This is a genomic window from Sneathiella sp. (genome assembly GCF_002694385.1).
GTDB lineage: Bacteria > Pseudomonadota > Alphaproteobacteria > Sneathiellales > Sneathiellaceae > Sneathiella.
The window spans coordinates 1-54975 of record NZ_NZMB01000017.1; the positions used below are offsets into that span (position 1 = coordinate 1).

At 57.2% G+C, this 54975-nt stretch carries 64 protein-coding genes and 1 tRNA gene; 58 read left to right on the top strand and 7 right to left on the bottom strand.

Translation table 11 applies throughout. The features are described 5' to 3' along the window. The 37 genes from CMN55_RS11450 to CMN55_RS11630 form a co-directional block, all read left to right on the top strand. Positions 1–190: EF-Tu C-terminal domain-related protein (locus tag CMN55_RS11450; protein ID WP_459253662.1), on the top strand; the 190-nt coding region annotated here is incomplete at its 5' end. A 57-nt stretch (positions 191–247) separates the two neighbouring features. Next, a complete protein-coding gene (gene rpsJ / locus CMN55_RS11455; protein ID WP_287948675.1) occupies positions 248–562 on the top strand; it encodes a 30S ribosomal protein S10 in 315 nt (104 codons plus the stop codon). Positions 563–567: 5 nt separating this feature from the next. Continuing rightward, entirely contained in the window at positions 568–1320 is a 753-nt protein-coding gene (gene rplC / locus CMN55_RS11460) for a 50S ribosomal protein L3 (protein ID WP_366932042.1), read from the top strand. A 12-nt stretch (positions 1321–1332) separates the two neighbouring features. Then, positions 1333–1953, top strand: coding sequence for a 50S ribosomal protein L4 (rplD, locus tag CMN55_RS11465; protein WP_293949941.1), 621 nt, complete (start codon positions 1333–1335; stop codon positions 1951–1953). Next, on the top strand, positions 1950–2243 hold the full coding sequence (locus CMN55_RS11470; RefSeq protein ID WP_293949942.1) for a 50S ribosomal protein L23: 294 nt from the start codon (positions 1950–1952) through the stop codon (positions 2241–2243). The genes rplD and CMN55_RS11470 overlap by 4 nt, the downstream gene beginning before the upstream one ends. Before the next feature lie 3 nt (positions 2244–2246). Then, the gene (gene rplB, locus CMN55_RS11475; protein ID WP_293949943.1) at positions 2247–3083 is read left to right on the top strand and encodes a 50S ribosomal protein L2; all 837 of its coding nucleotides are present in this window, start codon (positions 2247–2249) and stop codon (positions 3081–3083) included. An 11-nt stretch (positions 3084–3094) separates the two neighbouring features. Further along, a complete protein-coding gene (rpsS, locus tag CMN55_RS11480; RefSeq protein WP_293949944.1) occupies positions 3095–3373 on the top strand; it encodes a 30S ribosomal protein S19 in 279 nt (92 codons plus the stop codon). 2 nt (positions 3374–3375) lie between these two features. Then, complete coding sequence (gene rplV, locus CMN55_RS11485) at positions 3376–3756, top strand: 50S ribosomal protein L22 (RefSeq protein WP_293949945.1); 381 nt, start codon at positions 3376–3378, stop codon at positions 3754–3756. Next, entirely contained in the window at positions 3756–4466 is a 711-nt protein-coding gene (gene rpsC / locus CMN55_RS11490; RefSeq protein ID WP_293949946.1) for a 30S ribosomal protein S3, read from the top strand. The genes rplV and rpsC overlap by 1 nt, the downstream gene beginning before the upstream one ends. Positions 4467–4482: 16 nt before the next feature. Beyond that, positions 4483–4902 (top strand): 50S ribosomal protein L16, encoded by a 420-nt coding sequence (gene rplP / locus CMN55_RS11495; protein WP_293949947.1) that lies wholly within the window; start codon positions 4483–4485, stop codon positions 4900–4902. Between the two features lie 2 nt (positions 4903–4904). Then, a complete protein-coding gene (gene rpmC, locus CMN55_RS11500) occupies positions 4905–5096 on the top strand; it encodes a 50S ribosomal protein L29 (protein WP_293949948.1) in 192 nt (63 codons plus the stop codon). 13 nt (positions 5097–5109) lie between these two features. After that, positions 5110–5334: a 30S ribosomal protein S17 gene (rpsQ, locus tag CMN55_RS11505; protein ID WP_293949949.1), complete on the top strand. Its 225-nt coding sequence runs from the start codon at positions 5110–5112 to the stop codon at positions 5332–5334. Between the two features lie 47 nt (positions 5335–5381). Further along, positions 5382–5750 carry a 50S ribosomal protein L14 gene (gene rplN / locus CMN55_RS11510; RefSeq protein WP_293949950.1) on the top strand — a complete coding sequence of 123 codons (369 nt, stop codon included), beginning with the start codon at positions 5382–5384 and terminating at the stop codon, positions 5748–5750. Next, positions 5750–6073, top strand: a complete 324-nt coding sequence (rplX, locus tag CMN55_RS11515; protein ID WP_293949951.1) for a 50S ribosomal protein L24 — start codon at positions 5750–5752, stop codon at positions 6071–6073. Before rplN ends, rplX begins: the two co-directional genes overlap by 1 nt. A gap of 11 nt (positions 6074–6084) precedes the next feature. Next, positions 6085–6633, top strand: a complete 549-nt coding sequence (gene rplE, locus CMN55_RS11520; protein ID WP_293949952.1) for a 50S ribosomal protein L5 — start codon at positions 6085–6087, stop codon at positions 6631–6633. A gap of 18 nt (positions 6634–6651) precedes the next feature. Continuing rightward, positions 6652–6957: a 30S ribosomal protein S14 gene (gene rpsN / locus CMN55_RS11525; protein WP_293949953.1), complete on the top strand. Its 306-nt coding sequence runs from the start codon at positions 6652–6654 to the stop codon at positions 6955–6957. 12 nt (positions 6958–6969) lie between these two features. Next, positions 6970–7368 carry a 30S ribosomal protein S8 gene (gene rpsH / locus CMN55_RS11530; RefSeq protein WP_293949954.1) on the top strand — a complete coding sequence of 133 codons (399 nt, stop codon included), beginning with the start codon at positions 6970–6972 and terminating at the stop codon, positions 7366–7368. 8 nt (positions 7369–7376) lie between these two features. Continuing rightward, positions 7377–7910 (top strand): 50S ribosomal protein L6, encoded by a 534-nt coding sequence (gene rplF, locus CMN55_RS11535; protein WP_293949955.1) that lies wholly within the window; start codon positions 7377–7379, stop codon positions 7908–7910. Positions 7911–7919: 9 nt separating this feature from the next. Next, positions 7920–8282 carry a 50S ribosomal protein L18 gene (gene rplR, locus CMN55_RS11540; protein ID WP_293949956.1) on the top strand — a complete coding sequence of 121 codons (363 nt, stop codon included), beginning with the start codon at positions 7920–7922 and terminating at the stop codon, positions 8280–8282. 11 nt (positions 8283–8293) lie between these two features. Continuing rightward, positions 8294–8833 (top strand): 30S ribosomal protein S5, encoded by a 540-nt coding sequence (gene rpsE / locus CMN55_RS11545; protein WP_293949957.1) that lies wholly within the window; start codon positions 8294–8296, stop codon positions 8831–8833. 4 nt (positions 8834–8837) lie between these two features. Continuing rightward, positions 8838–9026 carry a 50S ribosomal protein L30 gene (gene rpmD, locus CMN55_RS11550; RefSeq protein WP_293949958.1) on the top strand — a complete coding sequence of 63 codons (189 nt, stop codon included), beginning with the start codon at positions 8838–8840 and terminating at the stop codon, positions 9024–9026. Between the two features lie 33 nt (positions 9027–9059). Then, positions 9060–9539, top strand: coding sequence for a 50S ribosomal protein L15 (rplO, locus tag CMN55_RS11555; RefSeq protein ID WP_293949959.1), 480 nt, complete (start codon positions 9060–9062; stop codon positions 9537–9539). A 47-nt stretch (positions 9540–9586) separates the two neighbouring features. Beyond that, positions 9587–10933 (top strand): preprotein translocase subunit SecY, encoded by a 1347-nt coding sequence (gene secY / locus CMN55_RS11560; protein WP_366932043.1) that lies wholly within the window; start codon positions 9587–9589, stop codon positions 10931–10933. After that, positions 10930–11580 carry an adenylate kinase gene (locus CMN55_RS11565; protein WP_293949960.1) on the top strand — a complete coding sequence of 217 codons (651 nt, stop codon included), beginning with the start codon at positions 10930–10932 and terminating at the stop codon, positions 11578–11580. The genes secY and CMN55_RS11565 overlap by 4 nt, the downstream gene beginning before the upstream one ends. A gap of 102 nt (positions 11581–11682) precedes the next feature. Next, positions 11683–12051: a 30S ribosomal protein S13 gene (rpsM, locus tag CMN55_RS11570; RefSeq protein ID WP_293949961.1), complete on the top strand. Its 369-nt coding sequence runs from the start codon at positions 11683–11685 to the stop codon at positions 12049–12051. Position 12052: 1 nt separating this feature from the next. After that, positions 12053–12442 carry a 30S ribosomal protein S11 gene (gene rpsK, locus CMN55_RS11575; protein ID WP_293949962.1) on the top strand — a complete coding sequence of 130 codons (390 nt, stop codon included), beginning with the start codon at positions 12053–12055 and terminating at the stop codon, positions 12440–12442. Between the two features lie 95 nt (positions 12443–12537). Further along, entirely contained in the window at positions 12538–13551 is a 1014-nt protein-coding gene (locus tag CMN55_RS11580; RefSeq protein WP_293949963.1) for a DNA-directed RNA polymerase subunit alpha, read from the top strand. Positions 13552–13581: 30 nt separating this feature from the next. Then, the gene (gene rplQ / locus CMN55_RS11585) at positions 13582–14016 is read left to right on the top strand and encodes a 50S ribosomal protein L17 (protein ID WP_293949964.1); all 435 of its coding nucleotides are present in this window, start codon (positions 13582–13584) and stop codon (positions 14014–14016) included. Between the two features lie 151 nt (positions 14017–14167). Next, the gene (locus tag CMN55_RS11590; protein WP_293949965.1) at positions 14168–15583 is read left to right on the top strand and encodes a DegQ family serine endoprotease; all 1416 of its coding nucleotides are present in this window, start codon (positions 14168–14170) and stop codon (positions 15581–15583) included. Between the two features lie 29 nt (positions 15584–15612). Then, positions 15613–16896, top strand: a complete 1284-nt coding sequence (locus tag CMN55_RS11595; protein WP_366932049.1) for a replication-associated recombination protein A — start codon at positions 15613–15615, stop codon at positions 16894–16896. Then, positions 16893–17273 (top strand): fluoride efflux transporter CrcB, encoded by a 381-nt coding sequence (gene crcB, locus CMN55_RS11600; RefSeq protein ID WP_293949967.1) that lies wholly within the window; start codon positions 16893–16895, stop codon positions 17271–17273. Before CMN55_RS11595 ends, crcB begins: the two co-directional genes overlap by 4 nt. Then, positions 17270–18271: an RluA family pseudouridine synthase gene (locus CMN55_RS11605; RefSeq protein WP_293949968.1), complete on the top strand. Its 1002-nt coding sequence runs from the start codon at positions 17270–17272 to the stop codon at positions 18269–18271. The genes crcB and CMN55_RS11605 overlap by 4 nt, the downstream gene beginning before the upstream one ends. Positions 18272–18656: 385 nt before the next feature. Then, positions 18657–20339: a 2-isopropylmalate synthase gene (gene leuA / locus CMN55_RS11610; protein WP_293949969.1), complete on the top strand. Its 1683-nt coding sequence runs from the start codon at positions 18657–18659 to the stop codon at positions 20337–20339. Between the two features lie 68 nt (positions 20340–20407). Beyond that, entirely contained in the window at positions 20408–21079 is a 672-nt protein-coding gene (locus CMN55_RS11615) for an HAD-IA family hydrolase (protein WP_293949970.1), read from the top strand. Positions 21080–21176: 97 nt separating this feature from the next. After that, positions 21177–21866: an ATP12 family chaperone protein gene (locus CMN55_RS11620; RefSeq protein WP_293949971.1), complete on the top strand. Its 690-nt coding sequence runs from the start codon at positions 21177–21179 to the stop codon at positions 21864–21866. Between the two features lie 22 nt (positions 21867–21888). Further along, on the top strand, positions 21889–23421 hold the full coding sequence (locus CMN55_RS11625; protein WP_293949972.1) for an acyl-CoA carboxylase subunit beta: 1533 nt from the start codon (positions 21889–21891) through the stop codon (positions 23419–23421). A gap of 22 nt (positions 23422–23443) precedes the next feature. After that, positions 23444–25411 (top strand): acetyl-CoA carboxylase biotin carboxylase subunit, encoded by a 1968-nt coding sequence (locus tag CMN55_RS11630; protein WP_293949973.1) that lies wholly within the window; start codon positions 23444–23446, stop codon positions 25409–25411. Here CMN55_RS11630 and CMN55_RS11635 read toward each other — a convergent pair. Together CMN55_RS11635 and lipB are read right to left on the bottom strand one after the other, a co-directional pair. Next, positions 25392–26192, bottom strand: a complete 801-nt coding sequence (locus CMN55_RS11635) for an adenylate/guanylate cyclase domain-containing protein (protein WP_293949974.1) — start codon at positions 26190–26192, stop codon at positions 25392–25394. The genes CMN55_RS11630 and CMN55_RS11635 overlap by 20 nt on opposite strands. 96 nt (positions 26193–26288) lie before the next feature. After that, positions 26289–26945 (bottom strand): lipoyl(octanoyl) transferase LipB, encoded by a 657-nt coding sequence (lipB, locus tag CMN55_RS11640; protein ID WP_366932050.1) that lies wholly within the window; start codon positions 26943–26945, stop codon positions 26289–26291. A gap of 121 nt (positions 26946–27066) precedes the next feature. Here lipB and CMN55_RS11645 point away from each other — a divergent pair, with 121 nt between their 5' ends. From CMN55_RS11645 to mgtE, 7 genes are all read left to right on the top strand, one after another. Then, a complete protein-coding gene (locus tag CMN55_RS11645) occupies positions 27067–27321 on the top strand; it encodes a FliM/FliN family flagellar motor switch protein (protein ID WP_293949976.1) in 255 nt (84 codons plus the stop codon). A gap of 65 nt (positions 27322–27386) precedes the next feature. Further along, positions 27387–27473 (top strand) — tRNA-Leu (locus CMN55_RS11650). 243 nt (positions 27474–27716) lie between these two features. Continuing rightward, on the top strand, positions 27717–28064 hold the full coding sequence (locus CMN55_RS11655) for an ArsR/SmtB family transcription factor (RefSeq protein ID WP_293949977.1): 348 nt from the start codon (positions 27717–27719) through the stop codon (positions 28062–28064). A 112-nt stretch (positions 28065–28176) separates the two neighbouring features. Then, a complete protein-coding gene (arsB, locus tag CMN55_RS11660) occupies positions 28177–29229 on the top strand; it encodes an ACR3 family arsenite efflux transporter (RefSeq protein WP_293949978.1) in 1053 nt (350 codons plus the stop codon). After that, positions 29226–29624: an arsenate reductase (glutaredoxin) gene (gene arsC / locus CMN55_RS11665; RefSeq protein WP_293949979.1), complete on the top strand. Its 399-nt coding sequence runs from the start codon at positions 29226–29228 to the stop codon at positions 29622–29624. The genes arsB and arsC overlap by 4 nt, the downstream gene beginning before the upstream one ends. 223 nt (positions 29625–29847) lie before the next feature. After that, on the top strand, positions 29848–32175 hold the full coding sequence (locus tag CMN55_RS11670) for an NADP-dependent malic enzyme (protein ID WP_293949980.1): 2328 nt from the start codon (positions 29848–29850) through the stop codon (positions 32173–32175). Between the two features lie 2 nt (positions 32176–32177). Beyond that, positions 32178–33581 (top strand): magnesium transporter, encoded by a 1404-nt coding sequence (gene mgtE / locus CMN55_RS11675; protein WP_293949981.1) that lies wholly within the window; start codon positions 32178–32180, stop codon positions 33579–33581. Between the two features lie 4 nt (positions 33582–33585). Here mgtE and CMN55_RS11680 read toward each other — a convergent pair whose 3' ends face one another. Continuing rightward, a complete protein-coding gene (locus tag CMN55_RS11680; RefSeq protein WP_293949982.1) occupies positions 33586–34485 on the bottom strand; it encodes a LysR family transcriptional regulator in 900 nt (299 codons plus the stop codon). 144 nt (positions 34486–34629) lie between these two features. On the opposite strand from CMN55_RS11680, the gene CMN55_RS11685 reads away from it, so the two are divergent. From CMN55_RS11685 to CMN55_RS11705, 5 genes are all read left to right on the top strand, one after another. Further along, on the top strand, positions 34630–35094 hold the full coding sequence (locus tag CMN55_RS11685) for a PaaI family thioesterase (RefSeq protein WP_293949983.1): 465 nt from the start codon (positions 34630–34632) through the stop codon (positions 35092–35094). A gap of 105 nt (positions 35095–35199) precedes the next feature. Continuing rightward, entirely contained in the window at positions 35200–36372 is a 1173-nt protein-coding gene (locus CMN55_RS11690) for an isovaleryl-CoA dehydrogenase (protein WP_293949984.1), read from the top strand. Between the two features lie 39 nt (positions 36373–36411). Further along, positions 36412–37599, top strand: coding sequence for an acetyl-CoA C-acyltransferase (locus CMN55_RS11695; RefSeq protein WP_293949985.1), 1188 nt, complete (start codon positions 36412–36414; stop codon positions 37597–37599). Between the two features lie 33 nt (positions 37600–37632). Continuing rightward, complete coding sequence (locus CMN55_RS11700; RefSeq protein ID WP_293949986.1) at positions 37633–38769, top strand: acyl-CoA dehydrogenase family protein; 1137 nt, start codon at positions 37633–37635, stop codon at positions 38767–38769. Positions 38770–38780: 11 nt separating this feature from the next. Next, a complete protein-coding gene (locus tag CMN55_RS11705) occupies positions 38781–39386 on the top strand; it encodes a 2-hydroxychromene-2-carboxylate isomerase (protein WP_293949987.1) in 606 nt (201 codons plus the stop codon). A 68-nt stretch (positions 39387–39454) separates the two neighbouring features. On the opposite strand, the gene CMN55_RS11710 is transcribed toward CMN55_RS11705, so the two are convergent. After that, positions 39455–40237, bottom strand: coding sequence for an SDR family NAD(P)-dependent oxidoreductase (locus tag CMN55_RS11710; protein WP_293949988.1), 783 nt, complete (start codon positions 40235–40237; stop codon positions 39455–39457). Positions 40238–40342: 105 nt separating this feature from the next. Here CMN55_RS11710 and CMN55_RS11715 point away from each other — a divergent pair, with 105 nt between their 5' ends. From CMN55_RS11715 to CMN55_RS11735, 5 genes are read left to right on the top strand one after another with little or no spacing between them, the layout of a single operon-like run. Then, entirely contained in the window at positions 40343–41950 is a 1608-nt protein-coding gene (locus CMN55_RS11715) for a carboxyl transferase domain-containing protein (protein ID WP_293949989.1), read from the top strand. 9 nt (positions 41951–41959) lie between these two features. Next, positions 41960–42754 (top strand): enoyl-CoA hydratase/isomerase family protein, encoded by a 795-nt coding sequence (locus tag CMN55_RS11720; protein WP_293949990.1) that lies wholly within the window; start codon positions 41960–41962, stop codon positions 42752–42754. A gap of 22 nt (positions 42755–42776) precedes the next feature. Further along, the gene (locus CMN55_RS11725; RefSeq protein WP_293949991.1) at positions 42777–44798 is read left to right on the top strand and encodes an acetyl/propionyl/methylcrotonyl-CoA carboxylase subunit alpha; all 2022 of its coding nucleotides are present in this window, start codon (positions 42777–42779) and stop codon (positions 44796–44798) included. Then, on the top strand, positions 44795–45700 hold the full coding sequence (locus CMN55_RS11730) for a hydroxymethylglutaryl-CoA lyase (protein ID WP_293949992.1): 906 nt from the start codon (positions 44795–44797) through the stop codon (positions 45698–45700). Before CMN55_RS11725 ends, CMN55_RS11730 begins: the two co-directional genes overlap by 4 nt. Positions 45701–45743: 43 nt before the next feature. Next, positions 45744–46178, top strand: a complete 435-nt coding sequence (locus CMN55_RS11735; RefSeq protein ID WP_293949993.1) for a DUF1489 family protein — start codon at positions 45744–45746, stop codon at positions 46176–46178. Here the strand turns inward: CMN55_RS11735 and CMN55_RS11740 are convergent. Beyond that, positions 46155–48248, bottom strand: a complete 2094-nt coding sequence (locus tag CMN55_RS11740; protein ID WP_293949994.1) for a molybdopterin-dependent oxidoreductase — start codon at positions 48246–48248, stop codon at positions 46155–46157. The two genes, CMN55_RS11735 and CMN55_RS11740, sit on opposite strands and share 24 nt — an antisense overlap. Before the next feature lie 139 nt (positions 48249–48387). Between CMN55_RS11740 and CMN55_RS11745 the strand changes: the two genes are divergently transcribed. The 4 genes from CMN55_RS11745 to CMN55_RS11760 are packed head-to-tail and all read left to right on the top strand — an operon-like array spanning position 48388 to position 52248. Next, complete coding sequence (locus CMN55_RS11745; RefSeq protein WP_293949995.1) at positions 48388–49125, top strand: lysophospholipid acyltransferase family protein; 738 nt, start codon at positions 48388–48390, stop codon at positions 49123–49125. After that, positions 49122–50396 carry a 3-deoxy-D-manno-octulosonic acid transferase gene (locus tag CMN55_RS11750; RefSeq protein WP_293949996.1) on the top strand — a complete coding sequence of 425 codons (1275 nt, stop codon included), beginning with the start codon at positions 49122–49124 and terminating at the stop codon, positions 50394–50396. The genes CMN55_RS11745 and CMN55_RS11750 overlap by 4 nt, the downstream gene beginning before the upstream one ends. After that, positions 50393–51382 carry a tetraacyldisaccharide 4'-kinase gene (gene lpxK / locus CMN55_RS11755; RefSeq protein ID WP_293949997.1) on the top strand — a complete coding sequence of 330 codons (990 nt, stop codon included), beginning with the start codon at positions 50393–50395 and terminating at the stop codon, positions 51380–51382. The genes CMN55_RS11750 and lpxK overlap by 4 nt, the downstream gene beginning before the upstream one ends. Further along, positions 51379–52248, top strand: coding sequence for a lysophospholipid acyltransferase family protein (locus CMN55_RS11760; protein ID WP_293949998.1), 870 nt, complete (start codon positions 51379–51381; stop codon positions 52246–52248). Before lpxK ends, CMN55_RS11760 begins: the two co-directional genes overlap by 4 nt. Before the next feature lie 16 nt (positions 52249–52264). Here the strand turns inward: CMN55_RS11760 and CMN55_RS11765 are convergent, their stop codons facing one another. After that, complete coding sequence (locus CMN55_RS11765; protein WP_293949999.1) at positions 52265–53332, bottom strand: Leu/Phe/Val dehydrogenase; 1068 nt, start codon at positions 53330–53332, stop codon at positions 52265–52267. 232 nt (positions 53333–53564) lie between these two features. Then, positions 53565–54674 (bottom strand): NAD(P)/FAD-dependent oxidoreductase, encoded by a 1110-nt coding sequence (locus CMN55_RS11770; RefSeq protein WP_293950000.1) that lies wholly within the window; start codon positions 54672–54674, stop codon positions 53565–53567. Positions 54675–54975 lie beyond the last annotated feature (301 nt).

The window sequence follows — 54975 nt, forward strand, 5'->3', positions numbered from 1 at the left end:
CTTCCGGACGACGGACGTGACGGGTGTTGTGACGCTTCCCTCTGGTACGGAAATGGTGATGCCGGGCGACAATGTGACGATGGATGTCGAGCTGATCGCGCCGATCGCCATGGATGAAGGCCTCCGCTTCGCCATCCGCGAAGGCGGCCGCACCGTCGGCGCCGGCGTCGTCGCATCCGTAACTGCTTAACTTATACCGGGCAGCCCTCCGGGGCTGCCTTGCTTCTCTTCTGGAGTGACCAGAGTAATGGAAAACCAAAATATCCGCATCCGCCTGAAAGCGTATGATCATCGTGTTCTCGATGCATCGACGGGCGAAATTGTAAATACGGCGAAACGCACGGGCGCCAAGGTTCGCGGTCCGATCCCGCTACCGACTCATATTGACAAATATACGGTCCTGCGCGGCCCGCATATTGACAAGAAGTCGCGTGAGCAGTTCGAAATCCGGACCCACAAGCGTCTTCTGGATATCGTTGAGCCGACGCCGCAGACGGTGGACGCGCTGATGAAACTGGACCTCGCCGCGGGCGTCGATGTGTCCATCAAGCTGCTGGGGTAATGGAAATGCGTAGTGGATTGATCGCAAAGAAACTGGGGATGACCCGGGTTTTCGCGGAAGACGGTACTCACATTCCGGTCACCGTTCTTGCCGTTGACAAATGTGAGGTGGTTGCCCATCGCACCGCTGATAACCATGGCTACAACGCCATGCAGCTCGGCACGGGCAAGGCCAAGGTAAAGAACGTCACGAAGGCGTTGCGCGGGCATTTCGCCAAGGCGGAAGTCGAGCCGAAAATGAAGCTGGCCGAATTCCGTGTGGCTGATGATGCGTTCGTCGATGTCGGCGCTGAGCTGACGGCGGACCATTTCATTGCCGAGCAGTATGTCGACGTGATCGGCACCAGCATCGGTAAGGGCTTCGCCGGCGCCATGAAGCGGCATAACTTCGGTGGTATGCGCGCCTCTCATGGTGTGTCAGTGTCGCATCGCGCCCATGGTTCCACGGGCCAGTGTCAGGATCCGGGCAAGGTCTTCAAGGGCAAGAAGATGGCCGGTCACATGGGCGCCGTCCGCGTGACGACGCAGAATCTGAAGGTGGTTTCCACCGACAAGGATCGCGGGCTGGTTCTCCTGAAGGGGGCGGTTCCGGGGGCCAAGGGTTCCTGGGTTTATATCGCGGACGCAATCAAGAAGGCGCGTCCTGAAGATGCGCCCTATCCGGCAGCATTCATTGCCAGGGGCGGCGCGTCCGAAGCGGCTCCGGCGGAGGCTCCTGTCGAAGAGGCTCCTGTTGCAGATACTGCGACGGAAGAGTAAAGGACGGCTGAAATGAAGGTAAATGTAATCAACCTCGATAATAAAAAGGCCGGCGATATCGAGCTTGCCGATGAGGTGTTCGGTTTGCCGCTGCGGGGCGATCTCCTGCAGCGCATGGTGCGCTACCAGCTGGCGGCGCGCCGGGCCGGAACCCACAAGACGAAGGATGTCTCCGAAGTCTCCGGTACGGGCCAGAAGCCGTTCAAGCAGAAAGGCACGGGCCGCGCCCGTCAAGGCCAGAAGCGGGCTCCGCAGCAGCGTGGCGGCGGTGTCGCACATGGTCCGGTCGTGCGCAGCCATGCCCATGATCTGCCGAAGAAAGTTCGCAAGCTGGCGCTGAAAACGGCCCTGTCTGCAAAACAGGCGGAAGGCAAGCTGATTGTTGTCGATGAGCTGAAGGCGACCGACATCAAAACCAAGCTGATGGCGGGCAAGTTCAAGGCGCTCGGCTGGGAATCGGCGCTGATCGTAGACGGCGAGGAGATGGAAAAGAACTTTGCTCTTTCCGCTCGGAACCTGCCGCGGGTCGATCTGCTGACCTCGAATGGCGCGAATGTGTATGACATTCTCCGCCGCGATGTACTTGTGCTCTCGAAAAGCGCAGTGGAAAGCCTGGAGGCTCGACTGAAATGAACCAGGAAAATCTTTATGACATCCTGCTCGGCCCGGTGGTGACGGAAAAGTCCACCATGGGATCCGAATTCAACCAGGTGACATTCCGTGTCGCTCTGGACGCAACGAAACCTCAGATCAAGGAAGCAGTTGAAAAGCTGTTTGATGTCAAGGTAACGAACGTGAACACCAACCGCACCAAGGGCAAGGTGAAGCGTTTCCGTGGCCGTATTGGCAAGCGGTCTGACTATAAGAAAGCAGTGGTGACCCTTGCCGAAGGGCAGGCCATCGATGTGACGGCGGGGATTTAAACTATGGCGTTGAAGAATTACAAACCGACGACACCTGCGCAGAGGGGCCTGATCCTTGTTGATCGTTCCGAACTGCACAAGGGCAAGCCGGTCAAGGCCCTGACGGAAGGGCTGTCCGGCAATGGCGGTCGCAACAACTATGGTCGTATCACTGCCCGCCGCCGGGGTGGCGGACATAAGCGGACCTATCGCATTATCGACTTCAAGCGTCGGAAATTTGACGTTTCCGCGACGGTCGAGCGGCTGGAATATGATCCGAACCGGACGGCCTTTATCGCCCTGATCCGGTATGAGGACGGGGAGCAGGCCTATATCCTGGCGCCGCAGCGTATCGCCGCCGGTGACAAGGTGATTTCCGGCACCAACGTCGATATCAAGCCGGGCAATGCAATGCCGCTCAAAAACATGCCGGTCGGCACCATCGTCCACAATGTGGAGATGAAGCCGGGCAAGGGTGGTCAGATCGCTCGCTCCGCCGGTACCTATGTCCAGCTGATCGGTAAGGATTCGGGTTATGCGCAGCTGCGTCTGGCCTCCGGTGAGCAACGCATCGTTCCCGGTGAGTGCATGGCAACGGTTGGGGCCGTTTCCAACCCGGATCAGAAGAACATCAAGCTGGCCAAGGCAGGCCGGTCCCGTTGGCTTGGCAAACGCCCGTCGGTTCGTGGTGTTGCAATGAACCCGGTTGACCATCCGCATGGCGGTGGTGAAGGCCGGACCTCCGGCGGTCGCCATCCGGTTTCACCGTGGGGCGTACCGACGAAGGGCAAGCGGACCCGGTCAAACAAGGCCACGGATAAAATGATCATGCGGCGCCGTCCGCAAAAGCGGAAGAAGTAGGAGCGCATCACATGGCACGTTCTGTATGGAAAGGCCCATTTGTCGACGGGTATCTGCTGAAAAAAGCAGAAACCGCGCGGGCGGATAGCAGAAAATCAATCATCAAGACCTGGTCGCGCCGGTCAACGATCCTCCCGCAGTTTGTCGGGCTTACCTTTGGCGTTTATAACGGCCAGAAGTTTGTTCCGGTGCTGGTGGATGAAGATATGGTCGGCCACAAATTCGGGGAATTTTCCCCGACGCGGACATATTATGGCCATGCGGCCGATAAGAAGGCTCGGAGAAAATAATCATGGGGAAACCGTCTCTCAAGCGGCAACTGAGTGATACGGAAGCGCGCGCCGTCGGCAACCGCATTCGCGTCAGCCCGCAAAAACTGAATCTGGTGGCAGGTCTCATTCGTGGTAAATCCGCCGAAGCGGCCCTGACGGAGCTGACCTTCTCCAAGCGCGGTATTGCGCCGGAGGTGCGGAAAGTTCTGCAGTCAGCCATTGCCAATGCCGAGAATAACCATCAGCTGGATGTGGACCGGCTGTATGTTTCGGAAGCGCATGTCGGCAAATCCCTTGTGATGAAGCGGATGCGGCCCCGTGGACGCGGGCGGTCGAGCCCCATCCTGAAGCCTTTCAGCAACATCACGATCGTCGTCCGCGAGCGCGAGGAGCAAGAATAATGGGTCAAAAAGTAAATCCAATTGGCCTTAGGGTCGGCATCAACCGGACGTGGGATTCCCGCTGGTACGCCAAGGACGACTACGCCAAACTTCTGCATGAAGACGTGCGGATTCGTGACTATCTTGAAAAGCAGCTGGAACAGGCGGGCATTAGCAAGATTATCATCGAACGTCCGGCGAAAAAGGCGCGTGTGACCATCCATTCCGCCCGTCCTGGCGTGATTATCGGCAAGAAGGGCGCAGATATCGAGAAGCTGCGGTCGGCCATCGCCAAGATGACCGCCTCCGAAGTGCATCTCAATATCGTTGAAGTCCGCAAGCCGGAAATCGACGCAAAGCTGGTTGCCGAGAATATCGGTCAGCAGCTTGCCCGCCGTGTTTCCTATCGTCGGGCCATGAAGCGGGCGGTTCAGTCGGCGCTGCGTCTTGGCGCGGAAGGCATCCGGATCAATTGTGCGGGCCGCCTTGGCGGCGCGGAAATTGCCCGGACCGAATGGTACCGCGAAGGCCGTGTTCCGCTGCATACTCTGCGCGCAAACATTGACTATGGGACGGCGTCGGCGCTGACCACCTATGGGATTATCGGCATCAAGGTCTGGATCTACAAAGGCGAGATTCTGGAACATGATCCGATGGCCCAGGACAAGCTCATGGAAAAACAACAGGCGGGTGGCCGTCCTGCGGGCCGTCCCGGCGGCCGTCGGAATTAAGTAAAGGGGTGATGTCATGCTTCAACCGAAGCGCACAAAATTTCGCAAAGCGCATAAAGGGCGCTTGAAGGGAACAGCAACTTCAGGTACAACGCTGAACTTCGGCGCTTACGGCCTGAAAGCTGTAGAGCCCGGGCGTCTGACCGCGCGGCAGATCGAGGCAACTCGGCGTGCGGTGACCCGCCATATCAAACGTGCTGGACGTGTCTGGATTCGCATATTCCCGGATGTACCCGTCTCCAAAAAGCCCACCGAAGTCCGGATGGGTAAAGGTAAGGGGTCGCCGGAATATTGGATGGTTCGTGTCCAGCCGGGAAAAATTATGTTCGAACTTGACGGTGTTCCGATCGATATCGCCCGCGAGGCGTTTGAACGGGGTGCTGCGAAGCTGCCGATCAAGACCCGCTTCGTGACCCGTCTTGGTGAAGGGAATTGACCATGAAGGCACAGGATTTACTGGGCAAAACGGCCGATGAGCTTAAAACCGAGCTGCTGCAACTTAAAAAGGAGCAGTTCAATCTTCGGTTCCAGAAGGCCAGTGGCCAATTGGAGAATACGGCGCGCCAACGCCAGGTGCGGCGGGATATCGCCCGCATCAAAACGGTGATGTCAGCTAAAGCTGCATCTTAGGAGAGAGAGAACGATGCCAAAGCGTATCCTGCAAGGAACCGTGGTCAGCGACAAGAATGATCAGACTGTCGTTGTCAAAGTCGAGCGTCAAGTGATGCATCGGCTGTATAAGAAGTACATAGGCAAGTCGAAAAAGTACCATGCCCATGACGCCGAAAACAAATTCAAGATCGGGGACACCGTCCGCATCCAGGAATGTGCCCCCCGCTCTAAGTTGAAGCGCTGGGAAGTCCTTTAAGCGTTGCTTGATTAGCTGGTTTAGATACCAAATAAAGGTAAACGACTATGATTCAGATGCAAACCAACCTGGATGTCGCCGACAATTCCGGCGCGAGACGGGTGCAGTGCATTAAGGTTTTGGGCGGTTCAAAGCGGAAAACCGCTTCTGTCGGGGACGTGATCGTTGTCTCCGTCAAGGAAGCCATTCCGCGTGGCCGTGTCAAAAAAGGTGACGTTCAGAGAGCCGTCATCGTGCGCACAAAGAAAGAGATTCGCCGCCCGGACGGGACGGCAATCCGCTTCGATTCCAACGCTGCTGTGCTCATCAACAAGCAGGGCGAGCCGGTCGGGACCCGTATTTTCGGCCCGGTCACGCGCGAGCTTCGGGGCAAGAACTATATGAAAATCATTTCGCTGGCGCCGGAGGTTCTCTAATGGCTGAAAAATTCGCAGTGAAAAAAGGCGACAAGGTCGTCGTTCTGGCAGGCAAGGACAAGGGCCGCGCCGGCGAGGTTCTGAGCGTTCTGCGCACGGATCGCCGCGTGCTTGTTTCCGGCATCAACATGGTGAAACGCCATACGAAGCAGAGCCAGACAGAGCAGGGCGGCATCGTTGAAAAGGAAGCTGCCATTCACATTTCGAACGTTGCGTTGCAGGATCCGAAGGATGGCAAGGCGACCCGTGTTGGCTATAAGACACTGGATGACGGCCGGAAGGTACGCTTTGCCAAGCGCTCCGGTGAAGTCATTGATATTTAAGGGGCAGTTCGATGACGACGCCAAGACTTAAGACATTATATAATGAAAACCTGCGTCAGCAGATGCAGGATAAGTTCGCCTACAAGAACGTGATGGAAATTCCGAAGCTGGAAAAAATCGTCATCAACGTTGGGTGTGGGGAAGCGGTGGCCGATTCTAAAAAGATCAAGTCGGTCGAGAGCGAAGTTGCCAAGATTTCCGGCCAGAAGCCGGTTGTCACCATCGCCAAGAAATCCATCGCCACTTTCAAGCTTCGTGAAGGCATGCCGATCGGTGTGAAGGTGACGCTGCGCAAGAACCAGATGTATGAATTTCTGGACCGCCTGATCAACATCGCGCTGCCCCGTGTGCGGGACTTCCGCGGTGTTTCCGCCAAAAGCTTCGATGGTCGCGGCAACTATGCCATGGGCCTGAAAGAGCAAATCGTCTTTCCGGAAATCCATTACGATGATGTAACGGATGTACGGGGAATGGATATCGTGATCTGCACGACGGCAAAGACCGATGAAGAGGCGCGCGAGCTTCTGAGTGGGTTCAGCATGCCGTTCAAGATCAATTGATCCAAGGAGTTAATTGAAATGGCTAAAAAAAGTGCTGTTGAAAAAGACCAGAAGCGCCGCCGGATGGTCGCAAAATTTGCGAACAAGCGGGCGGAGCTAAAGGCAATCAGCAAAAATGAGGATCTGCCGCAGGAAGAGCGTTTCGCCGCCCGCCTGAAGCTGGCTTCGTTACCGCGGAACTCTTCCAAGACCCGCGTCCGCAACCGCTGCGAACTGACGGGGCGTCCGCGCGCTGTCTATCGCAAACTGAAACTTTCCCGTATCGGCCTGCGCGACATGGCGTCCAATGGTCAGATTCCGGGCATGGTCAAATCGAGCTGGTAGGGAGATACAACTATGTCTTTGAGTGATCCCCTCGGCGATATGCTGACCCGTATCCGTAACGGTCAGCGGGCCATGAAAAGCAGCATCAGCAGCCCGTCTTCCAAGTTGCGCCTGAGCGTGCTTGAGGCGCTGAAGCGTGAAGGTTACATTCGCGGCTATGAGGTGTCTGAGCCGCAGAAGGGCCGTCCAGAAGTGACCATTGAACTGAAATATTTTCAGGGCAAGGGCGTGATCGAGCATATCAGCCGGGTTTCCAAACCGGGCCGCCGCATTTATTCCGGCGTAAAAGACCTGCCGACCGTGCGTAACGGTCTCGGTGTCGCCATCCTGTCCACGCCGAACGGCGTTCTGTCGGACAATGAAGCACGCGAAGCCCATGTGGGCGGCGAAGTGCTTTGCAAACTGTACTAGGAGGTATTATGTCTCGTATTGGAAAACATCCGGTGACGATCCCTTCTGGCGTTGATGTACAGATGTCCGGAAGCGATATCACGGTAAAGGGTAGCAAGGGCGTGATGAGCATGACCTTTGTTGATGATGTGATTGTCGATCGTGAAGACGACAAGATCTGGGTCAAGCCGCGCACCAAGAGCAATCGCAGCCGTCAGATGTGGGGCATGCAGCGGACGCTGCTGAACAATCTGGTGCAGGGCGTGTCGGGCGGTTTTACGCGCACCCTCGAAATTGTCGGTGTCGGTTATCGTGCCGCTGCCCAGGGACGGACGTTGAAGCTGAACCTAGGGTTCAGCCATGACGTTGATTTTCCGATCCCGGAAGGCATCGAAATCAAGACGCCGTCCCCGACGGTGATCGAAATTTCAGGCGCAGACAAGCAGCAGGTTGGCCAGGTTGCGGCCGTTATCCGCTCCTATCGGAAGCCCGAGCCTTATAAGGGCAAGGGTGTTAAATATTCGGACGAATTCGTCTTCCGTAAAGAAGGCAAGAAGAAGTAGGAACCGACCATGGCAAATTCCAGAGAATTGTTCGAACGCCGTCGGCGGAGGAACCGGACCCAGCTTCGCAAGGTGTCTTCGGGCCGTCCGCGGCTTTCCGTACACCGTACGCTCAAGCAGATTTATGTTCAGGTTATTGACGATGCAGCTGGCAAAACGCTGGCCTCCGCCTCTAGCCTGGAAAAGGATCTGCGCAGCAAGCTGAAAAGCGGCGGCAATAAAGACGCCGCCGCCGAAATCGGCAAGCTGATTGCAGAGCGGGCCCTCAAGGCCGGCATCAAGGAAGTCGCATTTGATCGCGGCGGATATAAATATCATGGCCGGGTCAAAGCCCTTGCCGATGCTGCCCGTGAGGGCGGCCTGTCCTTCTAGGGGAATTGACGATGTTGAGACCTGAACAAACAGAAAAAGGCGACTCAGAGTTCGTCGATAAGCTGGTTTACATTAACCGTGTGGCCAAGGTGGTTAAGGGTGGCCGTCGCTTCGGCTTCGCGGCGCTTGTCGTCGCCGGTGACCAGAAAGGCCGTGTTGGCTATGGCCATGGCAAGGCGCGCGAGGTGCCGGAGGCCATCCGCAAGGCAACCGAAGCCGCCAAGCGCAACATGGTACGTGTTCCCTTGCGCGAAGGCCGGACGTTGCATCATGACGTGCAGGGTCGTTTCGGAGCAGGACGTGTCGTACTGCGCGCGGCGCCGGCAGGTACCGGTATTATCGCCGGTGGTCCGATGCGCGCGGTTTTCGAAACGCTCGGCGTGCAGGATGTGGTGACGAAGTCGATTGGTACTTCCAACCCTTATAACATGGTCAAGGCGACCTTCGAGGCGCTGAAGAATGTCAGCTCACCGCGCATGGTTGCGGCGAAGCGGGGCAAGAAGGTTTCCGATGTTGTCGGCCGCCGTGGCGGCGACGCAGGAAAGGAATAGATCGATGGCGAAAGCAACCATCAAGGTAACCCAGACGGGCAGCCCCATCGGGCGCCCGGCAAACCAGCGGGCAACGCTTGTCGGTCTCGGGCTGAACAAGATGCACCGCAGTGTCGAGCTTGAGGATACGCCTGCCATCCGCGGGATGATCCGCAAGGTGCATCATCTGGTACAGGTTGAAGAAGCCAAATAAGGCTCAGCCGGTCTGATTTAAGGAATATTGAACATGCGTTTGAATCAACTTGCCGACAATGCAGGCGCCACCAAGAACCGGATGCGCGTGGGTCGGGGTATCGGTTCCGGGAAGGGGAAAACCTCCGGAGCGGGTCAGAAGGGTCAGAAGTCACGTACGGGCGTCGCCATCAAGGGGTTTGAAGGCGGTCAGATGTCCATCTATCGCCGTCTGCCGAAGCGGGGCTTCAACAACATTTTCCGCAAGGAATTTGCCGTTGCCAACCTCGGCCGTGTGCAGGCTGCGATTGATGCGGGCAAGCTGGATGCCAAATCCACCATTACTGCCGAGGCTCTCAAGGCCGCCGGTGTTGTCGGCAAGATCGGTGAAGGTGTCCGCCTTCTCGCCAAGGGCGAGCTGACGGCAAAAGTCACCTTTGAAGTTGCCGGGGCATCCAAATCGGCTGTTGAAGCCGTTGAAAAGGCAGGCGGGAAGGTTACGCTTCTCGCTGCGGCTTCGGAAAAAAGCGAATAATCAAATCGGCGGAGCGGCTCGTAAGCCGGACCTTCGGGAGAATCTAGATGGCGTCAGCAGCAGAGCAAATGGCTTCCGGCCTGAGTTTCAGTGCGTTTTCCAAAGCGACGGAACTCAAGAAGCGTTTGTGGTTTACGCTCTTTGCCCTGATCGTTTACCGGATCGGGACCTATATTCCCATCCCGGGGGTTGATCCGACAATCCTCGCCGATGTGTTCCAGCAGAATGCCGGGGGTATCCTCGGCATGTTTGACGTTTTCGCAGGCGGCGCACTTGGGCGGATGACTATTTTCGCCCTCAATATCATGCCCTATATCTCGGCCTCCATCATCATGCAGCTGATGACCTCGATTTCCCCGTCGATGGCGCAGCTCAAGAAGGAGGGCGAGGCGGGGCGCAAGAAGATCAACCAGTATACCCGGTATGGCACGGTTCTGCTGGCGGCGTTGCAGGGCTATGGCATTGCTGCGGGGATCGAGGGGTTGACGCTCTCCAACGGGCAGTCGGCTGTGATTGATCCGGGGATGCAGTTCCGCATTATCACCGTGATCACGCTGGTGGCCGGGACAGTGTTCCTGATGTGGCTGGGAGAACAGATTACGGCACGCGGCGTTGGTAATGGTATTTCGCTGATCATCTTTTCCGGCATTGTCGCGGCATTGCCGGGCGCTTTGGTCGGAACGTTGGAGCTCGGCCGGACGGGCGCGCTGTCCACCTTTGTCATCCTGCTGCTGCTGGTTATGGCGGTGGCGGTGATTGCCTTCATCGTGTTCATGGAGCGGGCGCAGCGACGTATACTTGTGCAGTATCCGAAGCGACAGCGCGGCAACAAGACATTTGGCGGACAGAATTCGCATCTGCCGCTGAAGCTGAATACGGCCGGTGTTATTCCGCCGATTTTCGCTTCGTCGCTGCTGCTGATGCCGACGACGGTGGCGAGCTTTTCGTCGGGCACGGGGCCGGACTGGCTGAACAGCCTAACGGCCATGCTGGGGCATGGGCAGCCGATCTATCTGCTGCTGTATATTACGGGTATTGTGTTTTTCTGTTTCTTCTATACGGCCGTTGTCTTCAACCCGGATGACACGGCGGACAATCTGAAGAAGCATGGTGGCTTTGTGCCGGGTATTCGTCCGGGTAAGCGGACGTCCGAGTATCTGGATTATGTCCTGACAAGATTGACGGTTATCGGTGCGGCCTATCTATCCCTGGTCTGTATCCTGCCGGAAATCCTGATTTCGCAATGGGCGGTGCCTTTCTATTTCGGCGGAACCTCGCTTCTGATTGTGGTTTCCGTTACGATGGACACGGTGGCACAGGTTCAGAGCCATCTGGTCGCTCATCAGTATGAGGGGCTGATCAAGAAATCCAGACTTGGAGGACGGCGCAAATGATTTTGATCCTACTTGGACCTCCCGGCGCGGGCAAGGGAACGCAGGCACAGCGCCTTCAGGACAAACACGGCCTGATCCAGCTGTCCACGGGGGACATGCTGCGGGCAGCGGTTGCCGCCGGGACGGAAGTCGGCAAGCAGGCAAAAGCGGTCATGGAGCGCGGCGAGCTTGTATCGGATGATATCATGACCGGGATTATTTCTGATCGGCTGGATCAGCCGGACTGCAAATCGGGAGTGATTCTCGACGGGTTTCCGCGCACCGAAGCGCAGGCCGAGGCGCTTGATAAAATGCTGGCGGAAAAGGGCCTCAAGCTCGATGCCGTCATCGAGATGAAAACCGATGATAAAATCCTGGTGGAGCGGATCACGGGGCGGTATACCTGTGCGAAATGCGGCGCCGGATATCATGATAACTTCCTGAAACCGAAGGTGGACGGGGTTTGCGATAAATGCGGCGGAACAGAGTTTACCCGCCGCAGTGACGATAATGCCGAGACGGTGAAATCCCGTCTTAACGCCTACCACGCACAGACGGCGCCCCTGCTGCCATATTATCGCAACAAGGGGATCCTGAAACAGGTTGACGGGATGGCGAAAATAGATCAGGTAACAGCCGAGATGGAAGCCATACTAAAGGCAATCTAACTGTTGACTAGGTAAAACAAGATTATATAATCGCGCGCTTCTCAAAGGCGCATGAGATAGCCGGGTCAGGACGACCCGATTTGGTTATGAGGAGAGACTAGGGTGGCTCGTATTGCAGGTGTAAATATCCCGACGAACAAGCGGGTATTGATTGCACTGACCTATATTCACGGTATTGGCCCGGCAAAAGCCAAGGAAATTTGCGAGGCTGTCGGCCTGGCGGCGGATGTGCGCGTCAATGCGCTCAGCGATGCTGAAATCGTCAAAATCCGCGAAACTATTGATGCCGACCATCTGGTTGAAGGCGATCTGCGCCGCCAGACCTCGATGAATATCAAGCGTTTGATGGATCTCGGCTGTTACCGTGGGTTGCGTCATCGTCGCGGGCTGCCGGTTCGCGGTCAGCGCACTCATACCAATGCTCGTACCCGGAAAGGTCCGGCCAAACCCATCGCTGGAAAGAAGAAGTAATATGGCTCGTGATAAGACCCGCGTTCGCCGCCGTGAGCGCAAGAATATTATTTCAGGCGTCGCGCATGTCAGCGCGTCCTTTAATAATACCAAAATCATGATTACCGATGCACAGGGCAATGCCATCGCTTGGTCTTCTGCGGGATCGCAGGGCTTCAAGGGATCGCGTAAATCCACGCCTTTCGCGGCCCAGATTGCCGCCGAAGATGCGGGGCGCAAGGCAATGGAACATGGCATGAAGACGCTGGAAGTGGAAGTCAAGGGGCCGGGCTCGGGGCGCGAATCCGCGTTGCGGGCGCTGCAGTCCGTCGGCTTCAACATTACGTCCATCCGGGACGTATCGCCGATACCGCATAATGGATGCCGTCCACCGAAACGCCGCCGCGTTTAACGGGTTTGTCCATATAGATACGGGCGCTGCCTGTATCGTTTTTGTCAAGATGTCGCGGGTCCGTGGTGGGCCCGCTCAACTATGAGGTCATTACCGTGATTCAGCAAAACTGGAAAGATCTGATCCAGGCGAACCTCTCTGTGGAGCCGGGGGATCAGAGCAATCGGGAAGCCACGATTATTGCGGAGCCTTTGGAACGGGGCTTCGGGCTGACGCTCGGCAATGCGCTGCGGCGTGTTCTGCTGTCCAGCCTGCAAGGCGCGGCCATCACCTCCATCCAGATCGACAATGTTTTGCATGAATTCTCCTCGATCTCCGGGGTGCGCGAAGACGTGACCGATATTGTCCTGAATCTGAAGACGCTGGCGATTCGCGCTCATTCCGATGGCCCGAAGCGCATGGTTCTGAAGGCGACCGGTCCCTGCGAAGTGACGGCCAGCATGATTGAAACCGGCGCGGATCTGGAAATCATGGATCCCGATCAAGTTCTGATGACCTTGGATGACGGCGCGACGATCTCCATGGAGATGAATGTCAATACGGGCAAGGGCTATGTCCCCGGCGTCATCAACCATGCGGAAGATGCGCCGATCGGCCTCATTCCCATGGATGCGCTGTACAGCCCGGTCCGCAAGGTTTCCTACAAGGTCGAAGCGGCCCGCGAAGGCCAGGTTCTCGACTATGACAAGCTGACGCTGAAGGTTGAAACCAACGGAACGGTCAGCCCCGAAGATGCGGTTGCCTTTGCGGCGCGCATTCTGCAGGAACAGTTCCAGCTGTTCGTCAACTTTGATGAGCCTGAAGAGGTGGTCATCAAGGAAGAAAGCGAAGAGCCGGAATTCAATCGCAACCTGCTGCGCAAGGTGGATGAGCTGGAACTGTCTGTCCGCTCGGCGAACTGCCTGAAGAATGACAATATTGTCTATATCGGTGATCTGATCCAGAAGACCGAGGCGGAAATGTTGCGGACACCGAACTTCGGCCGCAAGAGCCTGAACGAGATCAAGGAAGTTCTGGCGCAGATGGGCCTGCATCTTGGCATGGAGGTGCCGAACTGGCCGCCGGAAAACATTGAAGATATGGCCAAACGGCTGGAAGAACCCTTTTAAGACAGCACCAATCGCTGTGGAGTAAGAAAAATGCGGCATCGTAAATCCGGGCGTAAGCTCAACAGATCCTCTGCTCATCGCAAGTCGATGTTCGCCAATATGGCGGCATCGCTGATCAAGCATGAGCAAATTCAGACCACCCTGCCGAAGGCAAAGGAACTGCGGCCTATCGTTGAAAAGCTGATTACGCTTGGCAAACGGGGCGATCTGCATGCCCGGCGCCAGGCATTGTCGGAGCTGCATGAGAAGTCGGCAGTCGACAAGCTCTTCTCGACCCTGAGCGAACGTTATGCGGATCGCAATGGCGGCTATACCCGCGTCCTGAAGGCGGGGTTCCGCACCGGTGATGCGGCTGCAATGGGCGTGATTGAACTGATTGATCGTGATGTGACGGCAAAGGGTCAGGATTCCGGTCCGGACCAGAATGCGGATGCAGATGAGCTGGAGGCGGAAGCCGTCGCCTGATTGGGCCGCTTCTTCAAAGAATCAAAGGCAGCCCGGCGGGCTGCCTTTTTTTTATCGCAAAACCTTCCATTCCCCCGCCTGTTGCTTGAAAATCAGGCGAATGTGAGCATTTAATAAAAGGTAATGGAGTAACCCCGAACCGGTATGTAAAATGACAGTAAATCCCCGTAAGTTTGCGCCCTCTCTTCTGATCGGCCTGCTGATGATGACCGGAGCACCAGCAATGGCGACGGAAGCCGTGCCGCAAAGCCAGACGCAGATCATGCTGTCCTTTGCGCCGCTGGTTAAAAAGGCCGTTCCGGCGGTGGTCAATATTTTCACGAGGACACGCATTACCCAGACACGGCCGAGCCTGTTTGATGATCCTTTTTTCCAGCGGTTCTTTGGCGGCAATTTCGGGCCGCCCAGAGAGCGGCAGAAAATCCAGAATTCCCTCGGCTCCGGCGTGATTGTGGATGGAGAGGGGGTCATCGTCACCAACTTTCATGTGGTGGGCGGTGCCGATGAAATTACGGTGGCCCTTTCCGACCGACGGGAGTTTGATGCGCGGGTGCTGATCGCTGATGAGCGGACGGACCTTGCCATACTCAAGATTGATGTGGAAGGGGAGAGCCTGCCTTTTCTGGAATTTGCCGATTCCGACAAGCTGGAGATTGGCGATCTTGTGATTGCCATCGGCAATCCCTTCGGCGTTGGCCAGACGGTGACGAGTGGCATTATCTCCGCTCTTGATCGCAGCGCCGGGCTCAATAATGACATTCAATCCTTTATCCAGACGGACGCGGCCATTAATCCCGGCAATTCCGGCGGCGCGCTGCTGACCATGGACGGCAGGATTGCCGGGATCAATTCAGCGATTTTCAGCAAGAGCGGTGGCTCTCTCGGCATTGGGTTTGCCATCCCGGCCAATATGGTGAAGGCGGTTCTGACCAATGGCCTCGCGACTGGCAAGGTCGTTCGGCCCTGGCTCGGCGCTATTGGTCAGGAAATCACCGGTGATGTGGCGGATGGTCTCGGTCTCGACAAGCCGGGCGGTGTGCTGGTCAACCGCGTGCATCCGGACAGTGCCGCCTATCAGGCCGGGCTGAAGGTTGGGGATGTGATTGTTTCCATTGACGGTCGGGAGGTTCTGGCACCTGAAGCGCTGACTTTCCGCGTTGCTTCCAGTGTTGTTGGCGAGACAACGCATCTTGGCGTCTATCGCAATGGCGAGCGGATTGACCTGGAGATGAACCTCATGCCGGCGTCGGAAAATCCGCCACGCGCGCTTGAGATGCTGACGGGCCGTCATCCGCTTTCCGGGGCGATGCTGGGTAATTTGTCGCCGGCCTATGCGCTGGAACTTAATTTTTCCGCCTTTTCTGAAGGGGTTGTCGTGGCCGAGGTGGAAAAGGGCAGTGTGGCGGAACGCTATGGCCTGCGTCCGCGCGATGTTCTGTTGCAGGTCAATGGCAAGAAAGTGAACAGCGTGACGGAGGCGAAGTCTCTGCTGGAAAATGCGGGGGGAAGCTGGCATATCAGCATCCGGCGCAATGGCCGGACGCTGGCCTTCAAGGTTAATACGTGAGCACATTGTTCGAAGCCACAGGCGGCGATATGGATAAAGGGCGGCCGCTCGCTGATCGCCTGAGACCAGCGCGGCTCGATGACGTTGTGGGGCAGGATCACCTGCTGAAAAAGGATGCGCCGCTGCGCCGCATGCTGGACGGGGGCTGGCTTGCCTCGATCATCTTTTGGGGGCCGCCGGGCTCGGGCAAGACGACGATTGCGCGGTTGCTTGCCAAAGAAGTGGATATGCATTTCGAGCAGATTTCCGCCGTTTTTTCTGGTGTGGCCGATTTGCGCAAGGCATTTGAGGCCGCGCGCTTGCGTCGTCAGGACGGGAAAAAGACGCTGCTGTTCGTGGATGAAATCCACCGTTTCAATCGCTCGCAACAGGATGGGTTCCTGCCCTATGTCGAGGATGGCACGATTACCCTTGTCGGGGCGACGACGGAGAATCCGTCCTTCGAGCTGAATGGCGCGCTCCTTTCCCGCTGTCAGGTGTTGGTGCTCAATCGTCATGATGAGGCGTCCCTGTGCACCCTGATGACCCGGGCAGAGGAGTTGGAAGGACGACCTATTCCCCTTGATGAGGAGGCGAAGGCGGCACTCGTCCATCTTGCTGACGGGGATGGCCGGTTTTTCCTGAATATGGTCGAGGCGGTTTTTCATTCAGGCGAAGAAATCCTCGGCCCCGATGCCCTTGCGCAAGTGGTCGCCAAGCGCGCCCCCGCCTATGACAAGGATGGCGAAGGGCATTATAATCTAATCAGCGCGCTGCATAAATCGCTGCGCGGCTCGGATGTCGATGCGGCGCTTTACTGGTTTTCCCGCATGCTGGATGGGGGCGAGGAGCCGCTTTACATCGCCCGCCGTCTGGTGCGCTTCGCGGTGGAGGACATTGGCATGGCAGATCCAAATGCGCTTGTCCAGGCCAATGCCGCGAAGGAGGCGTATGACTTTCTTGGCTCGCCGGAAGGGGAGCTTGCCATTGCGCAGTCCGTCATCTATCTGGCGACGGCCCCGAAATCCAACGCCGCCTATCGCGCGTTTGGCAAGGCGAAGGCCGCCGCAAAGAAGCATGGCTCCCACATGCCGCCCAAACATATCCTGAACGCGCCGACGCGCATGATGAAGGATATGGGATATGGGGCGGGATATGACTATGATCATGATGCGGAAGACGGCTTTTCCGGGCAGAATTATTTTCCCGATGAAATGCGGCGCGAGCAGTATTATGCTCCCGTGGAACGCGGATTTGAACGGGACATCCAGAAACGCCTTGAATACTGGGCGCGATTGCGGGCCCAGAGACAGGCCGGGAAGACGGAAAAATGAATATGTATCTATCGGTAGCGGTTGGCGGTGCGCTTGGCGCCTGCGCGCGGTATGGCGTCGGGCACATCGTGATGCGTTATTTCGGGCCGGGGTATCCCTATGGCACACTGTTCGTCAATATTGTCGGGTCCTTTCTGATGGGCGTGTTGATCGAAATGATCGCCCTTCGCTGGTCCGTTTCGCCGGAACTGCGGGCGCTTTTGGTGACTGGATTGCTCGGCGGGTTCACGACCTTTTCTGCTTTCTCCCTTGATGTCGCGCTGATGGTGGAGAAAGGCGAGATGCTGGCGGCGGCCCTTTATGTGCTGCTGAGTGTCGTGTTGTCCATCGCGGGGTTGTTCGCCGGGCTTCATCTGATGCGCATGGTGGTGGCATGAGCCGGGTGCAGCATCTTGTGGTGACGGAGGGGGAAGCCGATCAGCGGCTGGACCGCTGGTTTCGGGCGCATTTTCCGGGTGTCTCTCACGGGCAACTGGAGAAGCTGCTGCGCAAGGGCGATATCCGGGTGGACAAGAAACGGTCAAAAGCGGGTGACCGGCTGGAAGCCGGGCAAACGGTTCGGGTGCCGCCGCTGCCCGATGATATATATAAGCCTGCCCCTGCGGGCGCAGGGGGGCGGGAAAAGACGGTGGCGCGCCTCACCGAGGCGGATATTGCAGAGATTCGCGGCATGATCCTGCATATGGATGATGAGGTTATCATTCTCAACAAGCCCGCGGGTTTGCCGACACAGGGCGGCAGTGGGCAGCCGCGTCATATCGACGGGCTGCTGGAAGGTGTGCGCTTTGACTATCCGGAAAAGCCGCGGCTGGTGCACCGGCTGGACAAGGATACGTCCGGCGTGCTGGTGATCGGGCGGACGCGGCAGGCGGCGAAACATCTGGCGGAGGCGTTCAAGAAGCGGACAACGCGCAAGATATACTGGGCGCTGCTCGCCGGGGTGCCGAAACCGCGAGAGGGGACGATCAGCTATAATCTGACGAAGATTGTTACCGCCAATGGCGAAAAAGTAGTCGTGGACCGCGAGGGGCAAAAGGCCATTACGGATTTTTCCGTCATTGAAATGGCGGCGCAGAAGGCCTGCTGGGTCGCGTTCAAACCGCTGACCGGGCGTACACATCAGCTTCGCGTTCATGCGGCGGCACTTGGCACACCCATCGTCGGCGACGGAAAATACGGCGGAACGGAGGCGTTTCTGGACGGGGTGATCAGCAAGAAGATGCATCTTCATGCGCGGGAAATTACTATTACGCACCCATCTGGCAGGGAAATTACCGTGACCGCGCCGCTGGACCGGCATATGGCGGAAAGCTGGAAACTGCTCGGTTTTCATGAAAATGACTATGAAGACCCCTTCGCAGAGGTCGGTTTTTAATATGAAATGGACCGGATTGGGTGCTTTTGGGCTTGACTAATCGGGCCTAATCCTTAATTTTTCAGCCATGACACATGCTAACCGACTTTTGAGCCTACGACTTATTGGCCCGGCACTCTGATTTAAGTGCCGGGGCGAATGCTGTCCTTTTCTCAAAATTGTCGGGTAAAAAATGAACGTAACGAAGGCTTCTGGGTCATTCATCTTTGGAAAATTTATCGGTTGGCAGCAGGAAGAGTTTACAGGCTCCTCCGGGGGGCTCTCTCGACTTCTATGCGGTCGCACGGGTTTACGCAGCGCCCGGCGACCGTATGCAGGCTGCATTGAACCGAAGTGAAAAATTTCCGGACAGAAGCTGTCCGACCAGAACAAGAGGATTAAGAAAATGACGTTTACCCCCGGAGAAAAATACACGGCTTTTACGCCGATCAATCTGCCGGACCGACAATGGCCGTCCAAGGTCATTGAAAAGGCGCCGACCTGGTGCAGCGTGGATTTGCGCGATGGCAACCAGGCGCTGATTGAACCTATGGGGCATGAGCGCAAGCTGCGCATGTTCCGCCATCTGGTGAAGCTGGGCTTCAAGGAGATTGAGGTGGGCTTCCCGGCCGCCTCGCAGACGGATTTCGATTTTGTCCGCTTCCTGATAGAAGAAAACGAAATTCCTGATGATGTGAAGATCCAGGTGCTGACCCAGTCGCGGGACGAGTTGATCCAGCGAACCTTTGACAGCATCAAAGGCGCCAAGCAGGCGATTGTCCATCTTTATAACTCCACCTCCACATTGCAGCGGCGTGTGGTGTTCGAGCAGGGTATGGAAGGGATCAAGAAAATCGCGACAGACGGGGCGACGCTGGTGCGCAAGCTTGCCGACGAGATGCCCGAAACCCTGGTGCAGATGGAATATTCACCGGAAAGCTTCACCCAGACGGAGCTGGAGTATGCCTGCGAGGTGTGCGCCGCCGTCATGGATATCTGGAAGCCGACGGTGGAGAACAAGATCATCATCAACCTGCCGGCGACAGTCGAGGTGGCGAGCGCGAATATCTATGCGGACCAGATCGAATGGATGCACCGCAATCTGCCGAACCGGGACAAACTGCTGCTCAGCCTGCATCCGCATAACGACCGGGGCACGGGCGTTGCGGCGGCGGAATTCGGCATCATGGCGGGTGCGGACCGGGTGGAAGGCACGCTGTTCGGCAACGGGGAGCGAACCGGTAACGTGGATGTGGTGACCATTGCCATGAATATGTATACGCAGGGCGTCAATCCGGAGCTGGACTTCAGCGACATCAACGAGGTTGTCCGCACGGTGGAATATTGTAACCAGCTGCCCGTGCATCCGCGTCATCCCTATGGCGGCGATCTGGTGTTCACGGCCTTCTCCGGCTCGCATCAGGATGCGATCAAGAAGGGCTTTGCCGCCATGAAGAAGACCAATGACCCACTCTGGGCCATTCCCTATCTGCCCATTGATCCCGCGGATCTCGGGCGAAACTATGACGCGGTGATCCGTGTCAACAGCCAGTCGGGTAAGGGCGGCGTCGCCTATCTGTTGGAGGAAGACTACGGCATTGAACTGCCGCGCCTGTTGCAGATTGAATTCAGCAAGACGGTGCAGGGCGTAACCGACGAGACAGGTAAGGAACTGTCGTCGGCTATGATCTACGATCTCTTTGAAAAGGAGTATCTGAACGCGGACGGGGATCTTGTATTCGTCAATCACCAGTCCGTTGCCGATCCGGATTCCGACGAACGCCGCAGCCTCATCGCAACCGTGCGGGACAAAGGCACGGATGTGAAGCTGGAAGGCGCGGGCACCGGGCCGATTGATGCTTATATGTCCGCTCTGTCGCGGAAATATAACCTGGACCTCAAGGTCAATGACTATCGCGAACATACGACCGGTTTCGGATCGGATGCGGTGGCGGTTGCCTATGTTGAAATGCGCGATTCCAGTGGCGAGCCGATTTTTGGCGTCGGCAAGCATGCCAATATCGTGACGGCCTCTCTCAAGGCGATTACGAGCGCGGTCAACCGTTCAAGAAGCAAGAATAACGGTTAAATCATCGGGCTGGCGGAATTTTTTCGCCAGCCTTTTCCTTTCATCGGACCTTTCGGGACAAAAGGACCATGACCTCTCCGGCGGAAATTCTCGTCGTTTTTGATTGTGACGGCACCCTTGTAGACAGTGCGCATAATGTGATCGCCTGTATGCAGAAGGCCTTTCAGGAGGCCGGGCTGCCGATACCGGACGATCTTTCAATCCGCCGGACCATTGGCCTCAACCCGGATGTCGCCGTCCGCGACCTCGCCGGTCGGCCGCTGTCCTTCGAACAGCTCGACCAGATCGTTACCGGCTACAAAACATCCTTTTTTCATCAGCGTTTGCAGATTGATCATCACGAACCGTTGTTTTCAGGCGTGCGTCGCGTATTAGAAGGATTGGCGGCGCGTCATGTCAGTATGGCAATCGCCACCGGTAAATCCATGCGTGGTGTCAATGCGGTGATTGCGCAGCATGGGCTGGAAGGATATTTCGGTTCTCTTCAGACGCCGGATCATAATCCAGGCAAGCCGCACCCACAGATGCTGGAAAAGGCGATGGCGATGGCGGGCGCCCGGCCGGACCGTACCTTTATGGTCGGCGATACCAGCTTTGACATGATGCTGGCGAAAAATGCGGGCTGCCGCGCCATCGGGGTCAGCTGGGGCTATCATGACGAGGCGGAATTGCGGGAAAGTGGGGCGGAACGTATCATTGACCATTTTGAAGAGCTGATCGGGGTTGTCGAAGCAGCGTGAAGCCGTGCAATATCCAAGTCAGCCCTTGCATTTTTTTGAGTAATCTCTATAAGCCTAACGACTGTTAGGTTGCTGACGTGATTGTGAAGACGGCCGAATGAAACGCTTTTATAAAGAAGTGACAGCGGAGGAGCGCGATGGCGGCTTCTGTGTCCTGCTGGATGGCCGGATGATCAAAACGCCGGCGAAGGCGGGTTTACATCTGCCGACGCGGGCGCTGGCGGAGGCAATCGCGGCGGAGTGGGATGCGCAGGGAGCGGAGCTGGTTCCCGCCAGCATGCCGCTGATGCAGGCCGCCGCGACGGTGATCGACCGGGTGACGACGCAGCGGGAAAAGGTCATTGACGATATTGCCGCCTATGGCGGATCTGACCTGGTCTGCTACCGGGCGACGCATCCGGAGGGTTTGGTGGCGCGGCAACGGGCGGCGTGGGATCCGATGCTGGACTGGTTGAAAAACCGGCATGGCGTGACGCTGCATGTGGCGGAAGGGGTGATGCATATCCCGCAGCCGCCGCAATCTCTGTCTGCCCTCCGGGCGGTCGTGGCGGCTCAGGGCGACATGGCGCTGGCGCCGCTTTACAATATGACATCGCTTTGCGGATCACTGGTGATCGCGCTGGCGGTTCTGGACGGACATCTATCGGCCGATCAGGCCTTCGAGATCAGTGAGCTTGACGAGACCCATGTGATGGAACACTGGGGCGCCGATGCGGAGGCGGTGAAGCGGCGGGAGAATAACAAGGAGAGTTTGGCGGCAAGCGCCCGCTTTCTAACATTAATTTAAATAATAAAGCTGAGGTAGGGACATGCAAGATATCATTCAGCAGTTGGAAGACAAGCGGGCGAGGGCCCGGCTGGGCGGCGGTCAGAAAAGGATCGATTCCCAGCACAGCAAAGGCAAGCTGACCGCGCGGGAGCGGATCGAGATTTTGCTCGATGAAGGGTCCTTTGAAGAATGGGACATGTTTGTTGAACATCGCTGCGTCGATTTCGGCATGCAGAATGAAACGGTTACCGGCGACGGTGTCATCACCGGCCACGGGACAATCAATGGCAAGCTGGTCTTTGTGTTCAGTCAGGACTTTACCGTTTTTGGTGGCTCCCTGTCCGAATATCATGCCAAGAAAATATGCAAGATTATGGACAAGGCCGTTCAGGTCGGAGCGCCGGTTATTGGCCTCAATGATTCCGGCGGCGCGCGTATCCAGGAAGGCATCGACAGCCTGGCCGGTTACGCCGAAGTGTTCCAGCGTAACGTGATGGCGTCCGGCGTCGTGCCGCAGATATCCGTCATCATGGGGCCATGCGCGGGCGGGGCGGTTTATTCCCCGGCCATGACGGATTTTATTTTCATGGTACGCGACAGTTCCTATATGTTCGTGACCGGCCCCGATGTGGTGAAGACGGTTACCAATGAAACGGTGACGGCGGAAGAACTCGGCGGTGCGGGTACACACACCAGCAAATCATCGGTTGCCGATAACGCCTATGACAATGATGTGGAGGTGCTGACGGAAGTGCGGCGTCTCGTTGATTTTCTCCCCTCCAGCAACCTTGAGCCTTCTCCGCAGCGTAAAAGTTTTGATGATCCGGACCGGAAGGAAAAAAGCCTCAATACACTGGTCCCGGCCAACCCCAACAAGCCCTATGACATGATGGAACTGGTGGAGAAGCTGGTGGATGAGGGGGATTTCTTCCAGATCCAGCCGAATTTCGCTAAAAATATCATCACCGGCTTTGGCCGCATGGATGGCCAGACGGTCGGCATTGTCGCCAATCAGCCAATGGTGCTGGCCGGCTGTTTGGATATCGACAGCTCCAAGAAGGCGGCGCGGTTCGTCCGTTTCTGTGACTGCTTCAATATTCCGATTGTCACTCTCGTCGATGTGCCGGGTTTCCTGCCGGGAACCTCCCAGGAATATGGCGGGATCATCAAGCATGGCGCGAAGCTGCTCTATGCCTATGCCGAAGCAACGGTGCCGAAAGTCACCGTTATTACGCGGAAAGCCTATGGCGGCGCTTATGATGTGATGGCATCAAAACATCTGCGGGGCGATGTCAATTACGCCTGGCCGTCCGCCGAGATTGCGGTGATGGGCTCCAAGGGCGCGGTGGAAATCATCTTTCGTTCCGAAATCGGGGATGCCGAGAAAATCCAGAAGCGCACCGATGAATATCAGTCACGTTTTGCCAATCCATTTATCGCGGGACACCGTGGGTTTATCGATGATGTGATCATGCCGAATAATACCCGCCACCGGATTGTTAATTCACTGCATATGCTGAAAAACAAGCAACTGGAAAACCCGTGGAAGAAGCACGGCAATATTCCGCTGTAAGGCCAAGGGAGACGATAAGAAAATGTTCAAGAAAATCCTGATTGCCAACCGCGGCGAAATTGCCTGTCGTGTAATTCGCACCGCCCGTGCCATGGGCATCCAGACGGTGGCTGTTTATTCCGATGCCGATGATGGCGCCGTTCACATGCGCATGGCCGATGAGGCCGTGCATATCGGCCCGGCTGCAGCCGCCGAAAGTTATCTGATCATCGACAAGATCATTGATGCCTGTAAAAAGACAGGGGCGGAAGCCGTCCATCCGGGTTATGGCTTTCTCTCTGAAAATCAGGCCTTCGCCGATGCGCTGGACGCGGCCGGTATTGCCTTTATTGGTCCTGGCAAAAAGGCGATTGCCTCCATGGGCGACAAGATCGCGTCCAAGAAGCTGGCCCATGCCGCCGGGGTGAATACGGTTCCCGGCCATATGGATCTGATCGACGATGCCGATCATGCCGTGAAGATTTCGAAGGAAATTGGCTATCCGGTGATGATCAAGGCTTCCGCCGGGGGCGGGGGCAAGGGCATGCGGATTGCCCACAATGATGAAGAAGCGCGTGAGGGCTTCCAGTCGGCCAAGAATGAGGCGATCAGCAGCTTTGGCGATGATCGCATCTTCATCGAAAAATTTGTTGTCGATCCGCGCCATATTGAAATTCAGGTGCTGGCCGACAAGCATGGCACCTGCCTGTATCTGGGCGAGCGGGAATGCTCCATCCAGCGGCGCCACCAGAAGGTCATTGAGGAAGCGCCGAGCCCGTTTGTCGATGACGAACTCCGCAAGGCTATGGGCGAACAGGCCGTCGCGCTTTCCCGCGAGGTGGATTATCATTCCGCCGGGACGGTCGAGTTTATCGTCGGCAGTGACCGGAATTTCTATTTTCTGGAAATGAACACCCGCCTGCAAGTAGAACATCCGGTCACGGAGTTGATTACCGGCATTGATCTTGTGGAGCAGATGATCCGCGTTGCCTATGGTGAGAAGCTCAGCCTGGCGCAGGAGGACATCAAGCTGACTGGCTGGGCGCTTGAAAGCCGTCTCTATGCGGAAGATCCTTATCGTGGCTTCCTGCCCTCCATCGGGCGGCTCAGCCGCTACAAGGTGCCAAAGGGGGAAAATGTCCGGGTGGATACGGGCGTGACCGAAGGTTCGGAAATCACCATGTTTTATGATCCGATGATCGCCAAGCTGGTCACCTATGGCGAGACCCGTGATGCGGCGATCGAGGAAATGGGGCGGGCGCTTGATGCCTATGAGGTGAGCGGTATCTCCCACAACATCAACTTCCTGAATGCGGTCTGTAATCACCGGCGGTTCAAGGCGGGCAACCTGACAACCGGGTTCATCGCCGAGGAATATCCCGACGGTTTCCACGGCGCGCCGCTCAGTGACGAGACGGTTGAAAAGTTGGTTGCCATGGCGCTTCTGGTGCATATGCGCGCCTCCAGCCGGTCCCTGAAGCATGTGGTGGCCAAAACGGCGGAAGACTGGATCGTCAGCGAAGGGAAAGAGCGTTCTTTCGCCGTCTCTGCCGAAGATGCAGACAAGGGGATCAAAGTCACACTCGGTGACAAGGAAATCGAGGTGATCAGCAACTGGAAACCCGGCAAGCGACGCATCAAAGCCAAAATTGATGGCGATAAGGTGATTGCCCAGCTCGAATTCTATCGCGGCAGTATCCGTCTCACGCATGGCGGTGCGGTGGTTGAGCTATCGGTCCGCCGCCCCGCGGCTGCCCGGCTGGCTGAGCTGATGCCGGTCAAGGTGGCGCCGGATATGTCCAAATTCCTGCTGTGTCCAATGCCGGGCATGGTGGTTGCGGTCAATGTCAAGGAAGGCGATGAAGTGAAAGCCGGACAGGCGCTGGCCGTGGTTGAGGCGATGAAGATGGAGAATATTCTTCGCGCGGAGCAGGATGCGGTCGTCTCGGCGGTCAAGGCCGGGGCGGGCGACGTTCTCGCTGTGGATGATGTTATCCTCGAGTTTGAGTGATCGGAAGCGCATAAACCTCGACTGTTTCCTTCTTTCCCTTGACGGTCAGGGATTGCGGGATCAGTCCGGAATATGGAATGTGGGTCCTGGATAATGTTCTTGCACTGACAAGCAATTGTCCGGGGCCTGCCGCCGCCTGGATACGGGCGGCGGTATTGACCGGATCGCCAAGCGCGGTGAAATCCAGATAATGATCATTGCCGACATTGCCGACAAAGGCGATGCCGGAATCAATACCGATCCCGACCGGCAGCCACGGCTCCTCCTTGCCTCCATAGCCGAGAGTGCGCAGCAGGGTTATTGCGCAATCAATCGCCACATTTCTGAAGTTGGGACCGGCAAAACCGGGCACGAAGAACGCCATAACTTCATCCCCGATAAGCTTGTCGACCGTCGCATCGCGACGAATGAGAATATCGGTTGCCGTGTTGTAGAAGCGATTGAGGGTGGCCGCGAATTTTTCTGGCCCCAGCCGCTCCGCCAGTTCGGTCGAGCCGCGGACATCGGCAAACAGGATGACAACCTCAACTTCCGCGCCGCCGAGCGGCATCTTTTCACAGCAGAGTGTGCAGAGGCGGGGATTCTTTTTCGATGGAACCATACCGATAGAGCGGCAGAGGGCGCCGCCGATACCGCCGAAGGGGTTATTGCAGCCTTTGCAGCGCGGCGGACCGGGCAGCAGGCGCATGATATGGGTCACATATTTGCGTCCGAGATGTCCATCGCAAAGCAGTTTTCGCCATTGCTCCGTCTGAAGATTGCTATGTAATTCGTCCGACATAAGCGTGCGCCTTAATGACGGATATAATATATCACTATTATCTAATGGAGTCACGGGCAGGAAAGGGCTGCGGCAAAAAAATTACCGGTTATGCGCTTAGCTGATCAGCGATCCCGGAATACCGCGTTTCAGGAATATCCGCTCGAACGCAGCTTTTAGCTCCATATCGAACTCGGCCATGCTGACCGGGATGCCGAGGTCGACGAGTGATGTCACCCCATGCTCAGAAATGCCGCAGGGGACAATCCCCGCATAGTGGGTGAGGTCCGGGTCCACATTTACGGATATGCCGTGAAAGCTGACCCAGCGGCGCACCCGCACACCGATGGCGGCGATTTTGTCCTCGCGATGACCGCGGTCGACCCAGACGCCAACCCGCCCGTCGCGCTTTTCGCCGCGGATCTGATACTGTGCCAAAGTCTCGATCACCCAGTCTTCCAGATCCTGCACGAAGACGCGGATATCCGCATTGCGCTTTTTAAGGTCGAGCATCACATAAGCAACGCGCTGTCTGGGACCGTGATAGGTGTATTGCCCGCCGCGGCCCGCCTTATAGACCGGAAAGCGTTCCGGGTCCTTCAGGTCGGTCGCATCGGCGCTGGTTCCGGCCGTATAGAGCGGCGGATGTTCCAGAAGCCAGACAAGCTCGGGTGCGTCCTTGTCACGAATGTCAGCAACGCGGGCCTCCATGCGGCGGAGGGCCTCCTCATAGGGGACAGGGGCGTCGGATATTTTCCATTCAATGCGGTGCATGGCCGATATATAGCAGCTTTCGGCGAAACGGCAATAAAGGCTGCAGGCAATGCGGGGGCTTAACATCCTGTTAACCCTGTTCGGGCATACTAGCGGCAGGGTTAGGCAAAGGATGCAGGCCATGAGCGAGGAAAACAAGGCAATTGAGGGCGTTGATGTCGAAATCTCGGTCGTTCTCGGAAAGGCCGTGATGCCGATTCATCAGCTTCTGAAGATGGGCCGCGGCGCGGTGATCGAGCTGGATGCGGGCGCCGATGACGATGCGGTTGTCCTTGCCAACAACAAACCCATCGCCTATGGCGGGATCATCATTGTTGATGACAATATCGGAATTTCAATAACCGATAAGGTCAAAAAAAACCTGCCGGAATTTTAATTGGCCAAAAAACAATTCTGTTGTTGCAGAGGGGGGAAACATTTGTTATTTCCCTGCTCCATTGTGCGGTCGTGGCGGAATTGGTAGACGCGCAGCGTTGAGGTCGCTGTCCGGTAACACGGGTGGAAGTTCGAGTCTTCTCGACCGCACCATATCACAGACATCGGTTTGTGATTGTCCTTGCAGGATTGAACGGTATTGCCAGAGAGGCCCGTCGATCCGTCTGCCAATCAGGGGCATCTTTTTCTGAATTATTCTGAATGATATCCATCAGAAGGCTCATGCCGTAGCCTGCTGTGGCTTTCCGGTGATGGAGCGTTATGCCTTCCGGGCGATTCCTGCTGCCAATATCTTAGGGCTTGACGGATAGATTTTATTTCTATATTTCATGAAATATGGAAATAAAAAACGCCCTTGCCGCCTTCTCAGCCTTGAGCCAGCAGACCCGCCTGGAAATCTTCCGCTTGCTCGTAACAAAGGGGATGGAGGGGATGGCGGCGGGAGACATTGCCGATGCGCTTGATGTGCGGCCCAATACATTGTCGGCCAATCTTGTCATCCTGGTAAATGCGGGCCTGCTGCGCAATGAACGGCAAGGGCGATCCATCCGCTATTATGTGGACATGCAGGGGATGCGTTTTCTTTTGAGTTTCCTGCTGGAAGATTGCTGCGGGGGTCATCCCGAGCTGTGTCAGCCGGTTATCAGCGAAATTTCCTGCCATTGCGGGGAAAGTGGGGGATGACCAATGGCGGCGGCTTTGTATTGTCTCAATCCCTCCGAAATGACCTCTGTCCGACCTTGGCTGTCAGCTTGTGCGGGCGTTTTGCAATTCAATCAGGTGAATAAGGTGTGACATGACAGATGTTTCTGATGCCCCCTCCGGCCTTGGCGTGTTTGAACGCTGGCTGACATTATGGGTGGCGCTTTCGATTTTGGCGGGGCTTGTCTTCGGCTCCTTCTCACCCGGTGTTGTGGAAACGATTGCAGCGACGGAAGTCGCGTCCATCAATCTTGTCGTCGCGGTGCTGATCTGGGCAATGGTCTATCCGATGATGGTGGGGGTGGATTTTTCTGCTGTCTCCGATATTGCGCGGCAACCCAAGGGTCTTCTTATCACGCTTGTCGTCAACTGGCTGATCAAGCCTTTCACCATGGCGTTGCTCGCGGTGCTTTTTTTCGACTATGTTTTTGCGCCCTTCATTCCGGCAGAAGATGCGGCGCAGTATATCGCGGGTCTTATCCTGCTGGGTGCGGCGCCCTGCACGGCGATGGTGTTTGTCTGGTCGCAGCTGACCAAGGGGGACGCGCTCTACACCCTGGTGCAGGTTTCGGTAAACGATCTGATCATGGTCTTTGCATTCGCGCCGATTGTCGCGCTGCTGTTGGGCGTTGCGGAAATCACAGTGCCCTGGGAAACCCTGCTGCTGGCGACGGTTCTATATGTTGTCCTGCCGTTGATCGCCGGGCTTGTCACGCGCCGACTGCTCAGGGATCCGGCCCGCATCGCGGCTTTTATGGCCCGCATAAAGCCCCTTTCCATCATCGGCTTGCTGGTAACAGTGGTTATTCTCTTCGGCTTGCAGGCATCTGCCATTCTGGCGAACCCGCTGATTATTGCCCTGATCGCCGTACCGATCATTCTGCAAAGCTATGGCATTTTTGTCCTTGCCTATGGTGCGGCATACGGCATGCGGGTGCCGCATAAAATTGCCGCTCCCTGTGCCATGATCGGCACGTCGAATTTCTTTGAGCTGGCCGTCGCCGTCGCCATCAGCCTGTTCGGGCTGAATTCCGGCGCAGCGCTGGCAACCGTTGTCGGGGTGCTGGTTGAGGTGCCGGTCATGTTGTCGCTGGTCGCTTTTGCCAATCGGACCCGCCGTCATTTTGAAGAAAGGAAGGCGTCATGACCCGTATCTATCATAATCCCGATTGCGGCACGTCGCGAAACACATTGGCGATGATTCGTCAGTCCGGCGTTGAACCGGAGATCATACTGTATCTTGAAACACCGCCAGACCGTGAGGAGCTGGAATCCCTCATCCGGCAAATGGGCATCTCAGCGCGCGCGTTGTTGCGGGAAAAGGGGACACCCTTTCAGGAGCTGGGTCTTGATAATCCGGAACTGGCGGAAGCGGAGCTGATTGATGCGATGCTGGCACATCCAATCCTGATCAACCGGCCGATTGTTGTCACTAACAAAGGCGCGCGGCTTTGCCGCCCGTCGGAAGCGGTACTGGATATCCTTGAAAACCCCGATATCGGCCCGTTCACAAAGGAGGACGGTGAAATTGTAAAGGGCTGAACCCCGAAGGGCTGTCACCGATGCGAAAATCCGAATTGATGGCCAGCCGTTTAAAAAAACAGAACAATTTCATGAAACTTTCGCCGACGACGCTATGATAGCGTGTTATAAGGGCGTCGGCTTGCTTCCCTTTTATTGACTGGTGACGCCGGTTTATTATTGCTGGCGCCGGTGGTTGGTATCGGGTAATGCGGGCATTCTTTCTGGCGGAGAAGACGGGGACATGGCGAAAGACAATTCTGAAAAGGCACTGGATTATCACCGGCTGCCAAGGCCGGGGAAGCTGACGATCCAGCCGACGAAGCCGATGGATACGCAGATGGACCTCGCGCTGGCCTATTCGCCGGGGGTAGCGCATCCCTGTCTCGCCATTGCCGCGGATCCGGTGGAGGCGGCCAATCTGACGGCGCGCGGCAATCTGGTGGGCGTGGTGACAAACGGCACGGCGGTGCTTGGCCTCGGCGCCATCGGGCCGCTTGCCTCCAAACCGGTGATGGAGGGGAAAGCCGTTCTTTTCAAGAAATTCGCCGGAATTGATGTTTTCGATATCGAGCTGGATGAGCGGGATCCGGAAAAGCTGGTGGATATCATTGCGGCCATGGAGCCGACATTCGGTGGCATCAACCTGGAGGATATCAAGGCGCCGGAATGTTTTGTTGTTGAAAAGCTCTGCCGGGAGCGGATGAATATCCCCGTCTTTCATGATGACCAGCATGGCACGGCCATCTGCGTTGCCGCGGCCATTTATAATGCGCTGCGCATTGTCGAGAAAGACATTGCGGAGGTCAAGTTGACGGCCTGCGGTGCGGGCGCGGCGGCGCTGGCCTGCCTCAACCTGCTGGTCAGCCTCGGCCTGCCACGGGAGAATATCACCGTTTGCGATATACATGGCGTTGTCTATCAGGGGCGTGAGATTGAAATGGACCCCTACAAGTCCAAATTCGCCATTGAGACGAACAAGCGGACACTTGGTGAGGCCATGGTTGGCGCGGATATCTTTCTCGGTTGTTCAGGCCCCGGCGCGCTGAAGCCGGAAATGGTTGAAACAATGACGGAGCGGCCGATTATCCTCGCGCTGGCCAATCCGACGCCGGAAATTCTGCCCGAAGAAGCAAAAGCCGTGCGCCCTGACGCCATTATTGCAACGGGTCGTTCCGACTATCCGAACCAGGTGAACAATGTTCTCTGCTTTCCGTATCTGTTCCGCGGTGCCCTCGATGTCGGCGCGACAGAGATCAATGAGGAAATGAAAATCGCCGCGGTGAAGGCGATTGCCAATCTTGCCATGGCGGAACAGTCTGACATTGTCGCCAAGGCCTATGGCGGTGCGCAGGCGAGCTTCGGGCCGGACTATCTGATCCCGACGCCGTTCGACCCGCGCCTCTATCTGCATGTATCCTTTGCGGTCGCCAAGGCGGCGATGGAGAGTGGTGTCGCCACCCGACCTATCGAGGATCTCAAGAAATATCATCAGCAGCTTTCGCATTTTGTCTATCGCACGGGCTTTGTTATGAAGCCGGTGTTCGATCAGGCACGGCAGGAATTGATGCGGGTTGCCTATTGCGAAGGGGAAGAGGAACGCGTCCTGCAGGCGGTGCAGACCGTCGTGGATGACGGGCTTGCGATCCCGATCCTGATCGGCCGCAGCAAGGTTATTGACTACCGCATCAAGAAGCTGGGTCTTCGCATCCGGCCGGGGGTTGATTTCGAGATTACCGATCCCGAGGATGATCCACGCTACCGGGAATACTGGCAGGCCTATCACAAGTTGCGCGAACGTTTTGGCGTGGATGTGGAGACGGCAAAGGCCCGCATCCGCACCAATACCACGATTATCGGCGCAATGATGGTGTATCTTGGCCATGCGGACGCGATGATTTGCGGCACATTCGGCAAATATGACAATCATTACCGGCGGATCGCGGATATTATTCCATTCCGCGAAGGGGTGCGTAATGCGTCGGCGCTGCATCTGCTGATCATGCCGGAGCGAACCCTGTTCTTCACCGATACCCAGATCAGCCATGAGCAATCGCCGGAAGAACTGGCGGAGCTTGCCATTTTGTCCGCTGATGAAGTGCGGCGTTTCGGGATTGAACCGAAGGCGGCGCTGCTCTCCTATTCCAATTTTGGCTCCACCGATATGCCCTCTGCGCGCAATGCGCGGCAGGCGTTGAAAATCGTTGAAAAGCTGGCGCCGGAGCTGGAAATAGAAGGGGAGATGAAGGCGGATACCGCCCTTATCCCCGCCATCCGGGAGGCGATCTTTCCGAATTCGCGGCTTCAGGGCGCCGCCAACCTTCTGATTATGCCTAATCTTGATGCGGCCAATATCAGCTATAATATCGCCAAAAGCATTGGTCACGGCATTGCCGTTGGGCCGATCCTGATCGGCATGTCCAAATCCGTGCATATCACGGCGGCGTCCATCACGGTGCGCGGTCTTGTCAATATGACGGCCATTGCAGCAGTTGATGCGCAGGATCACAGGGCGGGCAAGATGATGCCGGGGCCTGTCGCGCGGAGAGAAAGACTTATTGAAGAAGGCTGATCATGAGCGAGGCGCAGGACGAGCGTGTGGGCAGCGATGCCGGTGAGGATGAAAACACCGCGCCCACCTATGGCCTGAACGAGGAAATCGTTCAGGATATTCAGGAAGCTATTGAACGGGAAGATTCCGCCTATCTTCATGAGAAGCTGGAGGATTGGCATGCGGCCGACGTGGCCGATCTGATCGAGCAGCTCAAGCCCAAGCTGCGCCTTCCCTTCATGCGCATAATGGAAGACCGGATTGATCCGGACGTTTATTCCGCTCTCGATGAGAATGTCCGCGAACATCTGGTCGATGAGATGGAACCGGCGGAGATCGCCGCTTTCATCAATGAGCTTGAACTGGATGATGCCGTCGATTTTCTTGAGAATTTCGAGGAAGAGGATCGACGCGACGTTCTCAATCAAATCCCGCCTGATGAGCGGGCGGTGTTGCAGGAAGGTCTGTCCTATGGCGAGGATACGGCCGGCCGATTGATGCAGCGCGATCTGATCGCGGTGCCGGAATACTGGAACATCGGCCAGACGATCGACTATATGCGCGATACCGAAAATCTGCCCGATGAATTTTACGAGATTTTTGTCGTTGATCCGCGCCATCATCCCATTGGCACCATTCCGCTGAACCGCGCCATGCGCAGCAAGCGGCATGTGATGGTCCGCGATATCATGGATGCGGAACAGAAACTGATCCCTGTTGATATGGATCAGGAAGAAGTCGCCTATCTGTTTAAGCAATATCGCCTGGCATCGGCGGCGGTGGTGAATGATGACGGCGCGCTGATCGGCGTGATCACCGTTGATGATATCGTTGATGTTATCAATGAAGAGGCGGAGGAAGATATTCTGCGTCTCGGCGGTGTGTCGGAAGACGATCTGTTCAGCAGCGTCTATCGCACCATTCGCGCCCGCTTTCCCTGGCTGTTCGTCAACCTGCTGACGGCGTTGGCGGCGTCCTTTGCTATCAGCCTGTTCGATGCCACGATGGAGGCGGTCATCGCCCTTGCGGTGCTGATGCCCATTGCGGCCAGTATGGGCGGCAATGCGGGAACGCAGGCCCTGACCGTCGCGGTGCGGGCCCTCGCCACCAAGGAACTGACGACGGCCAATATGTTCCGTATCCTCAACAAAGAGGCGCTGGTTGCGCTTACCAATGGAAGTATTTTCGCCTGTATGGTGGGCACAGTGGCCTGGCTGTGGTTTGGTAATCCGCTGATTGGCGGCATTGTTGCGGCGGCTCTGGTTGTTAATATCCTCGTCGCGGGGGTGATCGGCATGATCGTTCCGGTGATGCTGGAGCGATTGAAAATTGATCCGGCCATTGCATCCGGCGTGTTCGTCACGACGGTGACAGATATTGTCGGCTTTGTTGTTTTCCTGGGGCTGGCGACTCTGATCCTGCTGTGAGCGGCTAACGCGCCCAGGCGAGATTCTTGTTTCCGCTGCGCTCCGGATACCAGCCGTGACTGGTCGCAAACATTTGGAATGATCGAATGAGGTCATTTTCCTCGGTTTTTCGCCAAAGCAGGCCGATGCTGCGGCCGATGTTGATACCATCGACAGGCAAGAGCGCAATGCCCGGTGCGGAGAGGATATCCGGCATCATGCACAGGCCGAGCCCGGCACTGACAAGGGCCAGAGCCTTGTCATCCTGATCGGTGCGAAAGACAATATTCGGACTGACTCCGGCATTGGCAAAGGCCCGGGTGAGTTCGCTTTCTGCCTCGCAATGGGTGCGATGGAGAAAATCGAGGCGGTCCAGCTCCGCCAGGGGAATAAGGCTGCGGCTGGCGAAGGAATGGCTGGTGGGGATGGCAAGCATGTATTTCCACCTGTAAAGCCGGGCAAAGGAAAGGCCGCTTTCCGTTTCCGGCCGGATGCTGAGGGCGACGTTGACCCGTCCTTCATCCAGCCAGCGTTGGAGCTGGGCCGCGGCGCCCTCCTTGATGGAAATCTGGATATCGCCGTGGGCTTTTGCAAAATCGTTCACAAGTGCGGAGATACGTTGTGTCGGAGCCGTTCTCAGCAGGCCGAGTTGCAGGCGGCGCAGCGGGCTTCTGCGGGAAACTTCCGATTTTGCTGCATTGCATTCATAAATGATCGTGCGCGCGTGAGGGAGCAGGCGGCGTCCGGCTTCCGTCAGGCTGATCTTGCGGGCCTCCCGGCTGAATAGGGTGGTGCCCAGCTCGGCCTCCAGCTTTTTGATGCCAGTGGACAGGGTTGGCTGGCTGACAAAGCTCCGCTCCGCCGCGCGGGAGAAATTGCCGGTTTCCACAATGGCCAGGAAGTAGCGAAGCTGATAGATATCCATCCATAGATATTATCAATAGCTATGATCGAAACAAACGATTTTATCTATTGCCATCTTTTTCTTATAGTGGCGACATGAAAAATCGAGGGTCGAAGCAGTCGCTGTGGCGGTTATTAACGGACCCCGTCAGATGTGGGAGAGAAAATGTCGACAAACTTCAAGCCACGCAATCCGGATTATGATGCCGTCGTCCGCGACAGTTTTTCACGGCAGCCCTTTATGGCGGAAATTGGGGCGGCAATCACTCATCTGGAGCCGGGGATATGCGAGCTTACGCTGCCCATGCGTCCCGGTCTGACGCAGCAGCATGGCTTTTTCCATGGCGGGCTCGTGTCCGCACTGACGGATTCGGCAGCCGGCTATGCCTGCTATTCGCTCTATCCTCCGGACAGCACCATTCTCACAACCGAATTTAAGGTCAATCTGCTGAACCCGGCCGAGGGGAAAACCCTGCGGGCGCGCGGTGAAGTGATCAAAAGCGGTCGGACCCTGTTCATCTGCCGGGCGGACGCCTATGCGGAAGGAGAGGGGGAATCCCGCCACTGCCTGACGGGGCTGTTCACCATGATGTGCCTGATGGGAAAACCCGATCATGGCAAAAGGGCATGAGGGAGGCTATCGACATGATCGCGACAACACTCCATATTATGAGGCAGGCAAGACGCGTGTGGCCGTATCAACAAACCATTGGCGTGGCCAGATAGGGAGGAAAGAATGTCAGCAGTCCATTTTCCCGGTTTGAATTTCGGCTTGGGCGAAACCGCCGATATGATGCGTGAGACGGTGGCCAGTTTTGCGGCGGCCGAGCTGGCGCCGCGTGCCGCCGAGATTGATGCGCGCAATGAATTTCCCATGGATATGTGGCCGAAGATGGGCGCGCTTGGCCTGCTGGGCATCACGGTGGAGGAAGAGTATGGTGGCTCCGGCCTCGGCTATCTGGAGCATTGCATCGCGGTGGAGGAAATCAGCCGTGCGTCCGCCTCGGTCGGGCTGTCCTACGGGGCGCATTCCAATCTCTGCGTCAATCAGATTCGCCGCAATGGCAGCGAAGCACAGAAACAGAAATATCTACCGAAGCTGATCAGCGGGGAGCATGTGGGGGCGCTGGCCATGAGTGAGCCGGGCGCGGGTTCCGACGTGGTTTCCATGCGCCTCCGGGCGGAGAAGCAGGGAGATCGCTATATCCTGAACGGCAATAAATTCTGGATCACCAACGGGCCGGATGCCGATGTGCTGGTAGTTTATGCCAAGACCGAACCGAATGCGGGACCGCGCGGCATTACCGCTTTTCTGATCGAAAAGGGCTTTCCCGGCTTTTCAACGGCGCAGAAGCTGGACAAGCTCGGCATGCGCGGTTCCAACACCTGCGAGCTTGTATTCGAGGATTGCGAGGTGCCGGAGGAGAATATCCTGGGCCCTCTCAATGAAGGCGTTCGCGTGCTGATGAGCGGCCTTGATTATGAGCGGGTGGTGCTGTCCGCCGGGCCGCTTGGTATCATGCAGGCCTGCATGGATGCCGTCATTCCCTATATCCATGACCGCGAGCAATTCGGCCAACCCATCGGCACGTTCCAGCTCATGCAGGGCAAGGTTGCCGACATGTATTCCACCATGAATGCCTGCAAGGCCTATGTCTATGCGGTGGCGAAGGCCTGCGATCGGGGAGAGACGACCCGCAAAGATGCGGCGGGTGTTATTCTCTATGCGGCGGAGAAGGCGACATGGATGGCGCTGGAGGCTATACAAGCCCTTGGCGGCAATGGTTATATCAACGAATATCCGACCGGTCGGCTATTGCGCGATGCCAAGCTCTATGAGATCGGCGCGGGCACCAGCGAGGTCCGTCGGATGCTGATCGGGCGCGAATTATTTAACGAGACCAGCTAGGTCCGGGAAATCCCGGACGTTCACAAGGAGAAAAAGAAAATGAGTGAAGATCCTATTGTCATCGTTGGTATGGCGCGGACGCCGATGGGTGGCTTTCAGGGCGATCTGTCCGATGTGAAGGCGCCGCAGCTCGGCGCGGTGGCTATTAAGGCTGCCATGGACCGTGCGGGGGTCACCGGCACGGATATTGATGAAGTCATCATGGGGTGCGTCCTGTCTGCCGGTCTTGGCCAGGCCCCGGCGCGTCAGGCCTCCTTCGGGGCGGGCATTCCCGACAGCGTTGGCTGCACGACGGTCAACAAGATGTGCGGCTCCGGCATGCGCGCCGCCATGTACGCCTATGACGCCCTGAAGGCAGGCAGTGCCAACGTGCTGGTTGCTGGCGGATTTGAGAGCATGACCAACGCCCCCTATGTTCTGCCGAAAGTCCGCAGTGGCCTGCGTCTCGGCCATGGAGAGGTCAAGGATCATATGTTCCTCGATGGACTGGAGGATGCGTATGAAGAAGGTCGGCTGATGGGCAGCTTTGCCGAAGAAACCGCAGGTCTCTACCAGTTCACCCGTGAAGCGCAGGATGCTTATGCCATTGAATCCCTGCGCCGTTCCAAGCAGGCAACGGAGGACGGCAGCTTTGCGTCCGAAATCACGCCGGTTACCGTCAAGACCCGCAAGGGTGATGTGGTTATCGACAAGGACGAGCAGGCGCTGAAAGGTCAGCCGGATAAAATTCCAACGCTGAAGCCCGCCTTTGCAAAAGACGGCACGGTGACGGCGGCGAACAGTTCCTCCATTTCCGATGGCGGCGCGGCGCTGGTCCTGATGACGGAAAGCGAGGCAAAGAAGCGCGGCCTGAAGCCGATCGCAAAATTTCTGGCCCATTCCACACATGCCCGCAAGCCGTCCGAATTCACCATGGCCCCCATTGATGCCATCCGCAAGGTAATGGAAAAGGTGAACTGGACGAAAGACGATGTTGATCTGTTCGAGATTAACGAAGCCTTCGCCGTTGTCACCATGGCGGCGATGAAAGACCTTGGTCTTGATCATGCCAAGGTGAATGTACATGGCGGCGCTTGTGCGCTCGGTCATCCGGTCGGGGCATCGGGTGCGCGTATTGTGGTGACTCTTCTTTCCGCCTTGCAGAAGTATGGCAAGAAACGGGGCGTTGCGTCGCTCTGTATCGGGGGCGGTGAAGCAACGGCCATGGCGCTGGAACTTGTAGATTAAAGATTGAACCGGAATGTTGAGTGGAAGAGCCAGATGATATTGACCGAAGAGCAAACCATGATCCGCGATATGGCGCGCGACTTTGCGACAGATCGTCTGGCGCCCCATTCGGCGGACTGGGAAGAAAGCCAGTCCATTTCGCGGACTGTATTTAACGAAATGGGCGCCCTTGGCCTGATGGGCATGACCGTGCCTGAAGAATATGGCGGGGCGGGCGCGGACTATGTGTCCTATGCGCTTGCGCTGATGGAGATTGCCGCCGGTGATGGCGCGGTGTCTACCGTAATGAGTGTCAATAACTCACCCTGCTGCGCCGCCCTTCAGAAAGAGGGGACAGAGGCACAGAAGCAGGCCTTTCTCACTCTGCTCGCAAAAGGGGAGGAAATTGGTGCTTTCTGTCTGACAGAACCGCATGCGGGCTCGGATGCCTCGGCGCTAAAAACCCGCGCCCGGCGGGAAGGCGATCATTACGTGATCTCCGGCACCAAGCAGTTTATCACCTCCGGCAAGATCGGCGGGGTTGCGCTGGTCTTTGCGGTGACCGATCCGGAGGCTGGCAAAAAAGGCATTAGCTGCTTTATTGTCCCGACCAATAGTGACGGATATCGCGTTGCCTCCATTGAGAAGAAGCTCGGCCAGAAAGCGTCCGACACCTGCCAGATTGCGTTTGATGAGGTGCGCGTGCCCGTGGCAAATATGCTCGGCGCGGAAGGGGCGGGCTATCGCATTGCGCTGGCCAACCTTGAAACCGGACGGATTGGTATTGCTGCGCAGAGTGTCGGCATGGCGGGCGCGGCGCTCGCCCATGCGATTGACTATGCCAAGGAACGGCAGTCGTTCGGGAGCGCTATTATTGCGCATCAGGCCGTTGGCTTCCGTCTGGCCGATATGGCGACGAAGCTGGAAGTCGCGCGGCAGATGGTGCTGCATGCGGCGAGCCTGAAGGACGCTGGACTGCCCTGCCTGACCGAAGCGAGCATGGCAAAACTGTTCGCCTCTGAAATGGCGGAGGAAGTCTGCTCTGGCGCGATCCAAACCCTTGGCGGCAATGGCTATATTGCCGATTATCCGGTCGAGAAGATCTACCGCGATGTCCGCGTTTGCCAGATATATGAAGGCACGTCCGATATCCAGAAGCTGGTGATTGCCCGTAATCTGGCGGCGGGGTGAGTGTGACAGGGATGGCAGGACAGATAGATTTTTATTTCGATTTCTCTTCGCCCTATGCCTATCTTGGTAGCCATCTGATTGAGCCTGTCGCGCAGCGTCATGGGCGCGACCTCGTCTGGCATCCTTTTATGTTGGGCGTTGCCATGAAGGGGGAGAGGACCTTTCCTTTGACGCAATATCCGATGAAGGGCGACTATTCGCGCATGGATTTCGACCGCACGGCGCGTTATCACGGCATTCCTTTTGTTATGCCGGAGGCTTTTCCGAAGGTGACGTTGGCCGCCTCGCGCGGGTTTCTGTGGATTGACCAGCAGGATCCGGCGCGCGCCGTCGGTTTTGCAAAAAGAATCTTCGCCGCCTATTTTACCGAGGGGCGGGACATCGCCGATCCGGTGGTGGTGACAGAGATTGCAGAAGAGGCGGGCGTAAATGCCGATGCCTTTTCTACCGCTATTCAGGAGACCGAAATCAAGCGGGCATTCACGGCATCCGTGGAGGAAACGGTGTTTGAAAAGAAGATCTTCGGCGCGCCTTACTTTATCGTCGATGGGGAACGTTTCTGGGGCGCGGACCGGGTATCCCAGCTTGATGAGTGGCTGGCGCGGGGTGGCTGGTAATGCGGGGGCTTGACTACAGGGAGCGAATAACCGGCCCCGCCACTGCGGGACCGGATATATGCGGGCTTTTAATACAGGAAATACGCGCCGTCGATCAGCATGGTGTCGCCGGTGTGATAGGCGCTGGCGTCCGACATGAGATAAACCGCCATGCCGCCGAAATCCTGCGGCTTGCCCCAGCGGCGTGCGGGAATGCGCGGCAGCACATTATCTGCGAACTTCTGCCAGGCGAAGGCATTTTCGGTCATTGCCGTTTCAATCCAGCCCGGCAGGATGGCGTTGGCGGTAATGTCATGCTTCGCGAACTCCACGGCGAGGGCGCGGATCATGGAGATGACACCGCCCTTGGTGGCGGCATAATGTTCATTCCGCGCCGCGCCGGAAATGGCGGCGAGGCTGGCGGTGCCGACAAGGCGCCCGCCGGGATCGCCTTTTTCCGCCCGCTCGACCATATGCTTGGTCGCTTCCTGAAAGGTATAAAAAACGCCATCAAGATTGATGTCGAGAACGCGATGCCATTCCTTGTCGTCAATTTCAAGGAAGGATTTCTTGCCCGAGCTGACGCCCGCATTGGCAAAGCAGCCATCGACGCGGCCATATTGAGACAGCGTTTCGGCGAAGCAATCCTTGACTTCCTTCTGGTCCGAAACATTACAGATGAGAGAGGAGACGCGCGTGCCATGTGCTTTAAGCTGTTCAACGGCTGCTGCATTCTTCGCCTCGTTGGTGCCCCAGATGCAGATATCGCCGCCGGCCTGTGCAATGGCATCCGCCATGCCGAGGCCGATGCCCCCGTTGCCGCCCGTAATCAGGGCAACCTTCCCCGTCAGATCAAATGGTTTGTAGGCCATTTTTTATTCCCTTTTTATGACTTGTTCCAAGACTTTTGCGTAACACAAAGGACGGCGTTCGCCAAGTAATCGATTTGATATTGCCCGAAGTGGAAAGAGAAACGAATGTCTGTATTGAAAAGTAATCTCAACACACGAAGCGAGGATTTCAAGACCAATGCTGCCCATATGAGCGCGTTGGTTGAGGATCTTAAAGACAAGGTCGCAACCATCAAGCAGGGGGGCGGCGAACGCGCGCGGGAGAAGCATCTTTCGCGCGGCAAGCTGCTGCCGAGAGAGCGGGTGCGGCGGCTTCTCGACCCCGGATCGCCCTTTCTGGAATTCAGCCAGATGGCCGCCTGGGACATGTATGGTGGGGATATCCATTCCGCGGGGATCATCACCGGTATCGGTCGCATCGAGGGGCGTGAGTGCATCATCGTCTGCAACGATGCGACGGTGAAAGGCGGGACTTACTATCCGCTGACGGTGAAGAAACATCTCCGGGCGCAGGAAGTGGCGCTGGAGAACCATCTCCCCTGTATCTATCTGGTTGACTCGGGCGGCGCCAACCTGCCGAACCAGCAGGATGTGTTCCCTGATCGCGATCATTTTGGCCGCAGCTTTTACAATCAGGCGAATATGTCCGCCCTCGGCATCCCGCAGATCGCCGTCGTGATGGGCTCCTGCACCGCGGGCGGCGCCTATGTTCCGGCCATGTGCGATGAAAGCATCATTGTCCGCAATCAGGGCACCATCTTTCTCGCCGGTCCGCCGCTGGTAAAGGCGGCAACGGGGGAGGTGGTCTCGGCCGAGGATCTGGGCGGGGCGGAAGTGCATTCGCGCATCTCAGGCGTGACCGATCATATGGCAGAGAATGACGAACATGCACTCGATATCGCGCGGCGCTGCGTGGCCTCTTTCAACAAGGTAAAGCCGATGCCACTGGACATTCGTCCACCGAAGGCCCCCCTTTATGATCCGGCGGAAATTTACGGCCTGATCCCGAAGGACATGCGCACCCCCTTCGATGTACGGGAGATTATTGCGCGTCTCGTCGATGGCTCTGAATTTGATGAGTTTAAAAAGAATTATGGGCCGACACTGGTGACCGGTTTTGCCCATATTCACGGTTATCCCGTTGGCATTCTGGCCAACAACGGCATTCTCTTTTCCGAAAGTTCCGTCAAGGGCGCGCATTTTATCGAGCTGTGCTGCCAGCGGAATATACCGCTTGTCTTTTTGCAGAATATTACCGGCTTCATGGTCGGGCAGAAATATGAGGCGGGCGGCATCGCCAAGGACGGCGCCAAGCTGGTGACGGCCGTGGCCACGGCGAAGGTGCCGAAATTCACCATGATTTTTGGCGGCTCCTTCGGGGCTGGCAACTACGGCATGGCGGGGCGCGCCTATAGCCCGCGGCTCCTCTGGATGTGGCCAAATGCCCGGATTTCCGTGATGGGCGGACCGCAGGCGGCGGCCGTTCTGGCCACCGTCAAACGTGACGGGATGGAGGCGCGCGGCGAAACCTGGAGCGCGGAGGAGGAAGCCGCCTTCCGCGCGCCCGTCGAGGCGCAGTATGAAAAGGAAGGTCATCCCTATTTCGCGAGCGCCCGTGTCTGGGATGACGGGATTGTAGATCCGGCGGAAAGCCGCATGGTGTTGGGGCTCGGGCTTTCCGCCTCCCTCAATGCCCCCATCGAGCCGACGAAATTTGGCCTGTTCAGAATGTAGGAGAGTGAGATGAGCGAAGAGTTGGTATTATTGCATTTCTCGACCGATGGCATTGCGACCATCACCCTGAACCGGCCGGAGGTTCATAACGCGTTCAATGAGGAGCTGATCGAGCAACTAGGCGAGATGATCGTTGATGTTGGTCATCAGGAGGGCGTCCGCGCCGTGATCATTGCGGCGGCGGGCAAAAGCTTCTCTGCGGGCGCCGATCTCAACTGGATGAAGCGCGCCGCCCATTTCACGGAGGAAGATAACCGTGAGGACAGCATCAATTTTGCCGAGATGCTGAAAAATCTCTACACCATGCCAAAACCGACCATCGCGCTGGTGCAGGGGCCGGCCTATGGCGGCGGGCTCGGGCTTGTCGCCGCCTGCGATATCGCCATCGGGGTGCGGGATGTGAAATTTTGCTTATCGGAAGTGAAGCTCGGTCTCATCCCCGCTGTCATCTCCCCCTATGTGGTGGAAGCGATGGGCGCGCGTGCCTGCCGCCGCTATTTCCAGACAGCGGAGATGTTTGACGGTGAAACGGCGCATCGCCTTGGTCTGTTGCATGAGCTGGTGGACGATGTGCATCATCTGGCGGAGGCCCGAGATAAGCTGCTGGATCAGATTGTGAAGAATGCGCCGGGCGCCATGGCCGATGCGAAAGATCTGGTTTCTACCGTTGCCGGGCGACCCATTGATTCTCATATCCTGCGCGAGACAGCCGATCGAATCGCCGAGCGGCGGGCAAGCGACGAGGGCAAGGAGGGTGTTCAGGCCTTCCTGGAAAAGCGGAAACCCCACTGGCATATCATTTAACCGTTAAAAGGATTTTTAACCGGTGTTTAAAAAAATACTTATTGCAAATCGCGGAGAAATCGCCTGCCGGGTGATGGAAACAGCCTCCCGGCTGGGTGTCCGCACAGTGGCCGTCTATTCGGAGGCGGATGCCAATGCCCGTCATGTCCAGATGGCAGATGAGGCGATTCTGATCGGTCCTGCGGAAGTGTCGGAAAGCTATCTCAAGGCGGACCGCATTCTTGAAGCGGCGAAGCATACAGGCGCGGAGGCGATCCATCCGGGCTATGGCTTCCTGTCGGAAAACGCCGCCTTTGCGGAAGCCTGCGAGAAGGCCGGTGTGATCTTTATCGGCCCGCCCGCCAGCGCCATTCGCGCGATGGGCCTAAAGGACGCGGCGAAAGCATTGATGGTGAAGGCGGAAGTGCCCGTCGTTCCCGGCTATCATGCGGAGGATCAGGATACTGACCTGCTGGCAAAAGAGGCGGAACGGATCGGCTATCCCGTACTGATCAAGGCGGTTGCGGGCGGCGGCGGCAAGGGGATGCGAAGCGTTCATTCCGCGAAGGAATTTCCGGCGGCGCTTGCCTCCGCCCAGCGGGAAGGGCAATCCGCCTTTGGCGATGCGCGTGTCCTGATCGAAAAATTCCTCACCAAGCCGCGCCATATCGAAATTCAGGTGTTCGCGGATAGCCATGGCAATGCGGTGCATCTGTTCGAGCGGGACTGCTCGCTCCAGCGGCGGCATCAGAAGGTGATCGAGGAAGCCCCGGCGCCGGATATGCCGGAAAAAATGCGCGCGGCCATGGGCGCGGCGGCTGTCGCAGCGGCGAAGGCCATTGGTTATGTCGGCGCGGGCACCATCGAGTTTATCGCCGATGTGTCGGACGGGCTGAAAGAAGATGCCTTCTATTTTATGGAGATGAACACCCGCCTGCAGGTGGAGCATCCGGTCACCGAAATGATCACCGGTCAGGATCTGGTGGAATGGCAGCTGCGTGTTGCCGGTGGGGAAACCCTGCCGGTTGCGCAAGAGGGGCTCACCATCAACGGTCATGCCTTTGAAGTGCGCCTTTATGCGGAAGATCCGGCCAATGATTTCCTGCCCGCGACGGGGCCGCTGCTGCGGTTGCGCCCGCCACGTGAAAGTGCGTCTGTGCGTATTGATACCGGGGTGCGGGAAGGGGACAGCGTGACGCCCTATTATGATCCAATGATCGCGAAGCTGATTGTTCATGGCGACACGCGGGCGGCTGCGTTGCAGACGCTGGCCGCCGCGTTGGATGATTATCAGATCGCGGGTCTGACCACAAATATCGCTTTCCTACGGCAGATTGCCTCCCATCCGGCCTTTGCGGCGAAGGAGCTGGATACGGGCTTCATCGACCGTTTTCGCGATGACCTTGTGCCGCCGGCGTCCGTACCGACGGATGAGGACCTTGCCTTTGCGGCGCTTTTCCTGCTGAGCGAACGGGAAGTGAGGCTGAACAGTTTGACGGCCGCCTCAACGGACCCTTATTCGCCCTGGAATGACCTGAAGGCATGGCGGCCCAACGATACCGGCCATGATGACTTCCGCTTCGAGATTGACGGAGAGGATGTGACCGTTATTGCCTGGCATGGCAAGGAAGGGCTCTTGCTCGACCTTCCGGGAGGACGCCGACACGCGCGCGCGACGCCGACCGCAGATGGCGGGCTGTCGGTGCGGCTGGATGGGCATCACTTTACTGGTGCGGTCCAGCGGCAGGGCGCGAAACTTATCGTCATGACGCCCGGGCGTGAAGTGGAGATTATGGAGCGGGTTGCCGATTTTGATGGTTTGTCATCAGAAGGCGGTTCCGGCGCAGTGACTTCCCCCATGCCGGGCAAGCTGATCCAGCTTTTTGTCACTGCCGGGGCGGATGTCGCCAAGGGGGATCCGCTGGTTGTTATCGAGGCGATGAAGATGGAGCATACTTTAACGGCCTTCCGCGACGGAGTTGTTGAGGAAGTCTTTTTCGAAGTAGGCGATCAGGTTGACGAAGGCACAACCCTTGTCCGGCTGAAGGATGAGGAAACATCATGACGCTTCCTTCCCGGGTGCGGATATTCGAGGTTGGCGCGCGCGACGGCCTGCAAAATGAAAAGCAGATGGTGCCCGTTGACATCAAGGTCGAACTGATCGAACGGCTGATCGATGCGGGTGTAGGGGCGATTGAAACGGGCAGTTTTGTCTCTCCCAAATGGGTGCCGCAGATGGCGGATACGGCCGATGTGATGGCGAAATTGCCGGTGCGTGACGATGTGATCTATTCCGTTCTGACGCCCAACATGAAGGGCTATGAAGGAGCCATGGCTGCAAAAGCGGATGAGGTGGAGATTTTCACAGCCGCTTCTGAACTGTTCAACAAGCGTAATATCAACTGTTCCATCGCGGAAAGCATTGAGCGCTTTACGCCCGTGATGGCGGCGGCAAAGGAGGCGGGCATTCCCGTCAGAGCGAGCGTTTCCTGCGCTCTTGGCAGCCCGTTCGGGGACGAGATTACCCCGGCGACTGTCGCGGACGTTGCCGCCAAGATGTATGACATGGGCTGCTATGAAGTCTCGCTTGCCGATACCATTGGCGTTGGGACGCCGCGCCGCACCAAAGAAGTGATCGAGGCGGTGGCGACGGCCATTCCGCTCGATGTGATCGGCGTGCATTTCCATGACACCTATGGGCAGGCGCTGGCCAACTATCTTGCGGCGCTGGAAATGGGCGTGGCGCGATTTGACAGCTCCGTTGCCGGTCTGGGCGGCTGTCCTTACGCACCGGGCGCCACCGGAAATGTGGCGACGGAAGATGTGGTCTATATGCTGGATGGTATGGGGATCGACAGCAGCATCGACCTGAAGAAGCTGGTGCGGACAGCCTGGTTCATCTCAGACTTTTTTGGCCGCGCGCCGGTTTCCAGCGTCGCCCGCGCCCTTAAAAACAAGCTTGATTGAGCCGTCGCTGGACAAGCGATATCCGGCGGAGTAGGTTGTGGCCATGCCTGTTCATCTTTTAATCGTCAGTGTCGGCTCTTCGTCGGTCAAACAGTTGCGTGACGCGCAGTCGCGACGCCTGATTGCGGGGCCGCTTTGTCATGTCACCAAGCAGCGCCCGACGCGAGAGGCGGAATTGCTGGAAGGCGGTTCCGTCTATTGGATCATCCGCGGCCAGATTGCCGCTCGGCAGCAGGTCACTGGGCTGGAACGGCTCTATGACCATGAAGGTGAGAAATGCGGCCTGATGCTCGATTCCGAACTGGTGGAGACGGAGCTTTTCCCGCGTGGGCCGCATCAGGGCTGGCGCTATCTTGAAATCGCGGATGCCCCCCGCGATTTGCGTGACCTGGTTGAGGAAAGTAATTCGGATGAGGACAGCGAGGGCGAGCTGTCCGAGGAAATGGCGGCGGAATTACGTTCCCTCGGCCTCATCTGAGATATTTTCAGGGCGAATCCAGACGGCGGTATCATGAAATGCCGCCCCGCCCGCCGGTTTTGGCGCCTCGGCACTGACCAGCAGATTGATGCCGATCTTTTCGATAAAGAATTTTCCGGGCCAGACCCCTTCGACAATCACCGTGCCGGGATTTTGCCCGTCAAAAATCTCCACATGGATAAGGAGGGAGCCGAGCTTGTTTCCGATACGGACAATCCCGCCTTCCTCCGTGCCGATGGTGGTGGCATCGCGACTGTGGATTTTGACGGTCGGGCGCTTTTCCCGCTTCAGTGATGATGGGGTTGCCGTAAAGCTGGTATTCAGGAAATTGCGCGCGGGCGCGGTGACAAGGCGATAGGGGTGTTCTGCATCGGCCTTGAAAATCACGTCCCAATGATCTGGCAGGCTCGGCATGCCATCATGATTGGAGCCGATTTTTGACCAGTCCGGTGCGAAATGGAATTTTTTATCGGCATGTCCGAAGCCATCCAGATAATGGGCGCGGTCAAAATCGATCATGCAGTCATGCCATTTCTGCGCCCGTAAGGTTTCCGCATCGGGCCAGCCGGAACGGATCAGCGTTTCATTGATGATGTCCATTTCCGTCATCTCAAATCCCGGATGCACGGCGCCGAGACGCTTGGCAAGCCCTGAAATAACGGCATGGTTGGAGCGGCATTCGCCCGGTGCCTCGATGATTTTCGGGCCCAGCATGATATGGCTTTGACCGCCCGCCTGATAGACATCGTCATGTTCAACAAACATCGTGGCGGGCAGCAGGATGTCCGCCATTTTCGCTGTTTCTGTCATGAACTGTTCATGGACGCAGACGAACAGATCATCGCGCGCGAAACCCTGATGCACCTTGCCGAGTTCCGGTGCGACATCCATCGGGTTGGTATTCTGGATCAGCAGACCTGTCACCGGCGGGCCATCGCCGATATCGCGTGGATCGCCCGTGAGCACGGGCCCGATGCGCGACATATCCAACTCCCGCACCGTACTGTCACGCGCGTCCAGCCCTTCAATCAGTGTCTTGTTCCAGTGGAAAATGGCGCCGTTGTTATGCATTGCGCCGCCGCCTTCATATTGCCACGACCCGGTGACCGAGGCGAGGCAGCTTGCCGCATGCATATTGACGGGGCCATTACGGCTTCGCGAAAAGCCATAACCGAGGCGGAGGAATGATCGTTTCGTGTGGCCAAAGAGCCGGGCGAAGGCATAGATTTCCTCCGCTGGAATGCCGGTGATCGGGGCGGCCCATTCCGGCGAGCGGCTTTGCAAATGCGCTTCCAGCTCTTGATAACCTTTGGTGTACTTCGCCATATAGTCGCGATCGGCCATGCCTTCCGCAAACAGCACATGCATCACCGCGCAGGCAAGCGCCCCGTCGGTCCCCGGATTAACGCAAAGATGGATATCCGCAGCCTCGGCCGCTGCATTGCGATAGGGATCGACGACAACAATCTTCGCGCCCCGTTCCTTGCGGGCGCGGGTCGCATGGGTCATGACGTTGACCTGCGTATGCACTGCATTGGTGCCCCAGATGACGACAAGGTCGGCCTTTGCCATCTCGCGTGGGTCCGGGCCGTGAAGCGCGCCCGTCGCCGCCATCCAACCGCTTCGGGCGAGCGTTGTGCAGATGGTGCTGTACTGTCCTGAATATTTCTTCACATGGCGCAGCCGGTTGATGCCGTCGCGCTGCAACAGCCCCATGGTTCCAGCATAGTAATAGGGCCAGATTGTCTCTGCCCCGTATTCGGCCTCGCGTTTGAGAAAGGCTTCCGCCACTTCATCCAGCGCATCGTCCCAGCTGATTTTCTGCCACCCGCCTTCGCCCTTGTTTCCCGTCCGCCGCATGGGGTGCATCAGCCGGTCGGGGTGATGGGTGCGTTCCGCATAGCGGGCGACCTTGGCGCAGATGACGCCAGCGGTATAGCTGTTGCCCGCCGCGCCGCGAATACGGCCGATGCGGTAATCGTCGAGACGCTCCACCTCCAATGCGCAGGTTGACGGACAATCATGGGGGCAGGCAGAGGCGCGAATTTCAGGCGATGACAAATTTTTCATGCATACTAGATTAGGAGGATGTCAATTCCGCTGCAATCCCGCTGTGCCCATTAGGATGTTTTTTTCAAATGGGCTGGTATTGCCGGGATGGGCGGGATATATCGAAGCGGGTAATTTTTACGGGTGAAAGCCTAAGCTTTTGAAGGCGATAAAGAACATACTGAAAAGCGACGCGGTCAAGGCCGCCACTGGCTTGCTTGCCGCGGGCTATATATGGCTCGTCTATCGCACCAGCCGCTGGCAGGTTGTGAACGGAGAGGTCCCGCATGAGTTGATGAAGGCTGGGAAACCCTTCATCCTGGCGTTTTGGCATGGCCGCCTTTTGATGATGCCGATTTCGGTACAGAAGAAAACCAAGGTGAATGTGATGATTTCGCACCATGGTGATGGGGAAATCATTGCCCGTGCCATCGGCCATTGGGGACAGGACAGTGTGCGTGGCTCCGCCAGCAAGGGGGCGTCGGCAGCCGTCAAACAGATGTTGCAAGCTCTGAAAAGAGGGGAGGTCGCCGTTATTACGCCGGATGGCCCACGGGGCCCCCGGATGCGGGCTCAGGACGGGGTGGTCCGGCTGGCAGCCCTTTCCGGCATACCGGTCTATCCGGTCAGCTATTCGACGACACGCGGCAAGATTCTCGGAAGCTGGGACCGCTTTTTAGTTGCCGCGCCGTTTAGCCGCGGCGTGATTGTCTGGGGCGATGGCATTCATGTGCCGCGCCATGATGCCGGGGGCGCCTATCAGAATGCGCGCGATGCGATCGAGACAAGCCTGATTGATATCACGCAGCAGGCGGATGCCCTTTGCGGCCGCGAAACGGTCGCGCCGGAAGAGCGTGACAAGCCCGTCAAGCCGCATAAAAAGGGGACGGACGGATGATGCCGCTTGCTCTTTACAACGCTTGTCTCCGGCTTGGCAGACCGCTATTGACGCGGCATCTGGAAAAGCGTCTGGCGAATGGCAAGGAGGATCCGCAACGTTTTGCCGAACGGCTGGGAGAGGCATCCCGTCCGCGCCCTGACGGACCGCTTGTCTGGATACATGCGGCCTCTGTCGGCGAATCCGTCTCGGCGCTGACGTTGATTGACGGCCTCCTCGCTCAAAAAACCGACCGGCATATCCTTGTCACAACCGGTACTCGCACATCGGCGGAGATTATGGCCGGGCGGCTGCCGGAGCGGGCCTTTCATCAATATGTGCCGGTGGATCGGCAGGACGCGGTCCGCCGTTTCCTTGATCACTGGAAACCGGATCTTGCGGTCTGGATGGAATCGGAAATCTGGCCCAATTTGATCCATGAAAGCGGCGCGCGGAATATCCCCATGATCCTCGCGAATGCGCGTATCACGGAAAAATCCTACAAAAACTGGCGCCGTTCATTCGGTCTTGCGGGCCATTTGCTTGCCCAGTTTACCATCTGCCTGGCGCAGTCGGAGGCATCGGCGCATTATTTGCGCGATCTGGGGGCAAATTCTGTCGAATATATCGGCAATCTCAAATTTGCCGCCAAACCGTTGCCTGTTGATCCGGACAAGCTGGCGGCATTTGGCCGTAGAATTGCCGACCGACCGATCTGGCTCGCTGCCAGTACGCATCGGGGAGAGGAGGAAATCATTCTCGCCGCCGATAGAGAATTACGGCGGACGCACACTAATCTTCTCACCCTGATTGTTCCCCGGCATCCGGAGCGGGGCGGTGAGTTGGCTGCGCTTGCCGTGAGTGCAGGCCGGAGTGTGCTATGTCGCGGGGCGGGGGCAGAGCCGGAGGATAGCACTGAAATTTATATCGCGGATACCATCGGCGAACTCGGGCTGTTCTACAGGCTCAGCGATATTGTCTTTATTGGCGGGTCGCTGGTGCCAAATGGGGGGCAGAATCCGTTGGAACCGGCCCGGCTCGATTGCGCGTTGCTGCATGGGCCGCATATGACCAATTTCGCGGAGATTATGGAGGCGTTCAATAACCGTTCGGCCAGCCGGGAGGTGACGGATGCGGCCAGCCTTGCCGGAGCAGTTGCCGATTATCTGGATCATCCGGAACACTGCCGCGAGATGGCGGTGCGGGCGGCCTCCGTTGTTGCAGGCGGGCAAGAGACACTGGATAGAACCCTGGCCGTGATCGAAAACCTCGTAAAGGGGAGGGGGGCATGAAAACGCCCGCTTTCTGGGCGCAGGGCGGCGGCCATCTGATGCCGTTGCTGCTCTCTCCGCTTGCTTGTCTCTATGGCGGGGTCAGTCGCCTCCATCGCGGGATACAGCGACGCCATAGCGTGGCTGTGCCGGTTATCTGTGTCGGGAATGTGGTGGCCGGTGGCGCGGGTAAAACGCCGGTTGCAATCGCCATCGCCCGCATGTTTATCGCGCGGGGCTTGCGGCCGCATTTTTTAAGCCGGGGATATGGCGGCTCGCTCAAAGGGCCGGTGCGGGTTGTTCTTGATGTGCATAAATTTACCGAAGTCGGGGACGAACCGCTTATTCTTGCTGAGATCGCGCCAACATGGGTTGCGAAAGATCGCCTTGCCGGGGCGGAAGCCGCCGCGCGGAATGGCGCCGATGTTATCATCATGGATGACGGGTTTCAGAACCCGGCGCTTCACAAGGATTTCTCATTGCTGGTGCTGGATGCGGAATATGGCGTGGGCAATGGCCGATTGCTTCCCGCGGGCCCGTTGCGCGAATCTCTCCCCAATGCCCTGGGACGATGTGATGCCGTCGTACTGGTAGAGGGCGATAAACATTCAGCCATTATAAACCGGTTAAAAATAAATAAACCGGTTTATAATTCAACTTTGGCGCCGACGGCATCGGGCGAACCGCTCAGTGGGCAGAAGGTTGTTGCTTTTGCCGGGATTGGACGGCCCGAGAAATTCTTTAAAAGCCTCATCGGAGCTGGCTGCGAGTTGATGCATAGCTTTAGCTATCCAGACCATCATGTTTATACGGCTGATGAAATGATGAAGATGGTGGAATGTGCAACGGACGCAGGTGCAGCGCTTGTCACCACCCGAAAGGATTATGTCCGCCTGCCGATGGAAGCGCGGATGATGGTCTCTGTCTTTGATGTTGATATGGTCTTCTCCGCTCCGGAAGGGTTGCAGGCCGCACTTCTCTCCCTCGTCAAAGGGAGGGATGGATGAGCGACATTTCCCTCCGATACCGGTTGGAATGGCTGGGCGTGAAAATGGCTGTGGGTCTGTTCCGCCTGCTCGGTCGGCGCCGGGCGGCGACATTCGGGGGTTGGCTCGCAAGGAAAATCGGCCCGTGTCTCAAAGTTCATCGGCTGGCAGAAGAGAATATGGGTATGGCACTGCCCGCCCTGACGGCACAACAGCGTGCTGCCGCTCTTGAGGGGATGTGGGATAACCTTGGCCGGAATGTCGGAGAGATACCGTTCAACCGGGAAATTCTCGAGGATACGGAAACGGTCGAACTTGTGGGCGGGGAATATCTCGACGCCTATCTGGCGAGTGGTAAGGCGGCCTTCTTCGTGACAGCCCATTATGGCCCGTGGGAATTGGTGGCGCTGGTCGGGCGGCGGCTGGGCGCGCGGGCGACAGGAATATACCGGGCGGCGAACAATCCGCTGGTAGAGGAATTGTTCCAGTCCATGCGGGCCGATCCTGACTATCGTTTCGTGCCTAAGGGCAATGAAGGGGCCCGGGCCATTGTCAAGGCCGCGCGGGGAGGTGGCGCGATTGTCCTTCTCAACGACCAGAAGCTGAACGGCGGTGTGCCGATCCCCTTCTTCGGGCGGGATGCGATGACCGCCCCGGCAGTGGCCGAGATTGCCTGCAAGATGGAGGTGCCAATCTACCCCATGCGCGCCGAGCGTCTCAGCGGTGGTCGGCGACGGCTCACCATCTATCCCGCCCTTGATGTGCCGAGAACGGGAGAGAGGGAAAAAGATGTTTATATCCTTCTCAAAAACATCAACGAAACCTTCGAGCGATGGATAACCGAGCGGCCGGATCACTGGTTCTGGGTCCATAACCGCTGGTCATAGGGAAAGCCTGCTGGCGTCAGCTGGCGAGTGCCAGCTTTTTCTTGTCATTGCGGGCTTTTTCCAGCCGCTCCAGGGCAATCCGGTCCGCAATCTCGGCTGTCGTCATGTTTTCACGCTCTGCCCGCTTGAAGATGTCAAGGCAGGTATCGTAAATGCCGCCCACATGGCGCATGGCTTTTTCCCGATCGAATTTGGGCCCTTCATGACTGATCATGATGATGCCGCCTGCATTGATGGCATAATCGGGGGCATAGAGAAGACCGCGGGCGGTCATGATGTTGGCATGATGCGCCTCGGCAAGCTGATTATTGGCCGAGCCCGCGACGATATACGCATTGAGGCGCGGAATGGTATTATCATTCAGAATGGCGCCAAGGGCGCAGGGCGCGAAGACATCGACGTCCTGATCATAAATTTCCTCGATACCAACGGGCACTGCGCCGAGTTGATCGACGGCCTTGCTGACACTGGTCTCATTGATATCGGCGACGATCAATGTCGCCCCCGCTTCTTTCAGCAGCTCACAGAGGCCATAACCTACATGGCCGAGTCCTTGAACGGCCACCTTGATGCCCGAGAGCGTATCTTTCTTCAGGCGGAAAAGAACAGCGGCCTTCAGCCCCTGAAAAACGCCATAGGCGGTGGCGGGGGAGGGATCGCCGGCATTCCCTTCGCTGATTCCGGCAATATGCCGTGTTGTTTGGCGGGCTGTTTCCAGGTCGGCGACGCTGGTGCCGACATCCTCCGCTGCGATATAGCGGCCGCCAAGCTGATCCACGGCGCGGCCGAAGGCTTCGAACAGGGCCGGGGTCTTGTCGGTACGTGGATCACCGATGATTACCGATTTGCCGCCGCCGAGATTAACCCCGGCAAGGGAGGATTTATAGGTCATCCCGCGGGAGAGGCGCAGTACATCGGCAAGGGCGGCTTCGTCACTTTCATAGTTCCACATCCGCGTGCCGCCAAGCGCCGGGCCGAGTGTCGTGTCATGCACGGCGATAATGGCCTTGAGGCCGGTCGTCCGGTCATGAAAAAACAGCACAGCTTCGTGATTGTCGAATTCTTTTGCGGAAAAAACGGACATATGGATCCTCATATATATGATCAGCTCAGGGGCATTTGCTATTTTATATTTTCCTTATGAAGGCCGGAATCAATGAAAAACTGCGACGTTTTGAAACTTCGCAGTATCCTTGCGCGAAATGAAAACACGAATTTGCAAAGTTTCCGTCCGGCAGGATGAAAAGTAATAAAAAACCTGCCGAAAAGTATGGATGAGCCGTGAAACTGCCGAAAATACCCTTGAAAAAACCGATTCAGAGGCGATCAGTCTCTGCGAGTATGCCCGCGACATGGGCGCTGATGCTGAGGCTGGCGGTCAGGCCCGGACTCTCCATCCCGAAGAGATTGACAAGACCGGGAAGGCCATGCGTGCGCTCATCCGAAATACAAAAATCGGCGGGGCTGCCGTCGGTACTTCTGATCTTTGGGCGGATGCCGGAATAGGCCGGGATCAGGCTGTCGTCCGGCAGGGCCGGGAAATAGCGACGTATTGCTTCATAGAAGCTGTCGGCGCGGTGAGGATCGACGTCATAATCTATGTGATCGATCCACTCCTGATCCGGCCCGAAGCGGATTTGCCCGGCCATATCCAGGGTGACATGCGTGCCGAGGCTGGCCGATTTCGGCATCGGATAGATAAGGTGCGAGAAGGGAGATCGTTTCGTCATGGTAAAATAGCTGCCTTTGACGATCTCCCGCTCTGGGATGTGATCCGGTGACAGGCCAATGATTTGTCCGGCCACCTCCTGCGCATAGAGACCGGTGGAGTTAATGAGATTGCGGCAGGAAAGGGTCATACCGCCTGCGCTGACGTCAAACCCTTCACGGATTGGAGTCGCTCGCTCAAATACGCTTTCAAGCGCCAGGGACCCGCCGTGATCCTCAATTTCCCCGAGATAGGCGAGCATCAGCTGGTGACTGTCGATAATACCGGTGGAGGGGGACAGCAGTGCGCCCGTGCAAAACAGCGCGGGCTCCATCGCCATTGCCGCATCCGCACTCAGAAAGCGCAGGTCATCGACGCCATTGGCGGCCGCTTTTTGCGCCAGTATGTCGAGCATGGACAGTTCTTCCTCATTTGTGGCAACAATCAGCTTACCACAATTGGAATGAGGGATGTGGCGCGCCCTGCAATAGTCATACAACAGCCACTTGCCCTGTGTGCAGAAGCGCGCCTTCAGGCTGTCCTGTGGATAATAGATGCCGGCATGGATCACCTCGCTATTGCGGGCGGAGGTTTCCTCTCCGAACTGCCGATGACGTTCCAGCAGCAGTACGTCGCGCCCTGCCGTGGCCAGTGACCGGGCAATAGCAAGGCCGATAACACCTGCGCCGATAACGATATTTTCCACATCTACAGACATCGCATTTCCCTATCAGCTTTTGAGTATGGGGCATAGCGGGGATTCGTAATGTCTTCGAGAATCACTCTGATCGGCCAGCAGCAAAGACAGGAATTGAGCATTTTGCTGAAAATTGATGATGATTTGCGGCCCCTGCCAACACAGGTGGATGTCAGGGGGAGAGGACAATGTTAAATTCCTGTGGAGAACGTGGCATCCTCGCTGTTTCTTCTTGAAAAAACGCAAAAATCTGCGACCCTTTTAATAGGTGCTGGCCGGAACAATATGGCAGTCAGGGGCGGATAGGGAAATCTGGCAGGGG

Coding starts and splice junctions, on each gene's coding strand:
- rpsJ (WP_287948675.1), top strand. CDS start 248: ATGGAAAACCAAAATATCCGCATCCGCCTGAAAGCGTATGATCATCGT.
- rplC (WP_366932042.1), top strand. CDS start 568: ATGCGTAGTGGATTGATCGCAAAGAAACTGGGGATGACCCGGGTTTTC.
- rplD (WP_293949941.1), top strand. CDS start 1,333: ATGAAGGTAAATGTAATCAACCTCGATAATAAAAAGGCCGGCGATATC.
- CMN55_RS11470 (WP_293949942.1), top strand. CDS start 1,950: ATGAACCAGGAAAATCTTTATGACATCCTGCTCGGCCCGGTGGTGACG.
- rplB (WP_293949943.1), top strand. CDS start 2,247: ATGGCGTTGAAGAATTACAAACCGACGACACCTGCGCAGAGGGGCCTG.
- rpsS (WP_293949944.1), top strand. CDS start 3,095: ATGGCACGTTCTGTATGGAAAGGCCCATTTGTCGACGGGTATCTGCTG.
- rplV (WP_293949945.1), top strand. CDS start 3,376: ATGGGGAAACCGTCTCTCAAGCGGCAACTGAGTGATACGGAAGCGCGC.
- rpsC (WP_293949946.1), top strand. CDS start 3,756: ATGGGTCAAAAAGTAAATCCAATTGGCCTTAGGGTCGGCATCAACCGG.
- rplP (WP_293949947.1), top strand. CDS start 4,483: ATGCTTCAACCGAAGCGCACAAAATTTCGCAAAGCGCATAAAGGGCGC.
- rpmC (WP_293949948.1), top strand. CDS start 4,905: ATGAAGGCACAGGATTTACTGGGCAAAACGGCCGATGAGCTTAAAACC.
- rpsQ (WP_293949949.1), top strand. CDS start 5,110: ATGCCAAAGCGTATCCTGCAAGGAACCGTGGTCAGCGACAAGAATGAT.
- rplN (WP_293949950.1), top strand. CDS start 5,382: ATGATTCAGATGCAAACCAACCTGGATGTCGCCGACAATTCCGGCGCG.
- rplX (WP_293949951.1), top strand. CDS start 5,750: ATGGCTGAAAAATTCGCAGTGAAAAAAGGCGACAAGGTCGTCGTTCTG.
- rplE (WP_293949952.1), top strand. CDS start 6,085: ATGACGACGCCAAGACTTAAGACATTATATAATGAAAACCTGCGTCAG.
- rpsN (WP_293949953.1), top strand. CDS start 6,652: ATGGCTAAAAAAAGTGCTGTTGAAAAAGACCAGAAGCGCCGCCGGATG.
- rpsH (WP_293949954.1), top strand. CDS start 6,970: ATGTCTTTGAGTGATCCCCTCGGCGATATGCTGACCCGTATCCGTAAC.
- rplF (WP_293949955.1), top strand. CDS start 7,377: ATGTCTCGTATTGGAAAACATCCGGTGACGATCCCTTCTGGCGTTGAT.
- rplR (WP_293949956.1), top strand. CDS start 7,920: ATGGCAAATTCCAGAGAATTGTTCGAACGCCGTCGGCGGAGGAACCGG.
- rpsE (WP_293949957.1), top strand. CDS start 8,294: ATGTTGAGACCTGAACAAACAGAAAAAGGCGACTCAGAGTTCGTCGAT.
- rpmD (WP_293949958.1), top strand. CDS start 8,838: ATGGCGAAAGCAACCATCAAGGTAACCCAGACGGGCAGCCCCATCGGG.
- rplO (WP_293949959.1), top strand. CDS start 9,060: ATGCGTTTGAATCAACTTGCCGACAATGCAGGCGCCACCAAGAACCGG.
- secY (WP_366932043.1), top strand. CDS start 9,587: ATGGCGTCAGCAGCAGAGCAAATGGCTTCCGGCCTGAGTTTCAGTGCG.
- CMN55_RS11565 (WP_293949960.1), top strand. CDS start 10,930: ATGATTTTGATCCTACTTGGACCTCCCGGCGCGGGCAAGGGAACGCAG.
- rpsK (WP_293949962.1), top strand. CDS start 12,053: ATGGCTCGTGATAAGACCCGCGTTCGCCGCCGTGAGCGCAAGAATATT.
- rplQ (WP_293949964.1), top strand. CDS start 13,582: ATGCGGCATCGTAAATCCGGGCGTAAGCTCAACAGATCCTCTGCTCAT.
- CMN55_RS11590 (WP_293949965.1), top strand. CDS start 14,168: ATGACAGTAAATCCCCGTAAGTTTGCGCCCTCTCTTCTGATCGGCCTG.
- CMN55_RS11595 (WP_366932049.1), top strand. CDS start 15,613: ATGGATAAAGGGCGGCCGCTCGCTGATCGCCTGAGACCAGCGCGGCTC.
- crcB (WP_293949967.1), top strand. CDS start 16,893: ATGAATATGTATCTATCGGTAGCGGTTGGCGGTGCGCTTGGCGCCTGC.
- CMN55_RS11605 (WP_293949968.1), top strand. CDS start 17,270: ATGAGCCGGGTGCAGCATCTTGTGGTGACGGAGGGGGAAGCCGATCAG.
- leuA (WP_293949969.1), top strand. CDS start 18,657: ATGACGTTTACCCCCGGAGAAAAATACACGGCTTTTACGCCGATCAAT.
- CMN55_RS11615 (WP_293949970.1), top strand. CDS start 20,408: ATGACCTCTCCGGCGGAAATTCTCGTCGTTTTTGATTGTGACGGCACC.
- CMN55_RS11620 (WP_293949971.1), top strand. CDS start 21,177: ATGAAACGCTTTTATAAAGAAGTGACAGCGGAGGAGCGCGATGGCGGC.
- CMN55_RS11625 (WP_293949972.1), top strand. CDS start 21,889: ATGCAAGATATCATTCAGCAGTTGGAAGACAAGCGGGCGAGGGCCCGG.
- CMN55_RS11630 (WP_293949973.1), top strand. CDS start 23,444: ATGTTCAAGAAAATCCTGATTGCCAACCGCGGCGAAATTGCCTGTCGT.
- CMN55_RS11635 (WP_293949974.1), bottom strand. CDS start 26,192: ATGTCGGACGAATTACATAGCAATCTTCAGACGGAGCAATGGCGAAAA.
- lipB (WP_366932050.1), bottom strand. CDS start 26,945: ATGCACCGCATTGAATGGAAAATATCCGACGCCCCTGTCCCCTATGAG.
- CMN55_RS11645 (WP_293949976.1), top strand. CDS start 27,067: ATGAGCGAGGAAAACAAGGCAATTGAGGGCGTTGATGTCGAAATCTCG.
- CMN55_RS11655 (WP_293949977.1), top strand. CDS start 27,717: ATGGAAATAAAAAACGCCCTTGCCGCCTTCTCAGCCTTGAGCCAGCAG.
- arsB (WP_293949978.1), top strand. CDS start 28,177: ATGACAGATGTTTCTGATGCCCCCTCCGGCCTTGGCGTGTTTGAACGC.
- arsC (WP_293949979.1), top strand. CDS start 29,226: ATGACCCGTATCTATCATAATCCCGATTGCGGCACGTCGCGAAACACA.
- CMN55_RS11670 (WP_293949980.1), top strand. CDS start 29,848: ATGGCGAAAGACAATTCTGAAAAGGCACTGGATTATCACCGGCTGCCA.
- mgtE (WP_293949981.1), top strand. CDS start 32,178: ATGAGCGAGGCGCAGGACGAGCGTGTGGGCAGCGATGCCGGTGAGGAT.
- CMN55_RS11680 (WP_293949982.1), bottom strand. CDS start 34,485: ATGGATATCTATCAGCTTCGCTACTTCCTGGCCATTGTGGAAACCGGC.
- CMN55_RS11685 (WP_293949983.1), top strand. CDS start 34,630: ATGTCGACAAACTTCAAGCCACGCAATCCGGATTATGATGCCGTCGTC.
- CMN55_RS11690 (WP_293949984.1), top strand. CDS start 35,200: ATGTCAGCAGTCCATTTTCCCGGTTTGAATTTCGGCTTGGGCGAAACC.
- CMN55_RS11695 (WP_293949985.1), top strand. CDS start 36,412: ATGAGTGAAGATCCTATTGTCATCGTTGGTATGGCGCGGACGCCGATG.
- CMN55_RS11700 (WP_293949986.1), top strand. CDS start 37,633: ATGATATTGACCGAAGAGCAAACCATGATCCGCGATATGGCGCGCGAC.
- CMN55_RS11705 (WP_293949987.1), top strand. CDS start 38,781: ATGGCAGGACAGATAGATTTTTATTTCGATTTCTCTTCGCCCTATGCC.
- CMN55_RS11710 (WP_293949988.1), bottom strand. CDS start 40,237: ATGGCCTACAAACCATTTGATCTGACGGGGAAGGTTGCCCTGATTACG.
- CMN55_RS11715 (WP_293949989.1), top strand. CDS start 40,343: ATGTCTGTATTGAAAAGTAATCTCAACACACGAAGCGAGGATTTCAAG.
- CMN55_RS11720 (WP_293949990.1), top strand. CDS start 41,960: ATGAGCGAAGAGTTGGTATTATTGCATTTCTCGACCGATGGCATTGCG.
- CMN55_RS11730 (WP_293949992.1), top strand. CDS start 44,795: ATGACGCTTCCTTCCCGGGTGCGGATATTCGAGGTTGGCGCGCGCGAC.
- CMN55_RS11735 (WP_293949993.1), top strand. CDS start 45,744: ATGCCTGTTCATCTTTTAATCGTCAGTGTCGGCTCTTCGTCGGTCAAA.
- CMN55_RS11740 (WP_293949994.1), bottom strand. CDS start 48,248: ATGAAAAATTTGTCATCGCCTGAAATTCGCGCCTCTGCCTGCCCCCAT.
- CMN55_RS11750 (WP_293949996.1), top strand. CDS start 49,122: ATGATGCCGCTTGCTCTTTACAACGCTTGTCTCCGGCTTGGCAGACCG.
- lpxK (WP_293949997.1), top strand. CDS start 50,393: ATGAAAACGCCCGCTTTCTGGGCGCAGGGCGGCGGCCATCTGATGCCG.
- CMN55_RS11760 (WP_293949998.1), top strand. CDS start 51,379: ATGAGCGACATTTCCCTCCGATACCGGTTGGAATGGCTGGGCGTGAAA.
- CMN55_RS11765 (WP_293949999.1), bottom strand. CDS start 53,332: ATGTCCGTTTTTTCCGCAAAAGAATTCGACAATCACGAAGCTGTGCTG.
- CMN55_RS11770 (WP_293950000.1), bottom strand. CDS start 54,674: ATGTCTGTAGATGTGGAAAATATCGTTATCGGCGCAGGTGTTATCGGC.